The following is a 57,671-nucleotide window of genomic DNA, read 5'->3' on the forward strand; positions in this document are numbered from 1 at the left end:
TTGGGGCACAGGGTGCCGCGGTTGACGGGGTGGTCGGGATCGCCTTCGACGTGGATCACCGAGAGTTTGGCGTTCTTGCCGCCATCGCCCAGCGAGTACATCAAAATGCCGCAGCCAACAGAGCAATACGTGCAGGTTTGCCGTGTCACTGTGCTGCCGACCAGCTTGTACTGACGGACTCCGGCAAGCGCAGTGGCGGGCGAGAAGCCCATCACTGCCAGGCTGGAACCCGCCAGAGTCGAACCAGTCACTTTCATGAACTGGCGTCTGGAGAATTGCACCATGGGGTGTCCTTTCAATGAAGGATGCTTGTTTTCTATGCTTACGACACAAATTGTAGTCTTCTCCCTCTGAAAGCAGAATAGTTGGGCATTCCGGGTATTCAGCACGTTTGACAAATTGGTAAAAATACGAGTGGGACCATCTGTCAGCGAGAAATACCAATACATTTCACAAACTTGCATGAAATTGTGAATAATATGCTTTATGAATTTCTTGCGGCCTGAATCCAAGGGGGAGACCATGGACCACGAAGACGCGGCTGCGCGCCGTCCCTTTTTGCTCTGGGCGCTGTCGGCATCGGCATCGGCATTGCTGGCGGGCTGCGGCTCGTCGCCGCCTCGCAGCGCCCGGCGAGAGAGTGGCCAGCGCACGGCAGGTGGCGCGGGGTCCTCGCCCCGGGTGGACACCGGCGTGGTACCCGTCAACCTGGGCTTGAGCGGCGAGCTGCGCGAGGCGCTCTATGCACGGGTCATGCTGGTGGTCAACACGCCCTACACCTATGGCGGCAATACGCCCGAAGGCGGCTTTGACTGCAGCGGTCTGATCCAGTACGCGATCCAGGGCATCACCACGCGCCGCTTGCCCCGCACCACGGCGCAGTGGGCGGGCGTGAGCGCCGAGATCGACCGGCGCGACCTGCAGCGCGGCGATTTTGTGTTCTTCAACACCATGGGCGGGCGCTACTCGCACATGGGCATTTATGCCGGCAACAACCAGTTTGTCCATGCGCCGTCGAGCGGCGGCGTGGTCAAGACGGTGAGCCTGGACAATCCCTATTTCTCACGCCGCTTCACCGAGGCACGCACGATTTTTGACGCATGAGAATATTCATCGGCTGAATAAAACAAGAGGCAGCGCGCCCAAAACGGCGGCAAAGGCGGGGTCAGCGCCAGGCATAGGCACTCCAGGGATGCGAGGCATCCTGCAGCCATTGCTGCAACTCCTCCGGGTCCAGGCTGCGGCCCAGCGCGTCCGAGCGGCCCTTGGCTACCCATTGCGCCCGGCCCTGGACATAGGCGGTGCCCAGCTCCTGCCAGCTGCCAAAGCAATCGCGGGCGCGCGCGGCATTGAGCTGCAGCAGCTGCCACTGCTGCTCGGCGCTGAGCCAGCCCAGCATGGCTGCGGTACGCACAAAAAAGGCAGTCCGGACGCAGGCAAAGGCCATCGCGGCGCGGGCGTCATCCCCCGCCTGCAGCCGCTCCACATCCAGGCACCACCAGCGCGTGCGCATGCGCTCGGGCAACTGCTCGCGCACCTTGGCATCGTCCAGGTCGGTGCGCAGGCCAAAGGCATGCAAGGCCATGGGCCGCAAGGATGCCGCCAGGCTGCTGGTGGGCGCGGGCATGGCGCTGTCGGCAAAACCATCCTTGAGGGCATGGAAGGCCATCGGGTGGGCGAGCGCCAGTGCCCAGTTCTGCTCGGGCGTGAGCCGGTAGTGCCCCAGGGGGCCCGAGGGCGCAGGCGCCTGGCTGCCCCATTGGCGGCGAAAGGCCTGCACGCATTGCCACACCAGCCACAGCCCGATCGCTGCCACCACGATCTGGATCATCGCTGTGCCTCCGGCTGCATGCCCGGCGGCATGTTGGCGGGCGCCCTGCCCGCCTGCGCCAGGCTGTAGGCCAGCGCAGGGGGCAGCTGCTGGCCGGCCAGCAGGCTGCTGTCGTGCGCGGCTGCCAGCCATTGCACCAGTGGTGAGGCCTGGGGCACATGGGCCAGCAGCCTGGGCTGGCGCTGCCACAGCTGCAACTGCTCGGCCTCGCTGAGCAAGCTCTCCACCGCATGCCAGCCCGCCTGGGCACCGGTGGTGCGCAGCAGGCGCATGCCCAGTGCATCGTCTGGCGTGTCCTCGCTGGTGTTCAGCTGGTTCAAAAAGGCAATGACGTCAGCGCGGTAGCGGTCCACCGGCGGGCGGTTTTGCTTGCCCTTGATCTGGTCGATGCGCAGGCGCCCATCGGGCTGCAGCCAGGCATTGATGGTGATGCGCGGCTGGCCCTGGCTGGTGCGGTAGCTGAAGATGCGCATGCGGCCTTGCTCGCAACCCTCGGCATAGTGCTCGCCATAGCCGCCGCTGAGCTGGCGGCGGTTGGCAAACTGGCCCAGGCAGTGGCGCATCATCTGGCTCTCGTAGGCCATCTCTTCGCGCAGCACGCCGCTGCCGGGCAGCAGCTCGACAAATGCGCCCTGGCTGCCTTGCCAAACCGTCTGCACCGCATGGGGCTGGTGCAGGCGCCAACCGGCCAGTTGCTGGGCCTCGAAAGCCTGGTGCTCCTGCGCCCAGCGCTCCAGCGCCTGCGGGCAGTTGATGCGGGCGAGCTTGCCCTCCAGCGAGGTGCCCTGGCGCGACTGCAAGAACTCCAGCAGCTGGCGCTCCAGTGCCAGGACACTCTGATGGGCAGGGCTGATCCACCACAGCGCCGTGTCTGCCGGCGCAGCCTCAGGCCCGGGTTTGCGCGCCAGCAACGCGAGCGCCCAGGCCGGCGCACCGGCGGCATAGCGCTGCTGCAGTGCCTCGGTCGTGGGGATGGCCTGAACGGCCTCGGGCGGCGACTGAAGATTGCCCACCAGGTAGCGGTAGAAATGGTTCTGCAGCCAGGCGGCGATCTCGGGCGTGTCGCCGCGCTCGCGGCTGCGCGCGATGATGCGGGCCTTGAGCTCGGGCGCGTTGACCACATTGCGCGCCAGGTACACCGTGCTTGAGCGCATGAACGGGCTTACCAGAGCTTCCACCAGGGCCTGTCGCCCGCGCCAGGCGCAGCGGTGATCAGCTGGGCATGGAGCTTGTCGATCGTGGTCTGCAGCTTCTCGCGCTCGGCCGCGTCATCGGCAGGCGCGCAGGCCAGCGCCTGCTGGTAGATCTGCAAGGCCTGCTGGTCTGTGCCCGAAGTCTGCATCGCGTCGCCCGCGCGGCGCAGCAGGTAGGGGTTCTGGCGCTGCTCCAGCTCGGGCAGCAGCGCTTGGAGGCGCGGCAGCACCTCGGCGCCATGCGTAGCCGAGTAGTAGTCGAGCTGGTTGAGCAGGCTGCGCAGGTAGTCATAGCGCTCGCTGCGCTGCTCGTCTTCGTCCAGCTGGCTCCACCACTCGTCCAGGCGCTCCAGCCAGATGCTGTTTTCCACATTGCGGTCTTGCTGGTAGAGCGCGTAGGCCACCTTGGGGAAGTAGTCGCAGGGGCTGTGTCGGCTGTAGCCATTGTCCTGGCTGTAGTGCCACAGCTGCTCGGCGGCGCCGATAAGCTGCGCGTAGTTGTCGCTGTCGATATGGGTCGAGACGATGCCGTTGTAGTGCTCGGCAAAGGGGCTGGTCGCAATGCCTTTGGCATGCAGGGCCAGCGCGCCGTCGTAGTTCTCGTCGTTGTAGCGGTACTTGATGGCCAGGTTGTTGCACAGCATTGAGTAGTCGTGCAGGTTGCCATCCTTGTAGCTGCCCTGGCCAGTGGCAAACCAGTGCTCGAAGCGGGCCTGGCCAGTCTCGTAGTAGTGCTTGATCCAGCGCAGCAGCTCGTCGTAGGGCCAGTCGGCGGGCAGCTCGTCACCTTCACCGCCAATGGCCTTCATCAGCTCTTCGTCGTCATCCAGCTGCACGCCCATCGCATAGCACCAGCTGCCGCTGTCGCAGCGGATATAGGGCGACTGCAGCGCGCTGGCCAGGCCCGCCACGCGGGCGCGGCAGACAAACAGGCGGTAGGCGAGTTCGCCATTGGCGTACTGGGGGCGCTCGGCCAGGGTTTCCAAGAGCGGCAAGGCCTGCGCATAGTCCTGCTGTTCAAACAGATGGTTGCCCTGCAGCAGTCGCCACATCGGGTGGTTCAGCGACTGCTGCTGCACCAGCGCGCTGTAGTGGGCAAAGGCCTGCTCGGCGTCCATGTCGGCAGGCAGGAATTCGGCCAGGTCCTCGTCCTGGGCTGCGGCCATCAGGGTCAGCGCCCAGTACGGCGCACCGCCCGGCTCACCCAGGTGGGCCAATGCCTGGCGGCAGGCCGCTTCGCGCGATCCGGGGCGGCTGTGCAGGGTACTCTCAAAGCACATGTGGGCCGCCTCGGGCAGGCGCGCTGCCTGCACCAGCCAGTCGATCAGCAAGGCACTGCTGCGGTCGTCGCTGTCGCGCACCAGCGCAAAGCGGCCTTCCTGGCCTTTGCTGATCGCGGCATCGAGCGCGCCTTGCTGGTGCAGGCTGCCAGCAGCCAGGCGCGCGAGCTGGGCGCGGGTATCGCGCCAGGCGGCGGGCGAGGCGGTGCTGGGCAGGCTCGCCAGCGTCAGCTCGCTGTGCTGGGCCAGCGCATCCGGGGCCAGCGCAATGATGTCCTCGCCCAGCAGCAGCCAGTCATCGGTGTCGATGTCCTGGCCCGCTTCGGCGCGCTGGAGTTTTTGCAGTGCGTAGTGGCCCAGGTCGCGGGCTGCAGCGCTGTTGCCCCTGGCCGCTTCGATGCGGCCCAGGCGCGTGGCCAGCATCGCATCGTCCCAGGCGCGCAGATGGGCGCGGTCGGCCTGCTGGCTTTTGTAGTGGTGCTGCTTGCGGGTGATCTGCTCTTGCAGGTCCAGCGCCTGGGCCTGGTGGGCATGGCGGGCCAGATGGCGCCAGGCGCGGTCCGGATCGCCCAGGTCACCGGCCTGGTCCACGGCAGCCATAGCCTGCGCGATTACCGCGCGGTACTGTTCGGGGGGGAGGTCGGGCACATCCTCGGCGGCATCGGCTTGCAGCATCGCCATCGTGACGGCGGCGTCGCGCTGGGCGTCGGCGGTCAGCTCCTGCAGCAGGCGGGCCTGGTGCTGCTGCACGGCGGCCAGGGCCTGGGCGGGCTGGCCGGCCATGCTCCACAGCCGGTAGAGGCGGCGCAGCTGGTCCAGGTCTTCGGGCTCCAGCGCGCGCGATGCGAGCTGCTGGGCGGCAGCGGCCTGGCGGTCAGGCCACTCCTGCGTCTCGTCCTCGGTGTTGAAGAGGGCATCAACATGGTCCAGAAAGGCGTCAAGCGCCTCGCTGCGCAGTGCGGTGGACGGGTCGGACACGGATGCCATGGTGATGATGCCTTTCTGGTGATGGCGCATCCCTCATGCGCCCCCTGCATGCTAACGGGCCCCAAGGCAGATATGGCCTTTGCGGGCCACAAAAGCAGGGCAGAGGGCTATTTTCACCGTGTTTGCTGCGGCTGACCAGCGCGGCATCAGCCGACCGGCTCTATGCCTCAATGGGTGATCAGCACTTCGCCGCGCAGCGTATAGGTCATCGTCTCGGTAATGCGCACATCGACCATCTGGCCAATCAGCCGCTCCTGGCCGGGGAAGTTGACCACGCGGTTGCACTCGGTGCGGCCCATCAGCTCGCCGTTGTCGCGCTTGGACTTGCCCTCCACCAGCAGGCGCTGGACGGTGCCCAGGCGCTCTTCGCTGATGGTCTTGATGTTGTGGTTGATGACAGCTTGCAGATCCTGCAGGCGGCGCAGCTTGACCTCGTAAGGCGTGTCATCGGGCAGGTTGGCAGCGGGGGTGCCGGGGCGCGGGCTGAAGATAAAGCTGAACGAGTTGTCAAAGCGCACGTCATCGATGAGCTTCATCATCTTCTGGAAGTCTTCTTCGGTCTCGCCGGGGAAGCCGACGATGAAGTCGCTGCTCATCGCCAGATCGGGGCGAATGGCGCGCAGCTTGCGCACCGTGCTCTTGTACTCCATGGCGGTGTAGCCGCGCTTCATCGCCATCAGGATCTTGTCGCTGCCGTGCTGCACCGGCAGGTGCAGGTGCGAGACCAGCTTGGGGATCTTGGCATAGGCCTCGATCAGGCGCGGCGTGAACTCATTGGGGTGGCTGGTGGTGTAGCGGATGCGCTCGATGCCGGGGATCTCGGCCACGTATTCGAGCAGCAGCGCAAAGTCGGCAATCTCGGCCGTATCGCCCATCTTGCCCAGGTAGGCATTCACGTTCTGGCCCAGCAAGGTGATTTCCTTGACGCCTTGCGCGGCCAGGCCTGCGACCTCGACCAGCACGTCCTCAAACGGGCGGCTGACCTCTTCGCCCCGGGTGTAGGGCACCACGCAGTAGCTGCAGTACTTGGAGCAGCCCTCCATGATCGACACAAAGGCCGAGGCACCTTCGACGCGGGCAGGGGGCAGGTGGTCGAACTTCTCGATCTCGGGGAAGGAGATATCGACCTGCGGTTTGGCCTTGGCCGCGCGGGCATTGAGCAGTTCGGGCAGGCGGTGCAGAGTCTGGGGGCCAAACACCACATCCACATAGGGCGCGCGCTTGATGATCTCGGCGCCTTCCTGGCTGGCCACGCAACCGCCCACGCCAATCAGCACGCCTTTTTCCTTCAGGTGCTTGATGCGGCCCAGGTCGGAGAACACCTTCTCCTGCGCCTTCTCGCGCACAGAGCAGGTATTGAACAGGATCAGGTCGGCCTCGTCCATGTCCTGCGTGGGTTCATAGCCCTGGGCGGCGCCCAGCACATCGGCCATCTTGTCCGAGTCGTACTCGTTCATCTGGCAGCCGAAGGTTTTGATAAATACTTTTTTGGACATGGTGCAAATCTCGTGGGGGCCCGGGGCTGCCATCGCAGGCCTGGGTGAATACAGCAATACGGCAACAAGCCAGGCGCCCGGCGGGCGCACTGCTGCTGATGGGTGTCGATGCGCGGGCGCCGAGCCGGGCTTGACCGGTGCGGTCAGGCCATGCGGCGGCGCTGGGGCGCGTTATTTAAAGAGTCCGCTCCAAAAGCCGTTGTCGGCGCGGTCGCGCTTGAGGGCGGCTTCTTCGCTGTTCAAGATCCAGGCGGCATGCACACGCCCGCTGGTTTTCTCGATCACATAGTTCACCGTCAGCCGCTCGTTGAGCACGGTGCCGGGACGTATCGTGGTGTTGCGCGGGTTGTAGAGCTTGAAGGCGGGAGCGAGGCCCACGGTCTGGCCATCGATCGTGGCCTGGCTGGTGCTGGTGACCACCAGGTTGCCACGCAGGGCCTGTGGAGGAAAGGCGCGGACGGGGCCTTGGAACGGGGCAAAGGTGGCGGTCTGGGCCAGGCTGGGCAGGGCACTGATGCCGCCCAGTGCCAGCGCAAGGGCCGCAAGGCTGGCGCGGGCCGTGCGTCGCAGGCGATGGTGGTGGGATGTGTGGGGTGTGGTGCAGCGGTTCATGGTGTATATCCAGGGGCTGGAGGCCGCATTCTACAAACACTGGCGGTGCCACAGTCCAGCACTGGGGCAAGGCTGCAGCTTGAGGGCGCCAAGGCCGGGCTTAGCGCGCGGCTGCCTGGGTGCTCACGACCAGGCCCGCCAGCACCAGGACCAGGGCGGCCAGCAGCGCAGGCGATGGCAGGCGCTGGTGCAAGGCCAGCTCCAGCAGGGCCGCAGTGACAGGGCCCAGCGCCTGGAAGGCAATCACCAGCGATGCCTGCAGCCGGCCCAGCGCCCACAGCAGGCAAAAGTAGCCCAGGCCGCTCGACAGCCCGACAAAGACCATATGGCCCCACTGCGTGGCAGAAAAAACCGGCCACAGTGGCTGGCCCTGCCAGCTGCAGTAGAGCGCCAGAAACAGCACGGATGCCGCCATGGCCAGGCCGCAGGTGGGCAGCGCCGGGTAGCGCCGCATATAGGGACCGTAGAGAATGCTGGTGGCCGCACCCACCAGCGTTGAGGCGAGCAAGGCCGCCATGCCGCTGCCGCCCAGCAGGCCCAGGCTGCCTGCGCCACCCGCGCCGCTGGCAGCGCGCGCACTGCCGAGCAGCAGCACGGCGACGCCGCCGACGGCCAGTGCCAGGCCCGCCAGCCGGCGGCGGCTCAAAGGCTCGCGCCCCGACAGCGCCGCCAGGCACCAGGTAAAGAGCGGCATGGTGGCGAACACCAGTGCGCAGGTGGAGGCGGGCAGGCGCGCCAGCGCATGGTTGAGCAGCAGGATCAGCAGCGCAAACTGCGCCACGCCAAGCAAGGCAATGGCCAGCGCATCGCGGGCGCGGTAGCGCGGCCAGGTGGCAAGCAGCGCAGGGCCCGCCAGGATCGCCAGCGCGATGGCATAGCGCAAAAACGCCAGGCTGGCTGGCGAGGCAGCCGATGACAGCGCACTGGTGGAGACCATGGCCGCGCCCACCAGCATGCCGGTGGTAGCGGCCGCCCACAGCGCTGGCTGGCGCGCCTGCATCGCGCACCTAGGCGCCGTGCCGGCGGCGGCTGAACTGCTGCTCGACCACGGCCGAGCCCCATTGCTGGCCGGTCTCTTCATGCACCAGCACAAAGCCCAGCGATTCGTAGAGCTTGCGTGCCGCATCCAGCCCCTGGAAGGTCCAGAGCTCGGTGCTGGCAAAGCCGCGCTGGTCGCAAAAGGCGAGGGCCTGCGTGAGCAACTGGCGGCCCACGCCGCGACCGCGGCAGCCATCATCCAGAATGAACCAGCGCAGATGCGCCAGGTTGTTGCCCAGGTCCTGGCCGTCAATCGCGACCGAGCCGACGATGCGCTCGTTGTGCACCGCCGTCCAGATCTGGTTGCAGGGCTCGCCCAGGCGGCCGCTGAATTCGGCAAGGCCCGAGGCCACCTTGCTTTCAAAGAAGGCGCCAAAGCCCCAGTGCCGGGCATAGAACACGGCATGCATCTCGGCCACGCGGCCGATGACGCCGGGCCGGTAGCCGCTGTGGATCTGGATACTGCTCGTGGCCAAGGTGGCAGCGCTGTCCTGGCCCGCCGCGCTGCCCAGCCGGTGCGCCTGCAAGGCCTGGGCATAGGCCATCAAGCCCTGCGCCACGGACTGCTGCAGCGAGGGGTTGAGCTGCGCCAGCGCACTGCGCACCTGGGTCTGGCCGTAGGCGTGGATGCCTGCGACGGTGCGTTGGCCTTGGGCCGTTAGCAGCAACTGCTTGGCGCGGGCATCGTCTGCGCAGGGCTCTTCTTGCAGCTCGCCGTTGGCGATAAGCTTGGCGAGCATGCGGCTGACGCTGGATTTGTCCAGCCCCAGATACTCTGCCAACTGGGCGGCGGTGACCTGGCCATGCGTATCGATTTCCAGCAGCGCATGGACGGCAGAGGCGGAGTAGGGCGTACCCGCCAAGGTGCTCGCCATAAAGCCCAGCTCCCGCACCATGGCGCGGGAAGCGCTGCGGATGTCGTTGACCAAGGGGGTGTCGGTAGCGGCTGCCATGCGTCTCTCCAGTATTTGGTTGCAATATACAACTTTTTGGTTGTATGGTGCAACTTTTTTGGACAGGGAGCCAGCATCCCGCCCTCAGCAGCGCTTAGGCGGCATCCAGCCGGTAGCTCGACACGGCGAGCCCGCCCATGAAGTTGTCTTCATGGTACACACGCACGGCGCGGTCAGCCTCGGCGGCGCCGACCGCCACCATCAGCGGCAGCAGATGCTCTTCGCGCGGGTGCGCAATGCGTGCGGCGGGGGCGTCTTCCCAGTCCAGCAGGCGCTGGCTGCGGCGGGCGCTGTCCGCCTGCAGCATGGTCTCGGCCAGCCAGTCGTCAAAGGCTTTGGAGGGCACGCGCGCCTGGGGCCCAAAGGCACGCAGGTTGTGGTACGACAAGCCGCTGCCAATGATCAGCACATCCTCATCGCGCAAGGCGGCCAGCGCCCGGCCCAGCGCCAGGTGCTCGGCCGGGTCCAGGCCCCGGCGCAGCGACAGCTGCACCACCGGCACATGGGCCTCGGGGTAGATCGCGGCCATTGGCGAGAACATACCGTGGTCATAGCCGCGCTCGGCGTCCTGCTGCACCGCAATGCCGGCCTGGGCCAACAGGCCAGCGACCCGCTCGGCCAGCGCAGGCGATCCGGGCGAGCGGTAGTGGATCTGGTAGGTATGGGCCGGAAAACCGCCGTAGTCATAAATCATGCCGGGCTGGGGCGTGGACTGCACCGTAAACGTATCGGCCTCCCAGTGGGCCGACACCATCAGGATCGCGCGCGGTGTGCGGCCGATCTGGCGCGGCATATCGGCCAGCGACGCGGCCAGCTGCGCATAGTGGTCGTGCATCTCGGGCATCCATGGCCAGGGGCCGCCGCCGTGCGAGATGAAATAGACGGGCAGGCGGCTGCTGCTGGTGCTGACGGGGGTGGTGGTCGTCGTCGTGGTCATATGGAAAACTCCTTGTCTCCAATGTAGTAGCTGCCTAAAAGGAAACCAAGTAGCTAAAATGCAGCAATTGATTTCCTACTAAGAAACTATGGACCAGCTCACCAGCATGCAGGTATTCCAGGCGGTGGTGGATAACGGCAGCTTTGCGCAGGCTGGCGAGCGCCTGGGCATCTCGGCCCCGATGGTCAGCAAGCATGTGGCCCAGCTCGAGCAGCGCCTGGGTGCGCGCCTGCTCAACCGCAGCAGCCGCCATGTCAGCCTGACCGAGGCGGGCCAGCGCTGGTATGCGCAAAGCAGCCTGGCGTTGGAGATGCTGGACGCTGCCGCCCAGGAGATCGGCCAGCACCACCAGGCCCCCAGCGGTCAGCTCAAGATCAGCGCGCCGGTCTGGTGCGCTACCCCGCAGATGGCGCGCATCCTGGCGCGCTACCGCGCCCGTTATCCGCAGGTGCTGGTCGATATCCACCTGGACAACCACAAGATCGACCTGGCCACCGCCGGCTATGACATGGCCATGCGCGCCTCGTCCGACCCCGCCCCGCATCTGATTGCCCGCCCGCTGTGCCAGGTGCCGTTCTACCTGGTGGCCAGCCCCGCTTACCTGGGGCAGGCTGGCCCGCCCCAGCAGCCTGCCGACCTCGCCCAGCACCCTGCCGTGTTGCCCAGCTATGTATCGCTCAGCCCCTTGCAGCTGAGCCAGCCCGGCGCACGCAGCGCGCCGCTGCACCTGCAGCCGGCCCTGCTGTCCGATGATTCCAACCTCAGCCTGCATGCGGTGCGCGCCGGCATGGGCCTGGGCTTTTTGCCATCCTGGTTGGTGGAGGACGACCTGCGCAGCGGCCAGCTGCAGCGGGTGCTGCCCCAGTGGGAGGCGCTGACGGTGACCCTGTATGCGATCTACACCAGCCGGCGCTACCTGGCGCCCAAGGTGCGCAGCTTTATCGATTGCCTGTCGCAGGAGCTGGGTGGCGCGGCCCCTGAGCCAGCGGTCTAGCTTGCGCGGCGGAAGGTCAGGTTGATTCTTTGGCCATCGAGCAGCGGATGCGCCACAGCGCTCACCCCATCCTTGACCGGCATCACCCCGTGGTAGCGCATGCGGTCCACGCCACCCCAGACCACCACATCGCCATGCTGCAGCGGCAGCTTTTGCGTGGCATCGGCGCGGGCATCACCACCCCACAAAAAGATGGCGGGCAGGCCCAGCGATACCGACACGATCGGGTGGCGGGCATCACCTTCGTCCTGGTGCAGGGTCAGGCGGGTGCCGACGCTGTAGCGGTTGATCAGGCAGGCATTGGGGGCAAAAGGCGGCAGCTCGGCTGCCTGCGCCGCCTGGGCGGCCAGCGCTGCGAAGGCGGGTGGCATGGCGGGCCAGGGCTGGCCGCTCAAGGGGTCGGTGGCGCTGTAGCGGTAGCCGTGCTGGTCGCTGTACCAGCCAAATGCGCCGCAGTTGCTCATCGCCACCTGCATAGGGCGCCCGCCGGGGGTGCGCAAATGGCGAAACGGCGCCTGCTGCACGATGGCCTGCACCTGGCGCAGCAAGTCATCCTCCCAACGCAGCGCAAAGCCGCGCAGCACACAGGCCTGGCGGCCAATGGCAATGCGCTCCCAGTGCGTCTGGTCATCGTTGGCGGCGGGGCTGAACAGGTCTTGCATGGGGCTATTGTGCCCCTGTGAGCATAAAAAAACCGCAGGGCCTGTGGCAGGCACTGCGGTGGGATGTGGTGGTCGTAGTGGGACTTGAACCTACGACATCAGCATTATGAATGCTGCGCTCTAACCAACTGAGCTATACGACCGGCAGACTCCATTGTAGGGGCGGATGGGCGGCGTACCGGCTGCTGGCTGCGACTTTTTCGGCGCGACTTGCAGCCATCAAAACGGATGCGCCAAAGAGAAAAGCCGCAGTGATCATGCAATCACTGCGGCTTGAAACCTGGTGGTCGTAGTGGGACTTGAACCTACGACATCAGCATTATGAATGCTGCGCTCTAACCAACTGAGCTATACGACCGGCAGAACGAAATTATATACCGAAAATTTGGCTCGGCGATCAATGTCGCCAGGTTTTGTCAAAAACAGTCATTTTGCGTGGCGGGTGCTGGCAAGGACCATGGCCCCTGCACCAATGGCACCGTAGCGCCTGATCAGCTGTTGCTGAACTGGGCCGGGCGCTTGTTGACGAAGGCGTCCATGCCTTCTTTCTGGTCATTGGTCGCGAACAGCGCATGGAACAGGCGCCGCTCGAACATCACGCCGTCGTTGAGGCTGCCCTCGAACGCGCGGTTCACCGATTCCTTGGCGGCCATCACGGCCAGCTGCGAGAAGCCGCTGATGATGATGGCCGCGCCCAGCGCCTCTTCCATCAGCTTGTCCACGGGCACCACGCGGCTGACCAGGCTGGCACGCTCGGCCTCGTCGGCGTTCATCATGCGGCCGGTGAGGGCCAGGTCCATGGCCTTGGCCTTGCCCACGGCGCGGGGCAGGCGCTGCGTGCCGCCGGCGCCGGGGATGACGCCCAGCTTGATCTCGGGCTGGCCAAAGCGGGCGTTGTCGGCGGCGATGATGAAGTCGCACATCATGGCCAGCTCGCAGCCGCCACCCAGCGCGTAGCCGCTGACGGCGGCAATGACGGGCTTGCGGATGCTGCGGATCGCTTCCCAGTTGCGGGTGATGTAGTCGCCGCCATAGGCATCGGCAAAGCTGTACTTGGCCATGGCGCCAATGTCGGCGCCCGCGGCAAAGGCCTTTTCGCTGCCGGTGATGATCATGCAGCCAATGTTCTTGTCGGCGTCAAAGGCCTTGAGCGCCTCACCCAGCTCGTTCATCAGCTGGTCGTTGAGCGCGTTCAGCGCCTTGGGGCGGTTGAGCGTGATGATGCCCACTTTCTCGGCTTCGACGCGCACTTCGATCATTTCATAGGCCACGGTCTATCTCCTTGGGTTGTGGGGCAGCAGCGGCCTGCTGGCGCCCGCATGGTCGACAGGCATCCTACACCAAGCGGGCTGTTGCGGCGTAGCGAGCTGCGCAAGATGGCGCTTTTTGGGTGCAGGTGGGCGGGTCGCTGCCCGCGATCAACGCCCGTCCAGCCAGAGATTGACCAGATTCGCATCGGTGACAGCCAAGGTGACGGTGTCGCTCTGGCTGGCAGTTTTTGGGGCTTTCTTGCGGCCTTTTGCAGGGGCGGCGTCTGCGCGGGCTGGCAAGGCCAGCGGCAGGCGCAGCAGGCGCTTGTCCCGGGCTACCAGGGCCAGCACCTGCTGGGCATCCCCGGCGTAGAGCAGCAGGTCGTCGAGCTTGTGCAGGCGCCAACCGCCGCTCTGGGCACTGGCCTGCAGCGGCTCGATGCCGATCCATTCGTCGCCCGCCATCATGCCGGCGGCCTCGGCCGCGCCGCCGCGCAGCACCACCTTGATGCTGATGCCCGCAGCGCCCTCGGCCACGCGCAGGCCCAGCTGCTGGGCGATCTGGGGCTTGTCGGGCTGGCAATCGACGCCATGGGCCTGGAGCAGGGCGGCCACGGGCAGATCGAGCTTGCCATGCACCCAGGCGCTGATGTCGGCGGCCCAGCTGCGGTCCGTCAGCTCGTGCAGCACATCGAGCAGGTCCTGCTCGCGCATCGGGCCGGCCTTGCAGCGCCGGTACAGTGCCCGCATCACCCCATCGAGCCCGCTGTGGCCTGCGCGGCGCAGGCTCAGGTCCAGGCACAGGGCCACCAGCGAGCCCTTGGTGTAGTAGCTGACGGTGGCGTTGGGCGTGTTCTCGTCCTGACGGTAGTACTTGACCCAGGCGTCATAGCTCGCCTCGGCCACGCTTTGCAGATGGCGGCCCGGCGTCTGCAGCACCTGGTTCAAGGTCTTGTTGAGCAGCTTGAGGTACTGGCTGTTGTCCAGCAGGCCGGCGCGGCGCAGGACCAGGTCGTCGTAGTAGCTGGTAAAGCCCTCGAAGAACCACAGCAGCTCGGTGTAGTTCTCGCGTTCGTAGTCGTAGCTGGCCAGCTCCATCGGGCGCAGGCGCTTGACGTTCCAGGTGTGGAAATACTCGTGGCTGATGAGACCCAGCAAGGTGATGTAACCGCTGCTGGCCTGGGCCTCGCCCTTGCGGGGGAGGTCGCGCCGGCTGCAGATCAGGGCGGTGGAGTTCTTGTGCTCGAGGCCGCCGTAGTTGTCGTCCATGGCGTTGAGCATGAACACATAGCGCTCGAAAGGCGGCCTGCCCCGGGGGTGCCAGAGGCGGATTTCGGTCTCGCAGATCTTTTGCGTATCGGCAATGAGGCGTGCGCCATCAAAACTGGGCGGTGCGCCGGCCACCACAAAGCGGTGCGCCACGCCGTGCGCGCTGAACTCGGCGCTCCAGAATGGCCCCATCTCCACCGGGCAGTCCACCAGCTCGTCATAGCTGCTGGCATGGTAGCGGCCAAAGCCTTGGGGGTTGGTCTGCGCGGCCAGGAGGCCGGTGGCCACCTGCCAATGGGGCTGCTGGGCCGGCGGCTCGATGTGCAGCACCTGCAGCAGGGCCTCGCTGCCATGCACACGCAAAAATACACTGGTGCCGTTGAAAAAGCCGCGCTGGCTGTCGAGCCAGGCAGTGCGCACCGAGCTGTCATAGGCGCAGATCTGGTAGCTCAGGGTCAGCGGTTCCGCTGCGCTGCAGTCCACCACCCAGGTGTTCTTGTTCTGCTGCTGGATATCGACCAGCTGCGCGCTTTGGCTGGCGCTCAGGCCCTGCAGCGATTTGGAGAACTCACGCACCAGGTAGCTGCCCGGGATCCAGACCGGCAGCGACACGGTCTGCATCGCCTTGGGCCGGGGGATATTGAGCACGACCTGGTAGAGGTGGGCGTGCAGATCGATGGGCGTGATGGTGTACTGGATGGCATGGGGTGCCGTGGCGGCTGCGCTTTGGGTCATAGCCCGCAAGCGTAGCCCCAATTGCATGGGCGCGTGCCGACCCAGGAATTCAGCGGGCACAAAAAAGGCCCCGAAGGGCCTGATGGGATGCGGGCAGCAAGCTGCCTGGCTTACTTGACGGCCTTGAGGCGCTTTTCCAGGTCGTCCGAGCCGATTGCGCCGGGAACGCGCGAGCCATCGGCAAAGAAGATCGTCGGCGTGCCGGTGATCTTGTACTTGCGGCCAAATTCCATATTGCGCTGCAGCGCGGTCACGTCGCAGCTCGATGCTGCGGCGGGGGCATCGGTGCCCTTGAGCATGTGGCTGGCCCATTCCTTGGCCGGGTCCTTGGCGCACCAGATGTTGCGCGACTTCTCGACCGAGTCGGGGCTCAGGATCGGGTAGAGGAAGGTGTAGACCGTCACGTCCTTGACGTTTTGCAGGTCCTTCTCGAAGCGCTTGCAGTAGCCGCAGTTGGGGTCTTCAAAGACGGCAATCTTGCGCGAGCCATTGCCCTTGACGGTCTTGATCGCGTCCTTCAGGTTCAGGCTGTTGAAGTCCACTGCCGTCAGCTTGTTCATGCGGTCTTCGGTCAGGTTGCGGTGTGCCTGGGTGTCGATCAGCTCGCCCTGGATCAGGTAGTTGCCCTTGGCATCGCTGTAGAACAGGTCGGTGCCCACGCGCACTTCATAGAGGCCCTGCATCGGCGTGGCGCTGACTTCGTCAATCTTTTGCAGCTGGGGGATACGCTCTGCCAGCGCCTTGCGGATCGCGTCTTCTTGTGCACTGGCGGAGAAACTGGCCGCGATGGCAGCACTGGCCAATACGGTAGAGAGAATTCGCATGAGAAACCTTTTTTTGAATCTTGATGGTGAAAAGCCCAGGCACTGGCAGATACCAGTGCCTACAAGCCGCTTGACCGCACTCCGACGTCTGTCTTCGAAGCAAGCATGTGCCCCGGGACCCCTCAGGCCCGGGCCAGCGCTAAGCCCTCGCAACTATTAACATTTTGCTACCTGCAAGCGGCTTCAGGCCGAGCACAGCTTTGTACCAGATGGGCGCTAAAAGTTCACTCCCATGGCCTGGCGGGTGACCCAGGATTTCAGCGGGCCGCTGCTCTCAAAGCCGCGCATGCCCCAGTTTCTCAGGCTTTGCAAAGGCGTCTCGGGCCTGGTAAACAATTGTTGAATGCTGTCCATCGCCAAGCCGATGGGGGCCAGGCGTGCCTTGCGCTCGCGCTCATAGCGGCGCAGCAGGCGCAGGTCCGACAGGCGGCGCCAGCGCGCATCTTCGCTGGTCAGCAGGCGGGCCAGCGCGGCGATGTCGGCCATGCCCAGGTTCAGGCCCTGGCCGGCCAGCGGGTGCACGGCATGGGCACTGTCGCCGGCCAGCACCCAGCTTTGGGCGCGGGCGCTGTCTTGCAGGGCGCTACCCGGCATGGCGCCGCACCACTGGCGCGCCACCGACTGCTGCAGCGGCCAGGCGGCGCGCTCGGCGCAAACAGTGAGCTGGCCCAGCATGCCCTGGCTGGCCGATTCCAACGCCATCGCCAGGCCGGCATCGTCGAGCGCCTTGACGCCTTCGACCTGGCTGACCGGCAGCGACCAGACGACGGCCACCTCATGGCCGTCCGGGCCGCCCAGCGGCAAAAAGGCCAGAATGTCGCCGGCTGCAGAAAACCACTGGCGCGCGGCCTGGCCATGCGGGCGCTCGCAGCGCAGGCGGGTGGCGACGGCTGTCTGGTGGTAGGGGATCGTGGCAAACTCCACGCCAAATTCTTCGCGGGTGCGGCTGTGCTTGCCCTCGCAGACCACTGTCAGGGCGGCATCGACCGGGCTGCCTACCGTCTCGACCATCGGCTGGTAGCGCACGGCAGCGGCCAGTTGCGCTTCCAGCGCCGGCACATCGACGATCCAGTTCAGCGCCTGGGTATGCTGCTGAGCCGCATCAAAATGCACCTCGCCGCCCGGGTCGCCATAGACATCCATGCGGGTTACCGGCGTGGCGTGCTGGGCCTCGGGCCAGCTGCGCACCGACTGCAGCACCTCGCGCGAGAGCTGGTTGAGCGCATAGGCGCGCACATCGCCGTGGCCGCTGTTGCTGGGTGCAGGCGCCGTGTCCACCAGCGCCACGCGCATGCGCTCGCGCGCCAGCAACAATGCCAAGCTGCGGCCCACAATGCCCGCGCCACGGATACAAACGTCGAATTCTGAAGCCATAAGCGATCTATTGTAGTGGGGCACCGTGGCAGTGCAGCGCGCCTGTACGACTTGGCGCAGGGGTCTGGTCGCCGTTTGGCGCTCAGCAGGCGGTCCCTGGATGCAGGGCGGCCTTTTTATCGTTACAGTGTGCTTTGCCCCGTATCAACCCAGGCGCAGAGCAGCATGGCAAATAGCGATTTTTTTGATGTCACCGGCCATATTGGCCAATTGTGGGTTTTTCCCATCAAATCCTGTGCCGGTATCGCCGTGCAAAGCGCACGCCTGTTGGCCACAGGCCTGGAGCATGACCGGGCCTTCATGCTCGTCGATGGTCGGGGCGAATTCATCTCGCAGCGCGAAATCGCCCGCATGGTGCTGGTGCAGCCGGCCATTGCCGATGGCGTGATGACGGTCACCGCGCCGGGCATGGACCCGCTCCAGGTGGACATGGCCTTTAGCGGCCCCGAGCGGGCGGTGCGCGTCTGGGACGACCAGGTGACGGGCCTGCAGGCGCCCGATGCGGTCAATGCCTGGTTCAGCGCGTTCCTGCAGACCGAATGCACTTTGGTGCGCATGGCGCCGCAGGCGCTGCGGCTGGCGAGCAAGAAGTGGACAGGCGGGGCCGATGCGCCCACGCAGTTTGCCGATGGCTTTCCGGTGCTGGTGGTCAGCCAGGCCTCCGTCAATGAGCTCAATGAGCGCCTGCGCCAGGCGGGCGACGCGCCGGTGGTGGCTGAGCGCTTTCGCGCCAATATCATTGTCGAAGGCTTTCAGTCGCATGACGAAGACCGCATCGAGAGCCTGTCGGTGCAGCAGGGCGGCCCGGGCAGCCAGCAATGGGCCGATCTGCCGCTGGTCAAGCCCTGCGCACGCTGCCCGATCCCCGATATCGACCCGGCCACCGCTGCGAGCGGCACCAGCGTGACCGACACCTTGCAGACCTACCGCCACGATGAGCGCCTGGACGGCGCCGTCACCTTTGGTATGAATGCCTATGTGCCGGCAGGCACGGGCGGGGTGTTGCGGGTGGGTGATGCGGTCGGCGGTGCCTTACAGTTTGATTGAGGCTTTCCGTTGAAATACGCCTGGATTCGCGATTGCCATGCAGTCGGCTTAAAATGCCGGGTTTGTCCGAAAGAATAGAGAAAGCACTGCCATGAGCCTCAAATGCGGCATCGTCGGTTTGCCCAATGTTGGCAAGTCCACCCTTTTTAATGCGTTGACCAAGGCAGGGATTGCCGCCGAAAACTATCCTTTCTGCACGATCGAACCCAATACCGGCGTGGTGGAAGTGCCCGATCCGCGCCTGGACCAGCTGTCCAAGATCGTCGAGCCCGAGCGCGTTGTTCCGGCCATCGTGGAGTTTGTCGACATCGCCGGCCTGGTGGCAGGCGCCTCCAAGGGCGAAGGCCTGGGCAACCAGTTCCTGGCCCACATCCGCGAGACCGACGCCATCGTCAACGTCGTGCGCTGCTTCGAAGACCCGAACGTGATCCACGTGGCCAACAAGGTCGACCCGATTGCCGATATCGAAGTCATCCAGACCGAGCTGTGCCTGGCCGACCTGGCCACCGTCGAAAAAGCGCTGAACCGCTACAGCAAGGCGGCCAAGTCGGGCAACGACAAGGAAGCGGCCAAGCTGGTCTCGCTGCTGACCCCCATCCAGGCCGTGCTCGACGAGGGCAAGCCCGCCCGCATCGTGCCCGTGTCCAAGGAAGACGCGCCGCTGCTCAAGCAGTTCTGCCTGATCACCGCCAAGCCCGCGATGTTTGTCGGCAACGTCAGCGAAGACGGCTTCGAGAACAACCCGCTGCTCGACAGCCTCAAGGCCTATGCCCAAGCGCAAGGCGCGCCCGTGGTCGCCATCTGCGCCAAGATCGAGGCAGAAATGTCCGAGATGGGCGACGAAGACCGCGACATGTTCCTGCAGGAAATGGGCCTGGAAGAGCCTGGCCTTAACCGCCTGATCCGCGCCGGCTTCTCGCTGCTGGGTCTGCAAACCTACTTCACCGCCGGTGTGAAGGAAGTGCGCGCCTGGACGGTGCCCGTGGGCGCCACCGCACCCCAGGCCGCTGGCGTCATCCACGGCGACTTCGAGCGCGGCTTTATCCGCGCCCAGACCATCGCCTTTGATGACTACATCCAGTACAAGGGTGAGCAGGGTGCCAAGGAAGCGGGCAAGATGCGCGCCGAAGGCAAGGAATACATCGTCAAGGATGGCGATGTGTTGAACTTCCTGTTTAACGTCTAGTGGGCGAACGATCTTTCCTGCAACATCAGGAAAAACTCTGGAATCAGGAAAACATCAATAAAGCCGCGTACTTACGCGGCTTTTTTGTTTCTTGGCGTTGCCAGAAATTGCGCGAGCAGCCACCTTCTGATTGAGTGCAAAAGTGAGTACGCGTCTTTGCGTGGCGCGCGATAAGTGAGTACAGTGAGTGCATCGTCTTCATCAAGTACCCGCCATGCTGACCGACACCCACTGTCGCAATGCCAAACCTAAGCCCAAGCTCTACCGGCTCACTGACCACCGCGGCCTGTGCCTGGAGGTCAAGCCCAGCGGCGTGAAGGCTTGGCGCTACCGGTTCACGTTGGAGGGCAAGGCCAGCATGTTCGCCCTGGGCGAGTACCCCGCCGTCAGCCTGGCCGAGGCGCGAGACCGGTGCGAAGCAGCGCGCCAACTCGTCAAGCAAGGCATCAACCCCGCCCAGCAGCGGCAGATCGACCGCATCAAGCAAGCCAGCGACGCCGAGATCACCTTCGAGAAGGTGGCGCGCGAATGGCTGCAAACCAAAGACTGGGAAGACGTCACCAAGAACCGGCGCCTGGACATGCTGGAACGCGTGGTGTTTGGCGAGATCGGCCAGATGCCCATCCGTGCCATCACACCCGCCCACGTGCTGGGCATCCTGCAGCACACGGTCAAGCGCGGCGCCCCTACTGTGGCTGCTGAAGCCCGCCGAACCATGTCAGCCGTGTTCGAGTACGCCGTGGCCACGCTGCGTGCCGACAGCGACCCCGTCTGGCCCGTTCGCAAGGCCTTGCCCGCCAACAAGACGCAGCACAAGACGGCCCTCACCACTGCGCAGATCGGCAAGCTGCTCAACGACTTCGACAACCACCGCTGCACCTTCCAAATCAACTATTGCATGCAGCTGATGTGGTGGACCTTGGCGAGACCCAGCGAAGTCGCCGAAGCCGAATGGACCGAGATCGACTTGGACCGCGCCCAGTGGCGCATTCCTGCCGAGCGCATGAAGGCTCGCAAAGAGCACGTGGTGCCTCTGCCGAAGCAGGCCGTGGAAATGCTCAGGGGCCTCAAAGCCATCACCGGACAGCGCAAGCACCTCTTCCCCGGCCGCGACAACCGAAACACCCCGATGTCCGTTGCATCACTCAGGCAGGCTCTGAAGGTTCTGGGCTGGGCCGGCACCTACAGCCCCCATGCCACCCGCACCACGGGCAGCACCCGACTCAACGAGATGGGCTACCGGCCCGATGCCATCGAAGCCCAGCTCGCGCACTCTGACCAAAACAACGTGCGCCGCGCCTACAACCACGCCACCTACTTCGAGGAGCGCCAAGTGATGATGCAGGACTGGGCCGACCACCTCGCGCAATGGAGGGCTGCCGCTCATGAGCGCCCCTAGGTCTACTGCCTTGGCATGCGACACCACCGCGCTTGGGCACTTGGCAAGGGTGATCGAAGGTCATTTTCCAAGGCAGAGCCAACACGACGGTGATGCAGACTTAGCACGGCGCCAAGCCTTCACAGCGGCGGCATCGGACCTGGCACAGCGCTACATGCGACTGAGGCTTCAGGCCCAAGACGCCGAGAACAGGCGCAAGCGCTTTGAAGCGATTGCCCAAGCCGCGCAGCAACTTCGCTTTGCGATGGAAGGCCTCAACCTGAGCGAATTGCACGTTCTAGAGAGCGCGCAACGGGCCACACACCAAGCTTACGTTGACGACCTGGGCGATCCCCAGGGCTACAACCTCGACAAGCAGCACGAGCTCTTCGACGAGCCCTGGGGGCCACGGCCCGCCAGTCGCATGCTGCAGTGGCAAGACCTGCGATGGCTGGAGCAAGCCGCCAAGTCACTGGGTGCGCCTCGCAGGCGAGGACGACCGGAGAACACGGCTGAGCGCTGGGCCGCTCGACAGTTCGTCGTGCTCTGTCATCGGCACGGCTGGACGCCGGTGCGAGTAGCTCACAGTGGATCGGAGACCCAGCATGCGGACCCGCACCCTTCTGGCCCGGTCATGTGCCTGGCAGCGGTTTTTGCCGCAGGCGGCGAGAACGAGGTGCGAGCCAAGAGTGCGGCCCTGTCGGCACTGAAGTCGCTGCGGGGCCGGTTCACCCATCTGGAGTGGCCCGACTGTCTACCGGATGATCCCCTCCACGACGTCATGGAGCCCACCGAATACACGGCCAGCCTGAAAGAGCTGATTTCTGACCGCCGAAACGGGATCGGCGTGCTCCCCGACTTCCACCCTGGGGACCACTGAGCCGCGGCCAAAAATTCGTCCTTCAGCGCGGCATTTGATGTCCGTGCATCGCGCCGCACGGCCGCGCAGCATCACCGGTGTTTTCACGATGTTTCGAGGAGCACCACATGCTGCGCGTTATCCGCATTCAAGACGTCTGCGACAAGATCGCCCTGAGCCGAACCTCTTTGTGGCGGCTGTGCAAGACCACTGACTTCCCCCGTCCCATCCAGTTAGGCGGCCGCGTGGCCGGCTTCCTGGAGCACGAGATTGACGCTTGGCTGGAGCAGCAAGCGGCCCAGCGCCACAAGGCGCAGGAGGTTAAGTGAGATGGGCCGACAAAGAACCATCAACGACCACGGCTTCTGGCACAGCCCGCTGTTGCAGCAGTGCACGACCGAAGACAAAACCGCACTACTGCATTTGTTGACCAGCCCGGTCTCCAACATCATCGGCGCCTACGCACTCGTGCCTCGCATTGCTGCTGCTGAGATCGGCTGGTCTCAGGACCAGTGGCTGCAGGTTGTCGAGCGCCTGCGCGCGGAAGACCTTGTGTGGTTCGAGCCAGCGCGCATGTTCGTCTGGGTTCGCATCTGGTGGTTTCATAACCTGGCCAGCCAGACCATGGGCCCCAAGCTCCGCGCCCGAACCATTGAGAACATCCGGCAGCTACCCGAACCCTGGTTGGCCCCATTCCTGGCCGACTACAAGGCCCGGCTCACCGAAGAACTTCGGCAGCTCCTGGACACCCTGCTGGAAGACGATGCACAGGCAGAAGCGTTACCCGTACCGCATGAATACGGTATCGATGCCCCATCCAACGTTTCCCTGCATAACAGTAACGCCAACGATAAAACCAACTCTAAGCTAACGCCAACTCTAGATGCACCGGCTGAGGTGCCTGTGGATAAGTCGGGCATCCCGGCTAGCAGTTTGGGTCAGGTGGAGGCCGCCATTGCCAAGGCCCAGCGCAACGGCGTGAGCAAGGCAGGCACGCAAGCGATTCTCTCTGCCGTGGCAAAGCAGTACCAGTCGAACCGGCCGCCAAGAGATGCCGGAGCCTATGCCTATGCCGTTGCCCAGAGTTTGGTGACACCGCCCCAGCAGCCTGCTCTACCAGCTCCGCCGTCCAAATCAGAGCTGAAAGCCTGGGCAGGCCGTTGCTTTTGCTGGCCGGCCGAGAACCCGAGTAGCTTCATGCGCGTCGAAGAAACCGGGTTCTGCGAGCAAGTCACCTTGAAAGATGGCGAACCCAGGCATGGGTATGCGCCACTGGGGAGAGGCAATCTGCTCAGTGCACTCCGGGAGGGAAAGCTGCGGGAAGTCTCCGCCGTCATCTTCGAAGATCTCGCCAAAGGCGTTCGACCATGAACGTCGATGCCGACCGCTTGAACATCATCGCCCGCGAGTGCTTGGGCATGCTGCCTAGGGCATTGCCCCGGGCACTCTCAACTGGCCGATCCAGCCGCACAGAGGCCGAGTACCTGCGCATGGCCCATGTACTCCTGGATCGTGCCCCCTTCACCCCAGGCGGCTTGGCAGGCGCTGTGCAAGCCACTCATAGCCCCAGAACCTTCCACAAACGCCTTGCCGCACTCCGGTTCTACTGTCGACGGCTGGTGAGCGAGCACCTGGATGTGCGCTCGGCCCCGCAGGATCTGGACTGGCATCGCTTGGCTGATGTGCTGCCTCGCCTACACGAGCAACTGTGTGCCTTGGTTACCCTAAACGAGCAGGGTATGACCCAACCGCGCCGCAAGCGCCGGAGCAAACGCAAGGCGCTGAAAGGGCTGCCGCCGACCTGGCGAGAAGACTTGTATGAGCGCGGCGCCACTGGCAAATATGCCGACGCACTGCTGGCGTCAGCGCTGACCGGTGCAAGGCCCGGTGAAGTTGTCAAAGGCATCACTGCTTGGGTGCAGCACGACGAAGCGCTCGGCATCGAGACCCTCTGTCTTTACGTGCAGGGCATCAAGGTCAAGGCCCAACAGGGGCAACGCTACCGCTTCATGGCCTACGCCGCTGAGGACACCCATCCGCTGGTGGCTGCGCTGGTGAAGCGGCTCAGCGCACTACCCGACAGAAAGCTGGACATCCATGTTGCCAAGGCGGTCAACTTCACAGCGGAGGTTCAGCGCCTTGCACGCGCACTTTGGTCCGAGCATGGTCACACCATCACCGCCACCTGCTTCCGCCATCAATGGGCAGCAGACGTGAGGGCATCAGGCGACGGCGATGCCGCCAGCCGTGGTCTTGGCCATCGAAGCACCAAAACGCGGCGTCACTACGGCACGGCGCATCAGGCCCGCAGTGGGCATACTTTGCGTCCAGCACTCATCAAAGCAGATTTGCCGCTCAAGGCCTTGCAAGTACGCCCCCGGCCGGACGTGCTCGCCCCCCAATGGAATGAGGCAACGCGAACGACGAATGGGGCAATGACTGTCGCCATTGCCTCATTTCACGTTGGACGTCCGGCCGTGATCTGAGAGCGCCTGCCGCTGGGATGGGCATGGTGCAACATTGCATTGCGCAATTACATGCAAAGGCAGTACATTTGCGTGACGCAATTGTCGAGGCACTGCCATGTCACGCCTGAAGGACGAAACCCTTTCCATCCGCACCTCCGCCGAGATCAAGCAGCTTTTGCGCTTGGCGGCTGATCGCGAGCGCCGTTCAGTGGCGTCGATGATCGAAATCTTGGTGTTGGAGTACGCGCGAGTTCACGAATTGAGGGCCAGTTCCTCTGAGCACAAGCCGGAAGGGAATGGCGTATGAACAAGAAAGAGCTGTCAGAGCGCGACATCTGCACCAAGTTCATTACCCCCGCACTTGAGCAGGCGGGCTGGGATATAGCTACTCAGGTACGTGAAGAGTTTCCACTCACCAAGGGTCGCATCATCGTCCGAGGCAAGCTGCACACTCGCGCTCAAAACAAACGCGCCGACTACGTCTTGTTCCACAAGCCCAACATGCCTATCGCAGTCATCGAGGCAAAGGACAACAAACACTCGTTGGGCGATGGCATGCAACAGGGGCAGGGATATGCAGAAATGCTGCAAGTGCCCTTCGTTTTCAGCAGCAATGGTGACGGTTTCCTATTTCACAACAAAATTGCCAAAGACGGCGTCATCGAGCGCGAGTTGGCTCTGCACGAATTGCCGGGGCCGGATGTGCTTTGGCAATGGTGGGCAGAACACCTTGGCCTAAACCCAACACAAAGCGAACTGGTTTCGCAGGACTATTACAGCGACGGCAGCAACAAAACCCCGCGCTATTACCAGTTACTGGCCATCAACAAGACCATTGAAGCCATCGCTCGCGGCCAGAACCGCCTACTGCTGGTCATGGCCACCGGTACAGGAAAAACCTACACCGCCTTCCAGATCATTTGGCGCTTGTGGAAATCCAAAGCCAAAAAACGCATCTTGTTCCTGGCCGACCGCAATATCCTGGTCGATCAGACCATGACCAACGACTTCAAGCCCTTCGGTTCGGCAATGACCAAAATCCAGAAGCGGCAGGCCAACAAGTCATATGAGATTTATCTGTCGCTGTATCAGGCTGTCACTGGTACAGAAGAAGAACGCAATATCTACAAGCAGTTCAGTCGTGACTTCTTCGACCTCATCGTCATCGACGAGTGTCATCGCGGCAGCGCGGCAGCCGACTCGGCCTGGCGGGAGATTCTGGAATACTTCTCGTCGGCCACACAGATCGGACTGACAGCTACCCCGAAGGAAACCAAAGAAGTATCCAACATCGATTACTTCGGCGAACCGATTTACACCTACTCCCTGCGGCAGGGTATCGACGACGGCTTTCTGGCACCCTACAAGGTCGTACGCATTGACCTGGATAGAGACCTCACCGGCTGGCGCCCTGATAAAGGCATGGTCGATAAATACGGCAATCAGATCGAGGATCGGATTTACAACCAGCGGGATTTTGACAAAAACCTCGTTCTGGAAAAGCGCACGGAACTGGTTGCCAAAAAGATCAGCGACTTCCTGAAGCAAACAAATCGTTTCGATAAAACTATCGTTTTCTGCGACAACATCGATCACGCCGAGCGCATGCGCCAAGCCTTGGTCAACGAGAACGCCGATCTCGTGGCACAGAACAGCAAGTATGTGATGCGCATTACCGGCGACAACGAAGAGGGCAAAGCCGAGCTCGACAATTTCATCTTCCCTGAGTCCAAGTACCCTGTTATTGCCACCACCTCAAAGCTGATGACAACTGGAGTGGATGCGCAGACCTGCAAACTCATCGTTCTGGATCAGCGTATCCAGTCCATGACCGAGTTCAAGCAGATCATCGGGCGCGGCACGCGCATCAATGAGGATTACGACAAGTACTACTTCACCATCATTGATTTCAAGAAGGCCACGGAGCTGTTTGCCGATCCTGATTTCGATGGCGACCCGGTACAAATCTATGAGCCCAAGGGCATTGACTCGCCCGTACCGCCGGATGAGGGCGAGGGTTTACCGGCCCAAGATGGTTTCACCTATCAGCCGACAGAAGAATCGCCGTGGTCGGGAGTAGCTGAACCTCGGCCCGGCGAGGAAGGCAGTAGCATCCGCCGCTACGTTGTCGCCAATGTGGAAGTCAAAGTGGCGTCCGAGCGGGTGCAGTATTTCGATGCCGCTGGCCGCTTGATCACCGAATCGCTGAAAGACTACACCCGCAAGGCGCTCGCCAAGGAGTTCAGCTCACTCGATGACTTTTTGCGGCGCTGGAACGATGCCGAGAAAAAGCAGGCCATCATCGACGAACTGGCCAACGAAGGCGTGTTCTTTGAAGCGTTGGCCGAAGAAATTGGCCGGCAGTCGGGCAAGGAGTTCGACCCTTTCGATCTGGTCTGCCATGTCGCCTGGGACCAGCCGCCGCTCACCCGCAAGGAACGCGCCGAGCAGGTGAAGAAGCGCGACTACTTCACCCGCTACGGCGAACAGGCGCAGCGCGTGCTGCAGGCCTTGCTGGATAAATACGCCGATGAAGGCGTGGGCCCCATTGAGGAAACCCAGATCCTCACCATTGCGCCCTTCACCAGCTTCGGCACCCCCATCGAAATCATCCGCGCCTTTGGCGGGCTGGATCAATACCAGCACGCGGTGCACGAACTCGAACAAGCGCTCTACGGTTCATTGCAGCTGCGCGCATAACAAACATCCCGGAATCCACTTATGTCCATCGGCACCCTGATCAAAACCATCCAAGACATCATGCGCAAGGACGTCGGCGTGGATGGCGACGCCCAGCGCATCAGCCAGATCGTCTGGCTGCTGTTCCTGAAAATCTTTGATGACAAGGAGCAGGAATGGCAGCTCACCATTCCCGGCTACAAGTCGCCGCTGCAAACGCGATTCCGCTGGAGCAATTGGGCCAAAGATGCCGAGGGCATCACCGGCGAAGAGCTGATTGACTTCGTTAACAACGAACTCTTCCCCTCGCTGAAAAAGCTGGCCACCTCTGCCGGTGTCACGCCCCACGGCAAGGTGGTGGGCTCGGTGTTCGAGGATGCCTACAACTACATGAAGTCCGGCACCCTGCTGCGGCAGGTCATCAACACCATTGAAGATGATGTCGATTTCAACTCCTCCACCGACCGGCACCTGTTCAACGACATCTACGAAAAGATCTTGGCCGATCTGCAATCGGCGGGCAATGCGGGCGAGTACTACACGCCACGCGCCGTCACCCAATTCATGGTGGACATTCTTGACCCGCAGTTGGGCGAAAGCGTGTTGGACCCAGCATGCGGCACGGGCGGCTTCTTAACCTGCACCATCGAACACCTGAAGGCACAAGTCAAAACAGCGGCAGACCGCATCACGCTGCAAGACAGCATCCACGGCGTCGAGAAAAAGCCACTGCCGCACATGCTGGCTATGACTAACCTGATGCTGCATGGCATCGATGTGCCCAGCAACATACGCCACGACAACACCCTGAGCCGCCCGCTCAAGGACTACGGCCCGAAAGACCGGGTGGACATCATCCTCACCAATCCGCCCTTTGGTGGCATGGAAGAAGACGGCATCGAGAATAACTTTCCGCGCAAGTACCAGACACGCGAAACCGCAGACCTGTTCATGGCACTGATCATGCACCTGCTCAAGCATGACACGGGCCGTGCCGCGGTCGTGCTGCCCGATGGCTTCCTGTTCGGTGAAGGGGCCAAGACCACGCTCAAACGCGAACTACTCGAAGAGTTCAACCTGCACACCATTGTGCGCCTGCCCAAGGGAGTGTTTGCGCCCTACACAAGCATCGCGACCAATGTGCTGTTCTTCGAAAAGGGCGAACCCACCAAGGACGTTTGGTTTTTTGAACATCCTTACCCGGACGGCTATAAGAGCTACTCACGCACCAAGCCGCTGGAGATCAAGGAATTTGACCTCGAAAAGGCCTGGTGGGGCGGCCCCTCACGCAAAGGGCGGAAGACAACAGAGAACGCCTGGAAGGTATCGGCTGCAGACATTGCGGCGCGCAACTACAACCTGGACTGTAAGAATCCACATCGAGTAAGTGTTAAGCACGACAAGCCTGAAGACTTGATGGCGGAATACCAGGAAATTACCCGCCAACTTACCGAGGCACAGAACGCCCTCAAGGCAGAGCTGATGCTCGCACTCAGGGGGCAGTGATGGAATTGCTGGAGCAACACTTTGATACGGCCTTTGCCGCGCCCGATGGCATCGCAAAATTACGCGAGCTGATTTTGAAGCTTGCGATGCAGGGAAAACTGGTGCCGCAAGATCCAAATGACTCACCGGCCAGCGAACTGCTCAAGTTAATCGAAGCCGAAAAGAAGCGGCTGGTGAAAGAACGCAAGATCAAAGCGCCAAAAACCTTGACTGAGATCACCGCCAGCGATGAATCCTACTCTTTGCCCCATGGGTGGCAGTGGGTTCGACTCGGAGCGATTGGCAATATTTTTAATGGCAACAGCATCAATGCATCGGAAAAAGAATCAAAATATGCCGGTGTCGAGGGCTTACCCTATATAGCAACCAAGGATGTCGGCTACGGTTTTGACCCGCTGGACTACGACAACGGTATCTGCATTCCAGTGGATGAAGAAAAATTCAGGATCGCACACCAGGGGGCAGTGCTGATTTGTGCTGAAGGTGGCAGCGCCGGAAAAAAGTGTGGCCTAACTGATCGCGACATCTGTTTCGGCAACAAACTGTTTGCAAATGAATTGTATGGGCATATTCCGTCGCGATTCATCCTCTACGTTTATCTGTCCCCAGCCTTCCGCGCTTCATTTACCGCCGCGATGACCGGAATCATTGGTGGCGTCTCCATTGCCAAGTTTGTCGAGATACCAATTCCGCTCCCACCGCTTGACGAGCAACATCGCATCGTCGCCCAAATCGACCGGTTGATGGCGCGTTGCGACGCGCTGGAAAATCTGCGAAACGAACGCGAAAAAAAGCGTTTGGCCACACACGCCGCCGCGCTCTCGCAACTGATCGACACCACCGGCAACGGTAGCGCAGACGAAGCTTGGGCATTTATCTCAAAACACTTTGGTGATCTATACGCAGTCAAAGAGAATGTTGTCGAGCTGCGCAAAGCCATTTTGCAACTGGCAGTCATCGGAAAACTTGTACCTCAAGACTCACAAGCAGAGCCTGCAAGTGTGTTGCTCAGTAAAATTTCACAAGACAGGATTCGACGCATCAATGAGGGAGCATCAAAAAGACAGAAGGCGGCCCCCGCATCGAATAGTGAAGTTATATTGCCAAAATCTTGGGAGAAAATAACGGTTCAAGACTTTGCTGATGTGCGACTTGGCTCAACCCCCAGTAGAAGCAATCCGGAATTTTGGCAAGGCGATATTCCTTGGGTAAGTTCTGGCGAGGTGGCAAATAATATTATCCGCGACACATCTGAAAAAATTACGCAATCCGGCTACGATTCTTCGAGCGTCTCCCTTATCCCTGCAAGGAGTTTGTTAATAGCGATCATTGGCCAAGGAAAAACTAGAGGTCAATCTGCGTTGCTTGGAATAGAAGCATGCACCAATCAGAATGTCGCCGCGCTAGTTTTCAATGAAAACTTCGTAAGCCCTGAGTTTGCGTGGATATGGGCAAAAAGCAAATATGAAGCACACCGTGGTGACGGCAGAGGGGGCGCACAACCGGCATTGAATGGTGAAATTGTTCGTGGATTTTCATTCAATTTGCCGCCATTTGAAGAGCAGCAGCGAATTGTAAAGAAAGTCGATCTGCTGATGCACCTCTGCGATGCCATCGAGCAGCATATTAATAGCGCCGCCACAAAAAAAACAGAACTGCTCAACGCTGTGATGGCACAAATGTGAACGAACCGTTATGCGCCTAAAATCAATATTCATCAGTGATTACAAAAATCTAAGAAACTTCACGCTGCAGTTCGATGGCGATAGTTTCATTGATGTTTTTGTCGGCAAGAACGGTAGCGGCAAATCAAATCTGTTCGAGGCTCTGATTGAAATCTTCCGTCATCTAGATCAATTTGATCGCCCCACCAATAACATTTCTTTTGATTACCGCCTGAGCTACGAAATTGAAGGGCAGGACACCGAAATTGAATGGAAATCGGGCAAGCTGAGGATCAACAAGGACGAAGATCGCAAAACGCTCGGGCAAACACCATTCCCCGACAACGTCTTGATCTATTACTCTGGCCACAACACTACTGTTACCAACTTGATTGCCGACTACGAAGAGAAATTTCGTGAGCGCATCAAAGGAGCCAATCTTGAGGACTCCCGTCGCTTCCTCGGTATCGGCCAAGAGTACAAGGCACTGCTATTGGCGGTATTGCTGGTGCAGCCCTCAGATAGCAGAGCTCACACATTCATTCGACAAAAGCTGAAAATCGATAGACTTGGCATCACAAAACCTGGAACTGCAGACGTTTCCGAGCCTGTGTTGAGGATTGATTTACAGCGGCCGGACTACGCGCGAGGTGGCGAGAAGAAAAAGTACGACATCGACAATGTTGATGTCGCCTCCCGTTATTGGCGTCCGCTCGGCATTACAAAGGATTTTCTCGGCATCTTGAGCGATTGTGTGTGGGACAACACAGAGAAGCTGACGGTGACAGAGGGGTATTTTCCTACTGAGGATCGTTACATCCTATACCTATCCATCAGTAAGCTGCAGGAGAAATTTGCCGGAAAATGGCAGGAATTGTTCCGGCAGTTTGATAACTTGAAGACCCTGGGAATGCTGGGCGGTGTTTCTGTACCGCTTCGCCTCGCTTCGGGCATAGAGGCCAATATTAGCCACTTCAGTGACGGCCAATTTCAGTCGGTCTATATTTATTCTATTGTCGAACTATTTAAGCACCGCAATTGTCTGATCTTGCTGGATGAACCGGATGCTTTTCTTCACCCCGAATGGCAGTTTGAGTTCTTGCGGCAGGTTTTCGACATCACTGATGCAGCAGCGAAAAAAAATAGCCACGTGTTGATGAGCAGCCATAGCGCATCAACGATCACCTGCGCTAACGAGAGCGTTATCAACTTGTTCGAGTTTGACGGTGAGAAAGTGGCGCTGACCAAAGTAAACAAGGCAGATGTTATCAAGTCGCTGTCTGCTGGCTTGATAACTCTTTCCGAAAGTGAGGCTCGGCTTAGCATCAATCATTTTCTCTGCGGCACATCCGGTGATGTTTTGTTTACCGAAGGTGTGACAGATGAAAAGATATTGGAGACAGCATGGTTGAAACTCTACCCGGATGAGCCGCGTCCATTTGCAATACAGAATGCGTTTGATCGCATTTTTCTTAGAAACCTCTTTTCAAGAGATGAGCTTCGAGTCAACTTTCCAAATCGCAAGATGTTTGCTTTGTTTGATTTCGATGAGGCCTACGATGATTGGAATGGCCTGGATGCTAGAACATGCCATGCAGAGGTAACTGATCCTCAGAAGGGATTGGTCAAGCGACTTCGGCATCAAAATCATTACGCAGCACTTCTCCCGGTGCCAAATGTTGATGCCATCAAACGGCAGGTACTCGACGACAACGGAAAGCCTTGGGGTCGAGGGCAGGATTCCCATTTGTCCATTGAGCTACTTTTTTTTAAGGACGAATGGGTCGGCACTTGGTTTCAACGGAAGGCAGCATCTGCTGGTGCTCAGATCATTGAATTTTCAGGCGATAAGGTCAAATTTGCCAACGACATCGTTCCAACATTGGATCGGGCACACTTTGAAACATTCAAACCGATTTTTGAGTTCATTAAATCCAAGTGCAACCCGATTGCTGCTGCATGAATTGCTGTAGTAGACGACGACCACCACTTATGGGATTTTCCAAGTGAGTTACCCCAAGCCCTGGAATAGCTACGCCGATCAACTGGATAAGTTAATAGACCGGGGCATGATCGTCACAGACCGGGATCGCGCGCTGGATTATCTGGAGCGCATTGGCTACTACCGCCTCAGCGGCTATTGGTTCGCTTTCCGCGAACGCAGTGAGCCGTTATGCCTGTTGGATGAGCACGGTCGCAAGCCGAAGAAAGTGCGCGAAGAGCGCATCGCCCTTGATGCCTTCCGGGCTGGGACCACCTTCCAGAATGCGGTGGACCTGTACGTCTTTGACAAGCAGCTTCGGCTGCTGGTCATGGACGCATTGGAACGCATCGAAGTCGCGCTGCGCGTGGACGTGTCCCACACCCTTGGGCAACTTGATCGCTTTGCCTACCTCAAGCCCGAGCTCTTCCACGACGAGTTCAGCGTCAAGTTGGACAAGGATTCCGGCGTCACCCGGCACCACGAGTGGCTGGGCAAGCATGCCCAGTTGATCGGCCGATCCAGGGAAGAATTCGTTCGGCACAACCGCGCGAAATACGGCCTACCACTGGCGATCTGGGTGGCCTGCGAGGTTTGGGACTTCGGCACGCTTTCGACGCTGTTCAACGGCCTTCGCGAGGCCGAGCAAGACGCGATTGCCAGCCAGTACGGCGTGAGCAACGGCCGGGTATTCGCGACATGGCTGCGAAGCCTGAACTATCTGCGCAATGTCTGCGCGCACCACAGCCGCCTCTGGAATCGGAACATCGTCGACCAGCCGAAGCTGCCGTCGTCTGCAGAGCAGGCCTGGGTCACAACGTTTGAGACCGATGCGCACGCGGGCACGCTGCTTCTTGCTCTTGAAGATCACCCGACATCTGCTGGGCGTGGTCAATCCTCGGTCGAGCTGGCCTGATCGGATGAAAGCGCATCTGCTAGCCTTCCCCGATTTCTCTCACCTCGGCCTGAACCTGGCGGGCATGGGCGCCCCTGGTGGGTGGGAGGCAGACTGGTGAGAACAGGCAATAAAAAACCCCTCAGCAGCTTCCCTGCCGAAGCAGAGTCACCGAGAGGGGCCGTGTTGATGCGAATTCTAGGCTACCGGGCCGGTACCGTCAACGTCCGTACTTGTCCGCAGACGTGCGCCAAGGACTAGGAAAGCGCGCAATTAGGGAGGAAAAGATGGCAATTTGGTTGATTCGCGCTGGATCTCACGGTGAATACGAACAGAAGTTCATCCAAGAAGGTCGGGTCTATGTGACCTGGGATGAGCTGAACCTTGACCTATCCAAGCTGCAGCAGCGAGGCGAGTTGACCGCTGAAATGACCCAGCGCTACCCGGAGGCCAAGCCCAAGGCTGTGGTGAACTGGGTCAGTCAGGTCTGGCCCTTCGCCCACGAGATGCAGAAGGGCGACCTCGTGGTGTTGCCCCTGAAGACGCAGCCTGCGGTCTACATCGGTGAGATCACGGGGGACTACCACGCCGAGACGGCTGGTCCGAACCCCTTCTTCCACTGGCGAGCTGTGAAGTGGATCGGCGAAGCCATCCCCCGCACGCACTTTGGCAAGGACCTGTTGTTTTCCTTCGGGGCGTTTCTCACCATCTGCCGTATCCAGCGCAACAACGCCGAGCAGCGCATCGCTTCCATGCGCGCCCAGGGTTGGAAGGCAGAAACGCTGGCAGCGTCTGCCAAGGCAGCGACGGCAACGACCGCCGATGTTGAGGCCGCAGACGCCGACCTAGACGAGTTAGCACGCGACCAGATCGCCGCTCTGGTTTCTGCCCGCTTCAAGGGGCATGGCCTGACCCGACTGGTTGAGGGCATCCTGAAAGCACAGGGCTACACCACCTACCGCAGCCCGGAGGGAGCAGACGGCGGTGCAGACATCCTTGCAGGCTCTGGCCCCTTGGGGTTTTCCGCGCCGCGTCTGTGCGTGGAGGTGAAGTCTGAGGACTCGCCGATTGGCCGCGAGCCGGTGGACAAACTGCTGGGTGCCATGACCAAGTTCAATGCTGATCAGGGCCTGTTCGTAGCCTGGGGTGGCTTCAAGGGCAACGTGCAGAAGGAACTAGCCTCCCAGTTCTTCAGGCTGCGGCTCTGGACGCAAAAGGAGCTGCTCGAACAACTGTTCGAGCAGTACGGGCGTCTGGATGAAGACCTCAAGGCCGAGCTGCCATTGAAGCGGGTGTGGATGGTGGCATCGCAAGATGAGGTGCTTTGAAAACCAAGGCGGACGAGGTGTTCACACCTTGTTCGGCTGGATGTCACCACACTGTTCGCACAGTCCAAGGCACGCAGTCGCCAACGTCTTTGCACATTGCCCCCACCTGCTTCGCACAAGGCAGGCACCGGTCTTCGCGCAAGGGTTGGCACCGTCTGTCGCACATTCATGTTGGACGCACGTTCGCAAGCAGGCTGTCCCCACCGTATTCGGCACATTCTTTGAGTTCGCTTCTTCGAGCTCAAAGAATGTGGCCGCTGGACGCCAAGCCGACAGGTTTGGTGGGCAGCGGCAGTTGGGGACACGGCAGATGAAGGCTGCGTCCAGATCAAGCATCAGGCTGAATCCTCGCTGCGGCCACGGGCCGGTCTGCCGCCATACACGGTAGGGGGTGGCGACATGGCTTGGACTCGCAGACTGTTCTGCCGGCAGGCAGAGTGGCGATACGGCCGGCTACTGGCATAGGCCGATCGAGGTCGGCTCGAATGATGTTCCGATGCTGCATGCGGCGCGCTCGGGGAAAGAGTGGCTGGTTGCAGGTCAGGAGTGCACAATAACTTCACAAGGATGTGCGGGAGGCGTATGACGAAGAAAAATGCTTTCAAGGGAAGTGCCGCTATCGGCAATTCAGGCATCAAGAAGCACTTTGGGAACGATGAGCCGTGGGATCCCCTCTTTGAGCTGGCCTGGAATGGATTCGATTCCGGTGCGAGCTTCGTTGCCGTCACTGTGGTTGAGAACGAGATCCACGGGGTGGAGCGGGTCGTCGTTCAGGACAACGGAGAAGGTATCGAATTTGCCACGCTGGGCGACACGTTCGGCAACTTCAACGACTCTTCGAAGAAGGCGAACCTATCGTTAAAGGGGCAGCATGGTCGCGGGCGTCTCGCGTTCCATAAGCTATGCCGCAACGCATCCTGGTTCACCAGGTTCAAGAATGTCGATGCAGTAATCGAGGTCGCAGAGCCGACCATCAAAGACTTCGAGGCCTGGCTCATCGACGAAACTGACCAGAAGCATGAAATCCTGAAGCATGGTCACGGAACTCTGGTAGAGCTCACTCAATTCACAGGTGTTCTGCCGACGCATGATGAGCTTCTGGAGAAATTCGCCGTTGAGTTTGGCTGGTACCTCGCGGTGCACAAAGAGAAGCGGCTGTATCTGAATGGCCGCGCCGTGGATGTGCCGAAACACGAGGATTTCGTTCAGACCATTTCCGCAGACGACGAAGTCTTCGAGACTCAAATCATCCGCTGGGAGCAGCGCCCAACATCAGAAAAGTCATATCTCTACCTGCTGAATTCCAGCGGCGAGTTGGTCTACAAGGTGCTGAGCTCGCTTAATCTAAAGCCCAACTTCTTTACTAGCGTCTGTGTGAAATCATCATGGGCTGACACTTTCTCGCAGGAACAGGACCTATTTAATCCTGACGCGCATACGCCAGCGTCCCCCGTATGGAAAAAATTCAAGGCTCAGCTAGACCGACTTGGCCAGTCTGTCTACGACGAGTTCCTTCGCCTGCAAGCGGAAGAAGTTGTGCAGGGCTACGAGGATCAAGGCTACTTTCCGACCTACGCGGGGCTGGATGAGGCCGAGAAGGCATGGCGGCACCAGCACACCCGCGACCTAGTTCGGAACATCTACATTGCCGAGCCACGCGTCTTTCAAACCGCCAGCAAGAAGCAGGCGAAGCTCATCATTCGGCTGCTGGACAGGCTTGCTGTTTCAAATGAGAACGATGCTCTGTGTGACGTGCTTGAAGGTGCTCTTGACCTCGATGCGAAGTCGGTGCAGGACCTCGCAAACCAGCTCAAGAACGCGACTTTCGAGAACATCGTTGCGAGTATCGAAATACTGCAGCGACGGGCTACAGCTGTGGAGCAGCTACGCCACGTAATGAACGTGCACTACCGAGAGGTCCTCGAGACGCCCGACCTGCAGAGGGTCATCGAGAGCAACACTTGGCTGTTCGGGCCGCGCTACGAGATTCTCGGCGCAGAGGAGGACACCTTTACCGGGATTGCCAGGAAGATGCGCGACGAGGTCATGGCGCGGAACCCTGTCGACATGGACGATGTCGACGACGAAGAGGATCTGCCCGGTGCCAAGCGGCAAACGGACCTATTCCTGGCACGCAAGTTTCCGTCCCTCGACTCATTGGGAAATAGAATCTTCAAGTGCATCGTCGTGGAGATAAAGCGGCCGGCGATTTCGCTCAACAAAAAGCATCTTCGGCAGCTTGAGGACTACGCGGAAATCATCAAACGCCAGCCCCAGTTCAAGTCGGAAAAGATGCACTTCGAGCTCATACTCCTCGGGCGCCAGATTTCCTCTGCTGACACCATCATTACCAGTCGACTGAACGCCCATGTCTTGCGCAACGACCCCGGCCTCGTGACGGAGGACCCGCGTATGAAGCTGTACGTCATGAACTGGTATACGCTGCTTGACGGGTTCGAGCTGACGCACGGGTTCATGCTCGAAAAGCTGAAGCTCAAGCGGGACGATTACAGCGCGGCGACCAGACAGGAACTGGTGGCAGAACTACAGACCGAGCACTAAGACTTTTCGCTTTGGCAGCAATGTTCCCTCAACGACCTCAAGTGCACAAACTGAATCCGGGGCGATTCCAGAGCTGTCGTTGAGTGTCGGTGCGGGAATGACACAGGTCAGCCTAATCCAGTCCTTACCTGTACTGGCGGTTAGCGCGCTCGAAGTTCGCCCTCGTCACGTTCCTCCCGCACTTCAACCAAACTTGGCTTTGCCTGAACGAGGGAAGTCGTCTTCATCGAGACGCATCGTCTCGATCTTTAACGCCAATTGCGTGGGGCTCAACCCCCTGCGCATCGCACTGCGCAAGCTCACCTCCAAGATGCGCCAGCCCAACGAGTCGCCGTTCGTGAGCACGAAGTCCTGCCCTGGCGGCGCACCGAGGCGTTGCATAAAGCCATGGGCCAGTTCGCCAGTGGGGATCTCCTGCCCACCCTGCTCGGCGAGGCTCAAGAGCGCAGAAGCGGTCGCTTGCGGGTCTTGCGTGGGGATGCCCTCCAGCGCAACGGGTAGCACGATCATTCGGTCGGGGCTGACTATCGCGGCCAAATCGTCCTGCGCAGTCGGCCTCGGCGTGAGAGACAGCCGAACCCATGCCTCGCCCCACTGCAGGAATCTTGTATGGGACATGCCGGGATGCTCATCGAGAAACAAGCATCGGGGCGCCACTGGCGCCTGGAGCAGGTTGAAAACGGTGCGCAGGTGTGCCCATTCACCTTGGTCGCTCCAGGTGTGAACCATGTCTGACCGAAGCTGCCCACCTTGGACACCCAGGTGGTAAAGCAACGCAGTCACGCGCGCCGCAGAGATGACCTGCGGTTTGCCTTTCAGCCATGCAGACAGGTTGGCCGCGCGAATGCCCGTGGCGTCAAACACCGCTGCCAACGTGAGGCCTCGCAGACGCAAGAGCGCGCCGGCCAGTATGGGGAGTTGCTCGCTGCTCAAGGCAGACATGTCGGCCTCCAAAGGAATCACAGTAAATCACTATAACCAAGAGCAGCACGGCAAGTGAACACTGGATCATCGCGCCTTACATTGTTATAGTAAGTTATAGTGAATCAAAAGAGGCCGCCATGACTCGTCCTAACAGCCGTCGACCCATGAGCCGCGCCGCCTACCAAGCGAGCCTGGCGGCCTTGAAAGCCGAGCACCCATGGCTGGCCAAGCAGGTGGTGGAGCCCGCCCCTGGCCACTTGGCGGTGCTGGCCCACTTCGTGGGCCAGTGCGAGCTGCTGATGAAGCCGGCCGACTACCGCCACCTGCCGCTGTTTTGCGCCACCAACCAGCGCGACAAGCTCAGCCTGCGGGTGGAACTGGTGGGCGCCAGCATCAACAGAGACAGGGCTTTATTGGATCTGATTGCGGCCGCCCGACATGCCGCCCAACAACATTGCCCGGTTTGCTCGGCGCCCGTGATTGGCGGCGATGCGAACGCAGGCCAGGGAGTCCGCTGCAAGCAGCACGAGGCCACCATCGGCCTATTCGCCGAAGACCTCAAGCGCAATCACAAACTCGCGGTAGCGGCAGGGCTACTGCCGGCCGCCCCCAAGCCCGAGAAGTCGGTGCGTGGCGAGCCGCTCGATCCGTCCATCGACGATGCCGTACACGCGCTGGTGCAGTCGCTGCCCGACATGAAGCCACCGGCAGCGGCGCCGGATCAGCCCGCGCCGCAGGCCCCTCGGGCAACACGCCAAATCGCGCTTCTTGACGCCGCAGGCCTGCGCAGCTTTGTCGAGCGCCACCGCGCCAAGCCCGACGAAAAGGCCAAGCGGGCCCAGTACATCGCCGAGCGCATCCGGGCCGCTGGCCACGAACGCCGCCAGTTGGGTGAGCTGCCCGATGACTGGTCGCAGCTGATCGAAGACTTCCAGCGCGACTTCCCCAACTTCGCTGGGCTGGCCGAGGTACTGCACGACCACTTTGCCCTGCATGCGATGGGCGATGGACGTGTCGCATGGTCTCCCATCCTGCTGGTCGGCCCGGCCGGGATTGGCAAGACAGAGGCCGCCCGCTGGCTGGCTGCGCGGCTGAGCCTTCCCTTCCGTGTGATCGACATGGCCAGCACCCAGTCCAGCTCGCCGTTGGCCGGGTCGGAATCGTTCTGGTCAAATTCGGAGCCCGGTGTGGTGTTTGAGCTGCTGGCCTACCAGCCGTTGGCCAATCCGGTGATCGTGCTGGACGAGCTCGACAAGACCGACCAGCAACGTCAGTACGACCCGCTCGCGGCGCTCTATACCCTGCTGGAACCTCGCAGCGCGCGCGACTTCATCGATCTCTCGATCCGCGATTTCGCCATCGACGCCAGCCATGTGAACTGGATCGCCACGGCCAACAGCATCGAGAGCATCCCAGCACCGCTGCTGTCACGCATGACGGTGCTGCACGTGCAGGCCCCTATGCCAGCGCAGGTGGCTCACATCGCTCGACAGATTTATGGCCGCATGCGGGCCGAGAGCCCGTGGGGATCAGGTTTTGCGCCGACGCTGGACGACCAGGTGGTGGACAAGCTGAAGAACTTGCCACCCAGGACCTTGGGGCTGGCGTTGAAGCGCGCGCTGGGGCGTGCTGCGCGGGAGGAGCGGGATCACATCCGCGTCGGCGACCTGCCAGACCAAATCGCCTCAACTAGGAAGCCCATGGGGTTCTTGGCATAGCGGCCCCAAGAGTTGAACGCCCCGTACGTCTGTGAGCGTTTCAGCGTACCCTCTACCGCCGAGTGCAAAGTCGCGAGCGTAAATCCACAAAGTGCTGGCATCATTCAAGTCATGCGCGAACGCGTAGCTGATGAGGTCAACGCGCAGCTCGTGCCTGCAGACTGTCCCGGCGTATTCAGCCGCCGCACGATTGAGTACAAATCGGAGTACATTTTTTGCGGCGAGTAGGCGAAGCAAAGGAAAATCAATCGCTTGCCAATGATCTTCTGATTTAACGTCTGACCGTTTCGGCAACAACACTGCCCGCAGGCATTCGCTGCGTGCTGGCCGTCAGAACCCCCAAGCCCGCTGCAGGTCAGCGGGCTTTTTCGTGCTGCACTGCGCTCATGCGCATGTGGCAGCGCGATGGCAGAGCAACGCTGCAAGCCGTTATAAGATAGCCGCTGCTTGCGACGTAGCGCCCTCTTGGCTGGCACTGCAAGCGCCGCCCCGTCCATCGATTTTTGAAAGCCCCCCTTCGGTGACCCCACCTGCCGCGATCACAAAAACCACTGCTGCGGATGCGCCCCTTGCGCAAAACGCCGCCGAGCGCGAGCAGCATTCGGTGCAGGCCGATCTGGTGGCGGTGCTGGTGGCGGTGACGGGCGGGCAGCCGCGCATATTGACCACGCAAGCGGGCGAGACGCTGCCGGCCGGGCCTTTTACCGCCAACCACCGCTCGCTGCAGGCCAGCCTGCGCGCCTGGGTGGAGACGCAGACCCACCACCCGCTGGGCTTTGTAGAGCAGCTCTACACCTTTGCCGACCGCGACCGCTCGCAGGAGCTGGGCATGCGGGCGATCTCCATCAGCTACCTAGCATTGACGCGCGAGTTGGACGATGCCGGCCAGGCCCAGCCGGGCTGGCAGGACTGGTACCGCTATTTCCCCTGGGAGGACTGGCGCAGCGGCGCGCCGGCGATGCTGGGCCAGCGCATTGCGCCTGCCTTGCAGGCCTGGAGTGAGCAGGCGGCGGACAAGGCGGCAGCCAGCGCGCGCTGGGAGCGGGCCTGTGTGAGCTTTGGCCTCGAAGGCAGCGATTGGAACGAAGAGCTGGTGCTGCAGCGCTACGAGCTGCTGTTTGAAGCGGGCCTCGTGGCTGAGGCCTGGCGCGATGGCATGGCGGCCCCCCAAGGCCAGACTTTGCTGGGCACGGCGATGCGCAATGACCACCGCCGCATTCTGGCTACTGGCATGGCGCGGCTGCGGGCCAAGATCAAGTACCGCCCGGTGGTGTTCGAGCTGATGGCCGACAGTTTCTCGCTGCTGCAGCTGCAGCAGGCGGTGGAAGCGCTGGCCGGGCGCAGCCTGCACAAGCAGAATTTTCGCCGCCTGGTCGAGCAGCAGGCACTGGTCGAAGACACCGGCGAGATCAGCAGCCAGGGCGCAGGCCGCCCCGCCAAGCTGTTTCGCTTCCGCCGCAATGTGCTGGTGGAGCGGGCAGTGGCAGGCAACAAGCTGCCGCTGGCACGGGGCTGACTACCCCAACCCCTCTTTGAAGGTCTGAGCGCAGGTGACAGGCCCCAGGGCTTCAGCGCTTGACAGTATTTATGCTCATGTTTAGCATAAATACCCGTGCGACTGGTACAAGGCTGGCGCGCCCCTTTTTTTACTCTATAAATACTCAAAATGAGCATTAATCAAACTGCTGCGCTGCCCGTTCCTCCTCTGCCCGATGTGATGCTGGAGCCGCTGGTGCGCATGGCGCTGCTCGAAGACCTGGGCCGCGCCGGTGACCTGACGACCGACACGATAGTGCCAGCTGACGCCAGGGACAGCCTGCGCCTGGTGGCGCGGCAAGCGGGCGTGCTGGCGGGGCTGGATCTGGCGCGGCTGGCGTTCCATCTGCTCGACAGCGGCGTCGTGTTTGAGCCGCTGTGCGGCGACGGCACGGTGCTGGCGCCGGGCATGGAGATCGCCCGCATCCATGGCAAGAGCCGGGCGATCCTGACGGCCGAGCGCACGGCGCTGAACTACCTCTGCCATCTGAGCGGCGTGGCCAGCGCCACCTATGCGATTGCCCAGGCCATCCAGCCCTATGGCACGCGGGTGACCTGTACGCGCAAGACCATGCCGGGCCTGCGCGCGCTGCAAAAGTATGCCGTGCGCGTGGGTGGCGGCAGCAACCACCGCTTTGGCCTGGATGACGCCGTGCTGATCAAAGACAACCACATTGCGCTGGCTGGCGATGTGGCCACCGCCGTGGGCCGCGCCCGGGCGGGCGTCGGCCATATGGTCAAGATCGAGCTCGAGGTGGACACGCTCGCGCAGCTCGATGCCGCATTGCAGCTCGGGGTGGACGTGGTGCTGCTGGACAACATGGACCTGGAGACCCTGCGCACGGCGGTGGCCATGTGCCGGGGCAAGGCGGTGACCGAGGCCTCGGGCCGCATCACGCCCGAGACGGCGCCCCAGGTGGCCGCCACCGGGGTGGACCAGATCGCAGTGGGCTGGCTCACGCACAGCGCCAAGGTGCTCGATATTGGCCTGGATGCCTGAGCCTGCCCTCTATTCCCCGAACACCTGGCATAACCTGGAAGGAGGCCTGTGATGCCCCGAGTTTTCCAACGCTTTTCCTGGTGGTGGGTCGCAAGCGCCACTGTGGCCTGCATTGCAGCTGGCCTGTGGCTGGGCGGCAGCAGCATGGCGGCGGCCCGCTTTGACAAGCCCATCACCATCGTCGTGACCTTTCCGCCCGGCGGGGGCACCGACCTGCTCGCGCGCAAACTGGGCGCCGCCTTGCAGCAGCGCACCGGCCAGACCGTGGTGGTGGAAAACCGCCCCGGGGCCAGCGGCAACATTGGCGCGCGCCATGTGGCGCAGGCCCCGGGCGATGGCAGCAGCTGGCTGATGGTGAACAGCTCGTTCGCGATCAACCCCGCCGTCTACCGCCAGCTCGATTTTGACCCGCGCCAGGATTTCAAGGCCGTGTTCAATGTGGGCACGATCGCGTCGGTGCTGGTGGTGCCGCAGGGCAGCGCGCTGCACAACCTGGCCGATGTACGCGCTTCGGCGCAGCAGCTGCAGCTGCCGTTTGCCTCTTGCGGCAATGGCACGCCACAGCACCTGGCCGGCGAAATGCTGGCCCAGGCCGCGCAGCTGCATTTGCAGCATGTGCCCTACAAGGGCTGCGGGCCGGCCATCGCCGCCGTGGCCGCCGGCCAGGTCGCCATGGGCATGGTCACCGCCAGCAGCGCTGCGCCACTGATCGAGGCGGGCCGCGTGCGCGCCATTGCCATCACGGCGCCCCAGCGCCTGGCGCAGTGGCCCCAGGTTGCCACTGTGGCCGAGCAGGGCAGTGCCGGCTTCAGCGTGGAGCAGTGGCATGGTCTGTTGGCGCCTGCCGCCACCAGCGATGCCGTCGTGCAACACATGCATGCGGAGCTGGCGCAGATTCTGGCCGAGCCTGCGATGCAGCAATCGCTGCGCGAGCAAGGCTATACCCCGGTGCTGCAAAGTGCGGCGGCATTTGGCCGGGTGATTGCCAGCGACATCGACCGCTATGCGGCCGTGGCGCAGCAGCTGGGCCTGCGGGTGGATTAGTGCGGCAGAAGTGGGCATCAGCCTCAGCGCGACTTCACGAGGGCCAGAAATGCAAAATGGTGGCCGTCATCACCAGATAGCGCAAAAACTTGCCCACCGCCATATAGAACACGCAGGGCCAGAACGGCAGGCGCAGCCAGCCGGCCACGGCGCAGAGCGGATCACCGACGATGGGCAGCCAGCTGAGCAGGCAGGCCTTGGCGCCAAACTTGCGCAGCCAGATGCGGGCCATGCGCTGGTGGCGGCTTTGCTTGTTGGGTGGCGCAGGGGGCTGGCTGGGGTCGGCGAGGTCAAGCCCAACCTTACGCAGGCTGCGGGCCTTGTACCAGGCGGTGCGGGCCAGCGCGCCGGTCCACCAGCTGATGGCGCCGCCCAGGGTATTGCCGGCGGTAGCCACCAAGATGGCCTGCCAGAACAGATCGGGGTTCAGGTGTAGCAGGCCGGCCACAGCGGGCTCGGAGCCCAGCGGCAGCAAGGTGGCCGATATCAGGGCCACGATAAAGACCGTGCTGAGCCCGAACTGCGGCAGGGCCAGCCATGTCAGCAACTGTTGAATCCAAGCTTCCATGGCTGCCAGTGTAGCGGCTGGGGGGCGCCCGTCAGCGGCGCTGCGGGCCGCTGCCGTGTCAGCCAAGAGGCCGAAAAATCCCATCTGGACAAGCGCTTGCGGCAGCGGCGCTGGAGCGCCCACTGCGGCCGCCAAGTGCGTTGTTGGGACCTGGCCAGCGGGCGTCCCGTCGCCGATTTTTTGGGCATTCCCAAATGTCAAGCGGGTAGATTGGATGTTTGCTACTTTTTTAAGCAGTACAATCTGCCCCTTCCCCTCACCACAACAACCAGCACTTCGGTGGCGAAGTGCTCGCTTTTTGCATTCCATGTCCGTTCGCATCGGTCCCTACACTCTGGCCAACAACGTGTTTGTGGCGCCCATGGCGGGCGTGACGGACCGGCCTTTTCGCCAGCTGTGCAAAGCGCTGGGGGCGGGGTATGCGGTCAGCGAGATGGTGACCAGCCGCAAGGACTTGTGGGACAGCCTCAAGACCAGCCGCCGCGCCAACCATGCCGGCGAACCCGGCCCGATCTCCGTGCAGATCGCAGGAACCGACGCGCCGATGATGGCGGAGGCGGCGGTCTACAACATTGAGCGCGGCGCGCAGATCATCGACATCAACATGGGTTGCCCGGCCAAGAAGGTCTGCAACAAATGGGCCGGCTCGGCGCTGATGCAAAACGAGCCGCTGGCCGTCGAGATTGCTGCAGCCGTGGTGGCGGCTGCCGCCCCCTATGGCGTGCCGGTGACCTTGAAGATGCGCACCGGCTGGAGCGATGACCACAAGAATGCCGTGCAGCTGGCGCGCCAGTTCGAGCAGGCGGGCATCCAGATGCTTACCGTGCATGGCCGCACGCGCGAGCAGGGCTACCGGGGCCTGGCCGAGTACGACACGATCCGTGCCGTCAAGCAGGCGGTGTCGGTGCCGGTGGTTGCCAATGGCGATATCACCAGCCCGGCCAAGGCACGCGATGTGCTGGCCTTCACTGGTGCGGACGCGGTGATGGTGGGACGGGCGGCCCAGGGCCGCCCCTGGATTTTTCGCGAGATCGTGCATTTTCTGCAGACCGGCGAGCTGCTCGCGCCACCCTTGGTGGCCGAGCTGCGCCGCCATCTGCTCGAGCACCTGCAGGACCACTATGCGCTGTACGGCGAGAGCACGGGCGTGCGCTCGGCGCGCAAGCACATCGCCTGGTATGTGCGCGATCTGCCGGGGGGCGATGCGTTTCGGCGCGAGATGAATGTGATTGACAACAGTGCGGCGCAATGGCAGGCCGTAGCCGATTACCTGTTAGCCCTGGGGCAACAGATGGACCGGCTGCCTGGCATGGCTCCAGCACCAGAGGCCAGCGGGAGTGCGATGGCCCAAGCAACAACAATGAGTGATGACTTTGTATGAGTAAGACGACGATTGAGCAGTCCGTGCGGGACAGCCTGCAGACCTATTTTCAGGATCTGGAAGGCGAGGTGCCGGACCGCGTGTACGAGATGGTGGTGCGCATGGTGGAGCGCCCGATGCTGGAGGTGGTGATGAACCACGCCGACAACAACCAGTCGCGGGCCGCCGAGTGGCTGGGCCTGAACCGCAACACGCTGCGCAAGAAGCTGGTCGAGCACAAGATGCTCTGACTCGCGCCCTGATTTCAGTGCTGCTTGCGCCCGCTGCGCATGCGGCACAAGCCTGTTTCTATCTTTGAAGTGATTGACATGAAAGCCCTGATTTCCGTTTCCGACAAAACCGGTATTGTCGAGTTTGCCCAGGCCCTGCATGCGCTGGGTGTGCACCTGCTGTCCACCGGCGGCACCGCCAAGCTGCTGGCCGACAAGGGCCTGCCCGTGACCGAAGTGGCCGAGGTCACCCGCTTCCCCGAAATGCTCGACGGCCGCGTCAAGACCCTGCACCCCATGGTGCACGGCGGCCTGCTGGCCCGCCGCGACCTGCCCGAGCACATGGCTGCGCTCAAGGAACACGGCATCGAGACCATCGACCTGCTGGTGGTGAACCTCTACCCCTTTGAAGCGACCGTTGCCAAGGCCGGCTGCACCTTGGCCGATGCGATCGAGAACATCGACATTGGTGGCCCGGCGATGGTGCGCTCCGCTGCCAAGAACTGGAAGGATGTGGGCGTGATCACCGCCGCCGACCAGTACGACGCGGTGCTCGCCGAGCTGAAGGCCGGCGGCAAGCTGAGCAACCAACTTCGCTTTGCACTGTCGGTTGCCGCTTTCAACCGCATCAGCCAGTACGATGGCGCGATCAGCAACTACCTGTCGTCGGTTACCTTCGAAGACGAAAAGCTGTCGGAAGAATACGTGCCCGAGCGCGCCGCCTTCCCCGGCCAGAGCAACAGCCAGTTCATCAAGATCCAGGACCTACGCTATGGCGAAAACAGCCACCAGCAAGCGGCCTGGTACCGCGATCTGTACCCCGCACCCGGCTCGCTGGCCACGGGCGTGCAACTGCAAGGCAAGGAGCTGAGCTACAACAACATCGCCGATGCCGATGCCGCCTGGGAATGTGTCAAGAGCTTCGAAGTGCCCGCTTGTGTGATCGTCAAGCACGCCAACCCCTGCGGCGTGGCCGTGGGTGCCGATGCGTTCGAAGCGTACTCCAAGGCCTTCCAGACCGACCCGACCAGCGCTTTTGGCGGCATCATCGCCTTCAACCGCGCCGTCGACAAGGCTGCAGCCGAAGCCGTGTCCAAGCAGTTCGTCGAAGTGCTGATGGCCCCGGACTTCAGCGCCGAGGCGCTGGAGATCTTCAAGTCCAAGGTCAATGTGCGCCTGATGAAGATCGCACTGCCCGCTGGCGGCAACACCGACTGGGAGCAGGGCCGCAACGCCATTGAATCCAAGCGCGTGGGCTCGGGCATCCTGCTGCAATCGGCCGACAACCACGAGCTGCAACTGGCGGATCTGAAGGTCGTGACCGTCAAGCAGCCGACCCCGCAAGAACTGCAGGACCTGCTGTTTGCCTGGAAGGTGGCCAAGTTCGTCAAGTCCAATGCCATCGTGTTCTGCAAGAACGGCATGACCATGGGCGTGGGCGCGGGCCAGATGTCGCGCCTAGATTCGGCCCGTATCGCGTCGATCAAGGCGGAGGCGGCCAAGCTGTCGCTGCAGAACACCGTTGTGGCGTCCGATGCCTTCTTCCCCTTCCGTGATGGCCTGGATGTGGTGGTCGATGCCGGCGCCACCTGCGTGGCCCAGCCTGGTGGCTCGATGCGCGACCAGGAAGTGATCGATGCCGCCAACGAGCGCGGCGTGGCCATGGTGTTCACCGGCGTGCGCCACTTCCGCCATTGATGGCACGGGCGGCGCCTGTGAGGGCGCTGCCGCTTTTCACCCAGGGCCGCGAACCTGCGCGTTCGCCGGCCCGTTTCCAGCGCTGGCCCCCGGGCCGATTCCAGCATGAGCGATTCGCAGCAACCAGACCCGCACCTCCATCCCGATTCAGAGACCGAAGCCCCGCGCCGCTCGCGCTGGCTGGGCGTGCTGATCGTGGCATTTGCGCTGGTGGTGGGCCTGGGCATGTTCAATATCGGGCGGCTGATCATCCGGCCCAAGCCCGAGGTGACGGCCGCTGACCGCCTGATCGAGGCCAGCCCGCAGCTGCAAAAGGGGCGTGAGCTGGTCACCCGCAGCAGCGACTGCATGCGCTGCCACACGATGGAGCTTGACGTGGTGGGCCCCGGCTTTCGCAATATCGCCAAGCGCTATGCGGGCCGTGACGACGCCGTTCCCTACCTGGCCGGCAAGATCCGCGAAGGCAGCGTGGGCGAATGGGGCCGCATCGTGATGCCGCGCCACCCGCAGATCACGCAGGAGCAGGCCGAGCTGATGGCCGGCTGGCTGATGGCGCTCAGCCCCGCCAAGACGCCCGCTGCCAGCCCGCCTTGATGGCCTGCTGCACCCACGCTCTGGAGCCCGCTGTGACTGCGGGCTTTTTTGTGCCCGGCGGCAATGCCCGTAGGCAGGGCCTGGAAAGGCCCAGCTTTGTAAAGCAAATCTGCGATACTGCTCCGACATAGACCTGAAGGAGGACGCATGAACTTTCCCGAATACGCCGGACACGGCGGAGGCCTGGCCGAGGCAAACAGCCGTGGCCAATTTATCAAGGCGGCCTACAGCCATCTGGCCGTAGCCATCTTGGCTTTTGCCGTGCTGTCGTTTGGCCTCTACGCCAGCGGCGCATCGTTTGCGATGCTCAAGATGCTGGGTGTCAGCAAATGGGGCTGGCTTGCGGTGATGGGCGCGTTCATGGTGGTGGGCTGGCTCGCCACCAACGCGGCGGACAATTCGGAAAGCACCGGCGTGCAGTACCTGGCGCTGGGTGGCTTTGTGTTCGCCGAGTCGCTCATTTTCGCGCCGATGCTGGCGATGGCCAGCATCATTGCGCCGGGCTCCATCCAGGCGGCATCGATCGCCACCCTGGCACTGGTCGCGGGCCTGACCTTCACCGCTTTTACCAGCAAGAAGGACTTCTCCTTCCTGGGCGGCTTCTTGAAGATCGGCGGCCTGGTGGCGATCGGCATCATCCTGGCCGGTGTCGTGTTCGGCTTCAAGCTGGGCATCTGGTTCTCCGGCGCGATGGTGCTGTTTGCCGGCGCTTGCGTGCTGTATGACACCTCGCAGATCATGCGCCACTACCCCGCAGACCGCCCCGCTGGCGCGGCCCTGCACCTGTTCGCATCGGTGGCGCTGCTGTTCTGGTATGTGCTGCGTCTGATCATGCAACTGGGTGGCAGCGACGACTGATCGCCTGCGACAGACCACAAAAAAACCTCGGCATGCCGAGGTTTTTTTTATGCCCGCCAGAAGCGCTGGCAGAGGAGGGGGACGTGGCTTACAAGGTCTTGAAGACTTCGCGGGCCGCGTCGATGGTGGCTTCGATGTCGGCATCGGTGTGCGCGCTGCTGACAAAGCCGGCCTCGTACAGTGCCGGCGCAAAGTAGTGGCCGCGCGCGAGCATGCCGTGGAAGAACTTGTTGAACAGCGGCTTGTCGCTCTTCATCACTGCCTCGTAGTGGCTGGGCAGCTCGGGCAGCAGGAAGAAGCCGAACAGGCCGCCCTGGTGGTCCACGCTGAAGGGGATGCCGGCGGCATCGGCCTCGGCCTTGAGGCCGGCCATCAGCTGGCCGGTCTTGGCATGCAGCGCTTCATGGAAGCCCGGCTGGCTGATCAGCGCCAGGGTCTGCAGACCGCAGGCGGTGGCAATGGGGTTGCCCGACAAGGTGCCGGCCTGGTAGACCGGGCCCAGCGGCGAGAGCTTTTCCATGATCTCGCGGCGCGCGCCAAAGGCGGCCATCGGCATGCCGCCGCCAATCACCTTGCCCAGGACCGTAATGTCGGGTTGGAAGCCGGGGATCTGCTGCGCATACAGGCTCTGCGCGCTGCCCAGGGCCACGCGGAAACCGGTCATCACCTCGTCGTAGATCAGCAGCGCGCCATGTTCCTTGGTCAGCTCGCTGATGCGGCGGGTAAACGCGGTGCTGGCGCGCACAAAGTTCATGTTGCCGGCAATGGGCTCCATGATCACGCAGGCGATCTGGTCGTCGTACTTGGCAAAGGCCTCTTCCAACTGGCCGATGTCGTTGTACTCCAGCACGATGGTGTCCTGCACCACATGGCTGGGCACACCGGCCGAGGACGAGGCGCCAAAGGTCGCCAGGCCCGAGCCGGCCTTCACCAGCAGCGCATCGGCGTGGCCGTGGTAGCAGCCGTTGAACTTGATGATCTTGTTGCGGCCGGTAAAGCCGCGCGCCAGGCGGATCGCGCTCATGCCCGCTTCGGTGCCGGAGCTGACCAGGCGCACCATGTCCATCGAGGGCATCAGCTTCAAGATGGCTTCGGACAGCGCGATCTCGCGCTCGGTTGGCGCGCCGAAGGAGAAGCCTTCGAGCAGCGCGGCCTGCACGGCGCTCAGCACCTGCGGGTGGCCATGGCCCAAAATCATCGGGCCCCAGGAGCCGATGTAGTCCACATACTGCTTGTCATTGGCATCGAACAGGTGCGCGCCCTGGGCGCGGGCAATGAAGGCCGGCGTGCCGCCCACCGCATTGAAGGCCCGCACGGGCGAGTTCACGCCACCGGGGATCACCTGGCGGGCACGTTCAAACAACTGGGCGTTTTTATCGATCGTCATAAGGGGCTCACATCTACACTGGCCTTGGATTGTCGGCCAAGCGGGCGCTTGGGGCTGTCAATCCGGTATTCACTGCACTGGAATGCGCAGGCTTTTGAACAGGTTTTAGAGCGGGCGGGTATCGATACCGCCACCCTCATCGGCCGCTTCGCTCTCGTCTTCTTCTTCGTCATCGGCATGCACCCAGAAGAGGCGGTCGGGCACAGTCTTGCCCATGCCGGGGCGCAGGCCGCCTTCGAGGCACTTGTCCAGGTAGGTCATCGCTTCGGCGGTGGCGTCGCTCAGCGGCACCTCGGTGGCCAGCAAGGCGGTGAGGGCGGCGCTCAAGGTGTCGCCCGCACCGATGTATTCGGTCTCGAACAGTTCGAACTCGCCGCTGCCGTAGATGGTGTCGGCCGAGGCGAGGACGTTTTCCACATGCTGGTCGTGGGCGGGGATGCCGGTGACTAGCACAAAGGGCACGCCGTGGTCGGCGGCGGCTTTGGCAATGTCCCGGGGGCTGGGGCGGTGCTCGGAAGTGCGATCGGGCAAAAGCCAGCGCCACAGCAGGCCATAGGCACCCACCAGTACGGTCACCTGGGGCAGCAGCAGCTCCTGGTAGGCGTCCAGGTAGTCGTCGATCAGTTCGCTGTCCCACCAGGCCATGCCGGCCACATAGGCCACCACCGGGACATCCGGGTAGTCGTTCGTTACTTCTGCACACACCCTGATGTTTTCGATCGAGCCCAGGAAGCCCAATTTGATCGCGCGGATGGGAATATCCTGCAATACGGTCTGCGCCTGTTGTTGTACCGCATCATCAGAGAGCGGATAAAAGTCGATGGTGTCGAGGGTGTCACGGATCAAGGCACCGGTGACCACGGTGCAGGGGTGGCCGCCCATGGAGGCCACGGCCAGCGCATCGGCATTGGTGCCGCCTGCGCCACTGGGGTCATTGGCGTTGATGCACAGGATACTGGCGGTATCGATCGTGGCGGCCAACGTGCTCTCACTCGGGCTGGATTCTGGCTGGTTTGTCAAGGAGGATGTCATAGGTCAACGAGATAAGGCACATTGGTACGGGAATCACCGTTAAATCTGTGTTGAAAAGCTACAATCGTTGCATTCTATGTAAAGCCTCTGTAAGCTTTTCAAAATTAGGAGCAGGAACGACGGATGCAGTGTACGCGCTGTGGTGCAAAATGCATCTCCAGCACATGCGGATTCGTCGAAAGAAAAATTGCCATAGGGCGTATGTGTTCAATGCAAACGGGTGGGAGGGGCTTTGTCAGCCTTGGCTGCCGCGTGCATTCACATTTCATGACATGCAATGAGGAGGGTGGCCGGTGACAGTTTCCGCAGACAACTTCAAGGTATTGGTGGTCGACGATAGCAATACCATTCGCAGAAGTGCTGAGATTTTTCTCAAGCAGGGCGGCTATGAGGTGCTGCTTGCCGAAGACGGCTTCGACGCCCTCTCCAAAATCAACGATTTCAAGCCGGACATGGTGTTTTGCGACATCCTGATGCCAAAACTGGACGGCTACCAAACCTGCGCCATCGTCAAGCGCAATGATGCTTTTGCATCGACACCCGTGGTCATGCTGTCGTCCAAGGACGGCGTCTTTGACAAGGCCCGGGGACGAATGGTGGGGTGTGAAGACTACCTCACCAAGCCATTTACCAAAGATCAATTACTGGAAACCGTCGGACGTTTCGTTGCCGAGCGTTAAGGAGGGGTCGTGCCTATTCAAAAAGTTCTTATCGTTGATGACTCAAAAACTGAATTGATGTTTTTGAGCGATCTGCTTGTACGCCAGGGTATGGTGGTGCGCACTGCGCAAAACTCGGACGAGGCGATGCTGCGCCTGTCGGAAGACCGCCCTGACCTGATTCTGATGGACGTGGTGATGCCCGGACAGAACGGCTTTCAGCTGACCCGTCTGATCACCCGCAGCCCCGAGTATGCGGATATCCCGATCATCATGTGCACCAGCAAGAACCAGGAAACCGACCGGGTCTGGGGCATGCGCCAGGGCGCGCGTGGCTATGTGACCAAACCGGTGGATCCGGCCGAACTCAAGGCCAAGATCGAGGCACTGGGATAAGGCATGGCACAGCGCGAAGACTTGCGAGAGCTGCAAACCCGGCTGGCCGATCGTCTGAGCCAGGCACGCAACCAGACCGCAGTAGGTGCCTCGTGGTTGGCCGTCAAGATCAGTGGCAAGAACTTTCTGCTGCCTTTGAGCCAGTCTGGCGAAGTGCTGGGCTGGAGCGGGGTGGAGCCTGTACCCTACACCAAACCCTGGATGCTCGGCGTGACCAGCATTCGGGGTATTTTGTTGACGGTGGTGGATTTGGCCCGCATGCTGGGCCTGCCCGTCGCGCGCAGTGAGCAGGTGTTTGCCGGGGCCTCGGTGGTCGCGCTCAATCCCATGATGGGCGTCAATGCCGCACTGTTTGTCGAGCAGCTCGAAGGCTTGCGCGGCAGCAATGATTTTTCGCAATCCAAAGACAAACCGGCCGATGCGCCGGAATTTTTTGGTGCGTTGTACCTATCCGCCAATGGCGAGCAGTGGCAGGAACTCAACCTGCAGCTGCTGGCCAATGCGCCCGATTTTCTCGATATCACGGTTTAGTGCGGGGCTTCCGCGGCTTCATCCTTTTCGGTATTTGTATGTTCAACAAATTATTCAAACGCAAAGAAGACGTGGCAGACCCAGGTGTCAGCATCTTCCCAGATGGTGACCAGGTAATGCTCTCCGAAGGCTCGACCGGTGACGGCGTGCCGCCCGCCAAGACGGCGGCAAGCGCCTCGGGCGCTGCGGTGCAGGATGACTACATGGCCCAGCTGGTCGAAGGCGATACCGCCAGCGAAGACCTGGTGACCTTGCCCATTCTGGGCGCCGCGCCGGCTGCCAAGCACCAGAAGACCTTGCTGACCATCGTGGTCGTCGGTCTGGTGGTGTTCTTTGGCCTGGCGGTGTGGGCGATTTTGCAGTCGCGCACCACTGGTGGCCAGCTGGCCGCGACCGGCCAGGCTCTGACCCAGTCGCAGCGTCTGGCCAAATCGGTGGGCCAGGCCGTCAACGGTAACGAGCAGGCGTTTGCCGAAGTGGCAGAAGCCTCGTCGATTCTGAAAAAGAACATCGACGGCCTGAACATGGGCTCGGACGACCCGGCCATCAAGGCGCTGGGCAGCTCCTACGCCGATGTGCTGGCGCCGCTGGTGGAAGCCTCTGACCGTACCGCAAGCAAGAGCGATGCCGTGGTCAAGCAAAAGGCCTCGCTGGTCGCGATGAACAAGGACTTGCAGGCGATTCACAAGAACACCCAGACCCTGCTGGAGCTGAGCGAGGCGGTGGTGAGCCTGAAGCTGCAGCAAGCAGCACCGACCGCTGAAATTGCCGCCGCCAGCCAGCTGGCCATGCTGACCCAGCGTATCGGCAAGTCGGCCAACGACTTCCAAAGCGCCTCCGGTGCCAATGCCGAAGCGGTGTTCCTGCTGGGCAAGGACTTGAACACCTTCAAGGAAATCGTCGCCGGCCTGCTCAACGGCAGTGCCGAGCTGCGCCTGAGCCCCGCCCGTGACGGCGCCGTGCGCGACAAGCTGCTGGAGCTGTCGACCCAGTACGACATCACCTTGAAGGACGGCTCCTCGGTGCTGAGCAACCTCAAGGGCATCTCGGAGGCCCGTGAGGCCGAAGTCTCGATCCAGTCGGCCAGCGATCCGCTGCGCAAGGGCCTGGAAGTGTTGCAGGCAGATCTGAACAGCTGGTCCGACCGCGTCTGGCTGTACCTGGTGGGCATTGTGCTGGCCGCCTTGCTGGTGGGCCTGGGTGTCTGGGGCCTGGTGCGTCTGCAGCTGGCAGACAGCTTGAACCGCCGCCGCTCTGCCGAATCGCTGCAGCAAGAAGCAACCCGCCAGGAGCAGGAGGCCAAGCGCCTCAACGACGCCAACCAGGCGGCTATTTTGCGCCTGATGAACGAGTTGCAGTCCGTCGCTGAAGGGGATCTGACCCAGGAAGCGACCGTGACCGAGGACATCACCGGCGCGATTGCCGACTCGGTGAACTACACGGTGGAAGAGCTGCGCATGCTGGTGGGCAGCGTGCAGAACACGGCGACCCGCGTGGCGCAAACCACGTCGACGGTGGATGCCACCTCGACCGAACTGCTGGCCGCCTCGACCGAGCAGCTGCGCGAGATTCGCGAAACCGGCAAGTCCATTTTGGACATGGCAACCCGTATTAACCTCGTGTCCTCGCAGGCGCAGGAATCGGCCTCGGTGGCGCGCAAATCGCTGATGGCTGCCGAGTCCGGTCTGCAGGCCGTGGAAAACGCGATCGGTGGTATGAACTCTATCCGTGACCAGATCCAGGACACCTCCAAGCGTATCAAGCGCCTGGGCGAGTCCTCGCAAGAGATTGGTGAAATTACCGACCTGATCTCGGACATTACCGAACAGACCAACGTGCTGGCGTTGAACGCGGCCATTCAGGCTGCGTCCGCAGGTGAAGCCGGTCGCGGCTTCTCGGTGGTGGCCGAAGAAGTGCAGCGCCTGGCTGAACGCTCTGCGGATGCAACGCGCCAGATCTCGGTGCTGGTGAAGGCGATTCAGACCGACACCCAGGACGCGGTGGCCGCTATGGAACGCTCGACCCAGGGTGTGGTGGAAGGGGCCCGTCTGTCAGACAGCGCCGGTACGGCACTGGCGGAGATTGACCGTGTGTCGCGTGAGCTGGCAGATCTGATTCAACAGATTTCGCGTTCCGCGTCCGATGAAGCCGTTCAGGCCAATGATGTGGCGGAGAATATCCAGCATATTTTTGCGGTGACGGAGCAGACCAGTGATGGCACCCGTACCACGGCGCAGCAGGTGCGTGAGCTGTCGCAAATGGCCGAGGAGCTGCGCCAGTCGGTGTCTCGGTTCAAGATTGCCTGACCCCATGCCTGCTGTTTAATTTTGACCCGCAATCGGGGACTGTTGCATGTCTATAGCTATTGAAAATAAAGCGGAAAACGCACAGCCAACAGAAGAGAGGGATCTCGGGCCATTGGCGTGGATCAATGACGAGGTACGCCGGTCATTGGAATCCACGGTCAAGGCATTGCTTCGCTACAGCCGGGATGTGGAAGCGGCCAAGGTATCGGATCTGGAGGCTATCGACACCACCGGTATCCGCGTGGCCAAGCAGTACCTGCACCAGGTCAAGGGTGCCTTGCAAATGGTGGGTGTCGACCAGGCCGCCGAGCTGGTGGGTTTGATGGAGGTGGCCGCGCAGCGCTTTGCGGCCAAGCCCCATCTGTGCACCGAGAAATCGGTGGCGCTGATGGAGAAGACCTCGTTTGCGCTGTTGGAGTACCTGAGCCATGTGCTCAAGGGCCGCAACGTCTCCTTTGTGGCCTTGTTTCCGCAGTACAAAGAGATGCAGGCCTTTGCCGGCGTGGAGCGCGTCCACCCGGCCGACCTGTGGCATGGCGACCAAGCGCAGCAGGAGCCGCTGACCCCGGCCGTGGCCGCGCTGCCGCTGGACCGCAGCGCGCGTGAGCGCCTGGACTCGGACATGCTGCAGATCATCAAGTCTGCCGACAGCCGCGCTGCGCAGGATTTGACAGCCGTCTGCCTGGGCCTGGCCCAGGGCCAGACGCAAAAACCCCTGAAGCTGTTCTGGAAGGTGGCCGCAGGCTTCTTTGACGCGCTCGCGTACAAGTTGCTCGACCCCGACCTCTATGTGAAGCGCTCGGCGTCGCGGGTCATCATGCAGTTCGCAGCGCACGCCAAGGGTAGCAGCGATGTGGACCAGGGCCTGCAGCATGAGCTGAATTTCTTCTGTGCCGTGGCCCAGGGCCCCGATGAGGCCAAGGCGGCGGTGCTCCAAGCGGTGCGCGTCAGCCTGCAGACGGAAGCACTGCAAGGCGTCAACTACGGCCAGGAGCGGTTTGGCCAGTATGACCCGGCCGTGCTGGCGCAGGCGCGCAAGCGCCTGGAGTCCGCTGCCGAGCTGTGGTCGTCGCTTGCCGATGGCGACCGCTACAAGATCAAGCCGGTGGCCGACCAGTTCCACCTGATCCGCGAATCGCTGCACAAGCTGCATATCGGTGCCGACGAGCTGGGTGCAGCGCTGGGCCGCGTCACCGAGCGGCTGGTGAGTACCAGCACGCCACCGTCGACGCCGATGGCCATGGAAGTGGCCACGGCCGTGCTGTACCTGCAGGCCAATCTGGAGTCGCTCGATGTCAAGCCCGCGCTGATGCGCGAGCGCGCCGACCGCCTGGCGCAGCGCCTGGACCATGTGCTGGCCGACCAGCCACCCGAGCCGCTGGAGACCTGGGTCGAGGAGCTGTACCGCCGCGTCAGCGACCACCAGACCATGGGCAGCGTGGTCGATGAACTGCACTCCACCTTGGCCGAGGCCGAAAAGCACCTGGACCAGTATTTCCGCAACCCCGACGATGTCTCGATGCTGGGCACCGTCACCGGTTCGCTGTCGCAGATGCGCGGCGTGCTGTCGGTGCTGGGCCTGGACCAGGCCGTTGCTGCCACGCAGCACCTGCGCACCGTGGTGGACCAGCTCGCGGCCGGCCAGGTGGCCGACGAGGACAAGCCGGTCGTGTTCGAAAAGCTGGGCAACAGCCTGGGCGCGCTGGGCTTCCTGCTCGACATGCTGGGCTACCAGCGCACCTTGGCGCGCAAGCTCTTTGTGTTTGATGCGACCAGCGGCGAGCTGCGCATTGTGATGGGCACGCAAAAGGCCGGCGATGTCGCACCTGCCCCTGTGCCTGTGGCAGCAGCGCCGGTCGCAGCGCCTGCGGTGCCTGAAGAGCCGGAAGACGATTCCGTCTACTTTGCGCCCACCATTCCGGCGCCGCTGTTCGATGCCAGCCCCGCTCCGGCGCCCAAGGCGCCTGCGGTGCTCGCGCCCGATCTGCAGTTTTTTGCGCCCACGCCGGTGCATGCACCAGCGCCGGCGCCCGCGCCGGTGGTGGTCGCTGCAGCACAGCCAGAGGCATCGGATGAATCGCTGGACGAAGAGCTGCTGGAAATCTTTTTGGAAGAAGCCCAGTCGGTCGTGCAGACCGGCGGCCAGGCGCTGCAGTCCTTGCGCCGTAACGCGGCCGATGCCGAGGCGCTGACGACCCTGCGCCGCGCCTTCCACACGCTCAAGGGCAGCTCGCGCATGGTCGGGCTGGTCCAGTATGGCGATGCCGCCTGGTCGATGGAGCAGGTGCTCAACAGCTGGCTGGCCGAGCACAAGCCGGCCAATGCGCCGCTGCTGGCGCTGAGCGCCGAGGCACTGACCGGCTTTGGCCGCTGGGCCGAGGACATTGGCGCGCAGCGCCAGTCCACCTGGAACCCCGAGATCTTCCGCATCTCGGCCGATGCCATGCGCATCGATGGCCTGCACCTGCCACTGGTGGTGCCCGCCGAGCCAGGCCAGGCCCCCGAGGCCGAGGAATGGCCCCACGATACGCAGCAAATGGCGCTGGAGGCCGATGCCCCTGACGCGGTAGAGACTGCCCAGGCCCTGGCCGAGCTGGAGCTGCCGGTGGAGGACGATGCCCCCGCGCTTGTGGCCCAGGCCGAGGCAACGCCCGCGCTGGTATGGCCGCTCGACGGCATCGACCTGGAGCTCAATCCACCCGCTGCACTGGCGCCCGCGCCGGAACTCACCACGCCTTCGGGTCTGGTGCCGCTGGCCATGGCGCCCGAAAGCGCCGAGGAAGTGGACTTCTCCGAGTTCGCGCAGGCCATGGCCAGTGCCGAGGCCAAGACTGCCCCTGTG

49 protein-coding genes and 2 tRNA genes (2 of these 51 running past the window's edge) are annotated in these 57,671 nt (G+C 62.2%); 31 read left to right on the forward strand and 20 right to left on the reverse strand.

Annotated features, from left to right (window positions below; genetic code table 11):
- Positions 1–284, reverse strand: the start of a protein-coding gene (gene fdnG, locus DCO45_RS03825) for a formate dehydrogenase-N subunit alpha (protein ID WP_165841115.1). 2,779 nt of this gene lie to the left of the window's left edge; only the first 284 of its 3,063 coding nucleotides appear in the window; the start codon lies at positions 282–284; its stop codon lies beyond the left edge, outside the window.
- A gap of 238 nt (positions 285–522) precedes the next feature.
- Between fdnG and DCO45_RS03835 the strand changes: the two genes are divergently transcribed.
- Complete coding sequence (locus DCO45_RS03835; RefSeq protein ID WP_116924896.1) at positions 523–1,104, forward strand: C40 family peptidase; 582 nt, start codon at positions 523–525, stop codon at positions 1,102–1,104.
- A gap of 61 nt (positions 1,105–1,165) precedes the next feature.
- Here DCO45_RS03835 and DCO45_RS03840 read toward each other — a convergent pair whose 3' ends face one another.
- The 8 genes from DCO45_RS03840 to DCO45_RS03875 all read right to left on the reverse strand — a co-directional run bounded on the left by DCO45_RS03840 (position 1,166) and on the right by DCO45_RS03875 (position 10,327).
- Positions 1,166–1,831, reverse strand: a complete 666-nt coding sequence (locus DCO45_RS03840) for a DUF1266 domain-containing protein (RefSeq protein ID WP_116924608.1) — start codon at positions 1,829–1,831, stop codon at positions 1,166–1,168.
- A complete protein-coding gene (locus tag DCO45_RS03845) occupies positions 1,828–2,985 on the reverse strand; it encodes a hypothetical protein (protein ID WP_207788043.1) in 1,158 nt (385 codons plus the stop codon). The genes DCO45_RS03840 and DCO45_RS03845 overlap by 4 nt, the downstream gene beginning before the upstream one ends.
- Positions 2,986–2,993: 8 nt before the next feature.
- Positions 2,994–5,291, reverse strand: a complete 2,298-nt coding sequence (locus DCO45_RS03850) for a hypothetical protein (RefSeq protein WP_133248060.1) — start codon at positions 5,289–5,291, stop codon at positions 2,994–2,996.
- Positions 5,292–5,458: 167 nt separating this feature from the next.
- Entirely contained in the window at positions 5,459–6,787 is a 1,329-nt protein-coding gene (miaB, locus tag DCO45_RS03855; protein WP_116924897.1) for a tRNA (N6-isopentenyl adenosine(37)-C2)-methylthiotransferase MiaB, read from the reverse strand.
- 171 nt (positions 6,788–6,958) lie between these two features.
- The gene (locus DCO45_RS03860) at positions 6,959–7,399 is read right to left on the reverse strand and encodes a hypothetical protein (protein WP_116924610.1); all 441 of its coding nucleotides are present in this window, start codon (positions 7,397–7,399) and stop codon (positions 6,959–6,961) included.
- Positions 7,400–7,499: 100 nt separating this feature from the next.
- On the reverse strand, positions 7,500–8,399 hold the full coding sequence (locus DCO45_RS03865) for a DMT family transporter (protein ID WP_116924611.1): 900 nt from the start codon (positions 8,397–8,399) through the stop codon (positions 7,500–7,502).
- A gap of 7 nt (positions 8,400–8,406) precedes the next feature.
- Positions 8,407–9,390 (reverse strand): helix-turn-helix domain-containing GNAT family N-acetyltransferase, encoded by a 984-nt coding sequence (locus DCO45_RS03870; RefSeq protein WP_116924612.1) that lies wholly within the window; start codon positions 9,388–9,390, stop codon positions 8,407–8,409.
- A gap of 94 nt (positions 9,391–9,484) precedes the next feature.
- Positions 9,485–10,327 (reverse strand): class III extradiol ring-cleavage dioxygenase, encoded by an 843-nt coding sequence (locus DCO45_RS03875; protein WP_116924613.1) that lies wholly within the window; start codon positions 10,325–10,327, stop codon positions 9,485–9,487.
- 88 nt (positions 10,328–10,415) lie between these two features.
- On the opposite strand from DCO45_RS03875, the gene DCO45_RS03880 reads away from it, so the two are divergent.
- Positions 10,416–11,321, forward strand: coding sequence for a LysR family transcriptional regulator (locus tag DCO45_RS03880; RefSeq protein ID WP_116924614.1), 906 nt, complete (start codon positions 10,416–10,418; stop codon positions 11,319–11,321).
- Here DCO45_RS03880 and alkB read toward each other — a convergent pair.
- The 7 genes from alkB to DCO45_RS03915 form a co-directional block, all read right to left on the reverse strand.
- A complete protein-coding gene (gene alkB / locus DCO45_RS03885) occupies positions 11,318–11,983 on the reverse strand; it encodes a DNA oxidative demethylase AlkB (RefSeq protein ID WP_116924615.1) in 666 nt (221 codons plus the stop codon). The genes DCO45_RS03880 and alkB overlap by 4 nt on opposite strands.
- Positions 11,984–12,049: 66 nt before the next feature.
- Positions 12,050–12,126: transfer RNA gene (locus DCO45_RS03890), tRNA-Met, on the reverse strand.
- Between the two features lie 138 nt (positions 12,127–12,264).
- Positions 12,265–12,341 (reverse strand) — tRNA-Met (locus DCO45_RS03895).
- A gap of 133 nt (positions 12,342–12,474) precedes the next feature.
- Positions 12,475–13,254 carry an enoyl-CoA hydratase gene (locus tag DCO45_RS03900; RefSeq protein ID WP_021025456.1) on the reverse strand — a complete coding sequence of 260 codons (780 nt, stop codon included), beginning with the start codon at positions 13,252–13,254 and terminating at the stop codon, positions 12,475–12,477.
- 147 nt (positions 13,255–13,401) lie between these two features.
- Entirely contained in the window at positions 13,402–15,237 is a 1,836-nt protein-coding gene (locus DCO45_RS03905; protein WP_116924616.1) for a M61 family metallopeptidase, read from the reverse strand.
- 110 nt (positions 15,238–15,347) lie between these two features.
- Positions 15,348–16,061, reverse strand: coding sequence for a DsbC family protein (locus tag DCO45_RS03910; RefSeq protein ID WP_021027301.1), 714 nt, complete (start codon positions 16,059–16,061; stop codon positions 15,348–15,350).
- 216 nt (positions 16,062–16,277) lie between these two features.
- Entirely contained in the window at positions 16,278–17,435 is a 1,158-nt protein-coding gene (locus tag DCO45_RS03915; protein ID WP_116924617.1) for an FAD-dependent monooxygenase, read from the reverse strand.
- 165 nt (positions 17,436–17,600) lie between these two features.
- On the opposite strand from DCO45_RS03915, the gene DCO45_RS03920 reads away from it, so the two are divergent.
- From DCO45_RS03920 to DCO45_RS03990, 15 genes are all read left to right on the forward strand, one after another.
- Positions 17,601–18,482, forward strand: coding sequence for an MOSC N-terminal beta barrel domain-containing protein (locus DCO45_RS03920; protein ID WP_116924618.1), 882 nt, complete (start codon positions 17,601–17,603; stop codon positions 18,480–18,482).
- 91 nt (positions 18,483–18,573) lie between these two features.
- A complete protein-coding gene (gene ychF / locus DCO45_RS03925; protein WP_116924619.1) occupies positions 18,574–19,668 on the forward strand; it encodes a redox-regulated ATPase YchF in 1,095 nt (364 codons plus the stop codon).
- Between the two features lie 214 nt (positions 19,669–19,882).
- On the forward strand, positions 19,883–21,067 hold the full coding sequence (locus tag DCO45_RS03930; RefSeq protein ID WP_116924620.1) for an integrase arm-type DNA-binding domain-containing protein: 1,185 nt from the start codon (positions 19,883–19,885) through the stop codon (positions 21,065–21,067).
- 10 nt (positions 21,068–21,077) lie between these two features.
- Entirely contained in the window at positions 21,078–21,926 is an 849-nt protein-coding gene (locus DCO45_RS03935) for a hypothetical protein (RefSeq protein WP_133248061.1), read from the forward strand.
- Positions 21,927–22,033: 107 nt separating this feature from the next.
- Positions 22,034–22,234, forward strand: coding sequence for an AlpA family phage regulatory protein (locus DCO45_RS03940; protein ID WP_231067731.1), 201 nt, complete (start codon positions 22,034–22,036; stop codon positions 22,232–22,234).
- A 1-nt stretch (position 22,235) separates the two neighbouring features.
- Entirely contained in the window at positions 22,236–23,276 is a 1,041-nt protein-coding gene (locus DCO45_RS03945) for a hypothetical protein (RefSeq protein WP_116924622.1), read from the forward strand.
- Positions 23,273–24,391 (forward strand): hypothetical protein, encoded by a 1,119-nt coding sequence (locus DCO45_RS03950; RefSeq protein WP_116924623.1) that lies wholly within the window; start codon positions 23,273–23,275, stop codon positions 24,389–24,391. The genes DCO45_RS03945 and DCO45_RS03950 overlap by 4 nt, the downstream gene beginning before the upstream one ends.
- Before the next feature lie 97 nt (positions 24,392–24,488).
- The gene (locus tag DCO45_RS03955; RefSeq protein WP_116924624.1) at positions 24,489–24,680 is read left to right on the forward strand and encodes a hypothetical protein; all 192 of its coding nucleotides are present in this window, start codon (positions 24,489–24,491) and stop codon (positions 24,678–24,680) included.
- On the forward strand, positions 24,677–27,073 hold the full coding sequence (locus DCO45_RS03960; RefSeq protein ID WP_116924625.1) for a DEAD/DEAH box helicase family protein: 2,397 nt from the start codon (positions 24,677–24,679) through the stop codon (positions 27,071–27,073). The genes DCO45_RS03955 and DCO45_RS03960 overlap by 4 nt, the downstream gene beginning before the upstream one ends.
- A gap of 21 nt (positions 27,074–27,094) precedes the next feature.
- The gene (locus DCO45_RS03965; RefSeq protein WP_116924626.1) at positions 27,095–28,558 is read left to right on the forward strand and encodes a class I SAM-dependent DNA methyltransferase; all 1,464 of its coding nucleotides are present in this window, start codon (positions 27,095–27,097) and stop codon (positions 28,556–28,558) included.
- Positions 28,558–30,243, forward strand: coding sequence for a restriction endonuclease subunit S (locus tag DCO45_RS03970; RefSeq protein WP_116924627.1), 1,686 nt, complete (start codon positions 28,558–28,560; stop codon positions 30,241–30,243). Before DCO45_RS03965 ends, DCO45_RS03970 begins: the two co-directional genes overlap by 1 nt.
- 10 nt (positions 30,244–30,253) lie before the next feature.
- Entirely contained in the window at positions 30,254–32,185 is a 1,932-nt protein-coding gene (locus tag DCO45_RS03975; protein ID WP_116924628.1) for an AAA family ATPase, read from the forward strand.
- 106 nt (positions 32,186–32,291) lie between these two features.
- Complete coding sequence (locus tag DCO45_RS03980) at positions 32,292–33,119, forward strand: Abi family protein (RefSeq protein WP_243419234.1); 828 nt, start codon at positions 32,292–32,294, stop codon at positions 33,117–33,119.
- Between the two features lie 266 nt (positions 33,120–33,385).
- Complete coding sequence (locus DCO45_RS03985) at positions 33,386–34,426, forward strand: restriction endonuclease (protein ID WP_116924899.1); 1,041 nt, start codon at positions 33,386–33,388, stop codon at positions 34,424–34,426.
- 582 nt (positions 34,427–35,008) lie between these two features.
- Positions 35,009–36,988, forward strand: coding sequence for an ATP-binding protein (locus DCO45_RS03990; protein ID WP_207788044.1), 1,980 nt, complete (start codon positions 35,009–35,011; stop codon positions 36,986–36,988).
- A 183-nt stretch (positions 36,989–37,171) separates the two neighbouring features.
- Here the strand turns inward: DCO45_RS03990 and DCO45_RS03995 are convergent, their stop codons facing one another.
- Entirely contained in the window at positions 37,172–37,930 is a 759-nt protein-coding gene (locus DCO45_RS03995) for a helix-turn-helix transcriptional regulator (RefSeq protein WP_116924900.1), read from the reverse strand.
- Between the two features lie 146 nt (positions 37,931–38,076).
- Between DCO45_RS03995 and DCO45_RS04000 the strand changes: the two genes are divergently transcribed.
- The 4 genes from DCO45_RS04000 (at position 38,077) to DCO45_RS04015 (ending at position 43,210) form a co-directional block, all read left to right on the forward strand.
- Complete coding sequence (locus DCO45_RS04000; RefSeq protein ID WP_243419235.1) at positions 38,077–39,630, forward strand: AAA family ATPase; 1,554 nt, start codon at positions 38,077–38,079, stop codon at positions 39,628–39,630.
- A 604-nt stretch (positions 39,631–40,234) separates the two neighbouring features.
- Positions 40,235–41,146, forward strand: a complete 912-nt coding sequence (locus DCO45_RS04005; protein WP_243419254.1) for a hypothetical protein — start codon at positions 40,235–40,237, stop codon at positions 41,144–41,146.
- 150 nt (positions 41,147–41,296) lie between these two features.
- Positions 41,297–42,166: a carboxylating nicotinate-nucleotide diphosphorylase gene (gene nadC / locus DCO45_RS04010; protein WP_116924631.1), complete on the forward strand. Its 870-nt coding sequence runs from the start codon at positions 41,297–41,299 to the stop codon at positions 42,164–42,166.
- 144 nt (positions 42,167–42,310) lie between these two features.
- A complete protein-coding gene (locus tag DCO45_RS04015; RefSeq protein ID WP_243419255.1) occupies positions 42,311–43,210 on the forward strand; it encodes a tripartite tricarboxylate transporter substrate binding protein in 900 nt (299 codons plus the stop codon).
- Between the two features lie 34 nt (positions 43,211–43,244).
- Here the strand turns inward: DCO45_RS04015 and DCO45_RS04020 are convergent, their stop codons facing one another.
- Entirely contained in the window at positions 43,245–43,778 is a 534-nt protein-coding gene (locus DCO45_RS04020) for a YqaA family protein (RefSeq protein ID WP_182345060.1), read from the reverse strand.
- Positions 43,779–44,085: 307 nt separating this feature from the next.
- Between DCO45_RS04020 and dusB the strand changes: the two genes are divergently transcribed.
- The 5 genes from dusB (at position 44,086) to DCO45_RS04045 (ending at position 48,518) form a co-directional block, all read left to right on the forward strand.
- The gene (gene dusB, locus DCO45_RS04025; RefSeq protein WP_116924633.1) at positions 44,086–45,159 is read left to right on the forward strand and encodes a tRNA dihydrouridine synthase DusB; all 1,074 of its coding nucleotides are present in this window, start codon (positions 44,086–44,088) and stop codon (positions 45,157–45,159) included.
- Positions 45,156–45,389, forward strand: a complete 234-nt coding sequence (locus tag DCO45_RS04030) for a Fis family transcriptional regulator (RefSeq protein WP_021027292.1) — start codon at positions 45,156–45,158, stop codon at positions 45,387–45,389. Before dusB ends, DCO45_RS04030 begins: the two co-directional genes overlap by 4 nt.
- Positions 45,390–45,467: 78 nt before the next feature.
- Complete coding sequence (gene purH / locus DCO45_RS04035) at positions 45,468–47,066, forward strand: bifunctional phosphoribosylaminoimidazolecarboxamide formyltransferase/IMP cyclohydrolase (RefSeq protein ID WP_116924903.1); 1,599 nt, start codon at positions 45,468–45,470, stop codon at positions 47,064–47,066.
- A 105-nt stretch (positions 47,067–47,171) separates the two neighbouring features.
- Entirely contained in the window at positions 47,172–47,660 is a 489-nt protein-coding gene (locus tag DCO45_RS04040; RefSeq protein ID WP_116924634.1) for a c-type cytochrome, read from the forward strand.
- Between the two features lie 147 nt (positions 47,661–47,807).
- Positions 47,808–48,518 carry a Bax inhibitor-1 family protein gene (locus DCO45_RS04045; RefSeq protein WP_116924635.1) on the forward strand — a complete coding sequence of 237 codons (711 nt, stop codon included), beginning with the start codon at positions 47,808–47,810 and terminating at the stop codon, positions 48,516–48,518.
- 88 nt (positions 48,519–48,606) lie between these two features.
- Here the strand turns inward: DCO45_RS04045 and hemL are convergent, their stop codons facing one another.
- Both hemL and DCO45_RS04055 read right to left on the reverse strand, forming a co-directional pair.
- Positions 48,607–49,905: a glutamate-1-semialdehyde 2,1-aminomutase gene (hemL, locus tag DCO45_RS04050; protein WP_116924636.1), complete on the reverse strand. Its 1,299-nt coding sequence runs from the start codon at positions 49,903–49,905 to the stop codon at positions 48,607–48,609.
- Between the two features lie 105 nt (positions 49,906–50,010).
- Positions 50,011–50,886 carry a bifunctional hydroxymethylpyrimidine kinase/phosphomethylpyrimidine kinase gene (locus DCO45_RS04055; protein ID WP_243419236.1) on the reverse strand — a complete coding sequence of 292 codons (876 nt, stop codon included), beginning with the start codon at positions 50,884–50,886 and terminating at the stop codon, positions 50,011–50,013.
- 344 nt (positions 50,887–51,230) lie between these two features.
- Between DCO45_RS04055 and DCO45_RS04060 the strand changes: the two genes are divergently transcribed.
- The 5 genes from DCO45_RS04060 to DCO45_RS04080 form a co-directional block, all read left to right on the forward strand.
- Positions 51,231–51,617 (forward strand): response regulator, encoded by a 387-nt coding sequence (locus tag DCO45_RS04060; protein ID WP_021027286.1) that lies wholly within the window; start codon positions 51,231–51,233, stop codon positions 51,615–51,617.
- Positions 51,618–51,626: 9 nt separating this feature from the next.
- Positions 51,627–51,992, forward strand: a complete 366-nt coding sequence (locus DCO45_RS04065) for a response regulator (RefSeq protein ID WP_021027285.1) — start codon at positions 51,627–51,629, stop codon at positions 51,990–51,992.
- Between the two features lie 3 nt (positions 51,993–51,995).
- Positions 51,996–52,523, forward strand: coding sequence for a chemotaxis protein CheW (locus tag DCO45_RS04070; protein WP_021027284.1), 528 nt, complete (start codon positions 51,996–51,998; stop codon positions 52,521–52,523).
- Between the two features lie 38 nt (positions 52,524–52,561).
- Entirely contained in the window at positions 52,562–54,829 is a 2,268-nt protein-coding gene (locus DCO45_RS04075) for a methyl-accepting chemotaxis protein (RefSeq protein ID WP_232539538.1), read from the forward strand.
- Between the two features lie 112 nt (positions 54,830–54,941).
- Positions 54,942–57,671, forward strand: the 5' end (the start) of a protein-coding gene (locus DCO45_RS04080; RefSeq protein WP_243419237.1) for an Hpt domain-containing protein. 3,612 nt of this gene lie beyond the right edge of the window; the window shows 2,730 of its 6,342 coding nt (coding positions 1–2,730); it begins with the start codon at positions 54,942–54,944; its stop codon lies beyond the right edge, outside the window.

The sequence above is a fragment of the Comamonas sp. JNW genome, assembly GCF_003105075.1.
Taxonomy (GTDB): domain Bacteria; phylum Pseudomonadota; class Gammaproteobacteria; order Burkholderiales; family Burkholderiaceae_C; genus Comamonas; species Comamonas squillarum.

What these genes read in the sequence shown, in the direction of transcription:
- DCO45_RS03970 (WP_116924627.1), top strand. Translation starts at nt 28,558, where the DNA reads ATGGAATTGCTGGAGCAACACTTTGATACGGCCTTTGCCGCGCCCGAT.
- DCO45_RS03995 (WP_116924900.1), bottom strand. Translation starts at nt 37,930, where the DNA reads ATGTCTGCCTTGAGCAGCGAGCAACTCCCCATACTGGCCGGCGCGCTC.
- DCO45_RS04020 (WP_182345060.1), bottom strand. Translation starts at nt 43,778, where the DNA reads ATGGAAGCTTGGATTCAACAGTTGCTGACATGGCTGGCCCTGCCGCAG.
- DCO45_RS03850 (WP_133248060.1), bottom strand. Translation starts at nt 5,291, where the DNA reads ATGGCATCCGTGTCCGACCCGTCCACCGCACTGCGCAGCGAGGCGCTT.
- DCO45_RS04015 (WP_243419255.1), top strand. Translation starts at nt 42,311, where the DNA reads ATGGCGGCGGCCCGCTTTGACAAGCCCATCACCATCGTCGTGACCTTT.
- DCO45_RS03940 (WP_231067731.1), top strand. Translation starts at nt 22,034, where the DNA reads ATGCTGCGCGTTATCCGCATTCAAGACGTCTGCGACAAGATCGCCCTG.
- DCO45_RS03985 (WP_116924899.1), top strand. Translation starts at nt 33,386, where the DNA reads ATGGCAATTTGGTTGATTCGCGCTGGATCTCACGGTGAATACGAACAG.
- DCO45_RS04045 (WP_116924635.1), top strand. Translation starts at nt 47,808, where the DNA reads ATGAACTTTCCCGAATACGCCGGACACGGCGGAGGCCTGGCCGAGGCA.
- DCO45_RS03965 (WP_116924626.1), top strand. Translation starts at nt 27,095, where the DNA reads ATGTCCATCGGCACCCTGATCAAAACCATCCAAGACATCATGCGCAAG.
- alkB (WP_116924615.1), bottom strand. Translation starts at nt 11,983, where the DNA reads ATGCAAGACCTGTTCAGCCCCGCCGCCAACGATGACCAGACGCACTGG.
- DCO45_RS03930 (WP_116924620.1), top strand. Translation starts at nt 19,883, where the DNA reads ATGCTGACCGACACCCACTGTCGCAATGCCAAACCTAAGCCCAAGCTC.
- DCO45_RS03905 (WP_116924616.1), bottom strand. Translation starts at nt 15,237, where the DNA reads ATGACCCAAAGCGCAGCCGCCACGGCACCCCATGCCATCCAGTACACC.
- DCO45_RS03990 (WP_207788044.1), top strand. Translation starts at nt 35,009, where the DNA reads ATGACGAAGAAAAATGCTTTCAAGGGAAGTGCCGCTATCGGCAATTCA.
- DCO45_RS04040 (WP_116924634.1), top strand. Translation starts at nt 47,172, where the DNA reads ATGAGCGATTCGCAGCAACCAGACCCGCACCTCCATCCCGATTCAGAG.
- DCO45_RS03845 (WP_207788043.1), bottom strand. Translation starts at nt 2,985, where the DNA reads ATGCGCTCAAGCACGGTGTACCTGGCGCGCAATGTGGTCAACGCGCCC.
- DCO45_RS03840 (WP_116924608.1), bottom strand. Translation starts at nt 1,831, where the DNA reads ATGATCCAGATCGTGGTGGCAGCGATCGGGCTGTGGCTGGTGTGGCAA.
- dusB (WP_116924633.1), top strand. Translation starts at nt 44,086, where the DNA reads ATGTCCGTTCGCATCGGTCCCTACACTCTGGCCAACAACGTGTTTGTG.
- DCO45_RS03865 (WP_116924611.1), bottom strand. Translation starts at nt 8,399, where the DNA reads ATGCAGGCGCGCCAGCCAGCGCTGTGGGCGGCCGCTACCACCGGCATG.
- ychF (WP_116924619.1), top strand. Translation starts at nt 18,574, where the DNA reads ATGAGCCTCAAATGCGGCATCGTCGGTTTGCCCAATGTTGGCAAGTCC.
- DCO45_RS04030 (WP_021027292.1), top strand. Translation starts at nt 45,156, where the DNA reads ATGAGTAAGACGACGATTGAGCAGTCCGTGCGGGACAGCCTGCAGACC.
- DCO45_RS03875 (WP_116924613.1), bottom strand. Translation starts at nt 10,327, where the DNA reads ATGACCACGACGACGACCACCACCCCCGTCAGCACCAGCAGCAGCCGC.
- DCO45_RS03960 (WP_116924625.1), top strand. Translation starts at nt 24,677, where the DNA reads ATGAACAAGAAAGAGCTGTCAGAGCGCGACATCTGCACCAAGTTCATT.
- DCO45_RS03945 (WP_116924622.1), top strand. Translation starts at nt 22,236, where the DNA reads ATGGGCCGACAAAGAACCATCAACGACCACGGCTTCTGGCACAGCCCG.
- DCO45_RS03980 (WP_243419234.1), top strand. Translation starts at nt 32,292, where the DNA reads ATGATCGTCACAGACCGGGATCGCGCGCTGGATTATCTGGAGCGCATT.
- DCO45_RS03860 (WP_116924610.1), bottom strand. Translation starts at nt 7,399, where the DNA reads ATGAACCGCTGCACCACACCCCACACATCCCACCACCATCGCCTGCGA.
- DCO45_RS03975 (WP_116924628.1), top strand. Translation starts at nt 30,254, where the DNA reads ATGCGCCTAAAATCAATATTCATCAGTGATTACAAAAATCTAAGAAAC.
- DCO45_RS03950 (WP_116924623.1), top strand. Translation starts at nt 23,273, where the DNA reads ATGAACGTCGATGCCGACCGCTTGAACATCATCGCCCGCGAGTGCTTG.
- DCO45_RS04000 (WP_243419235.1), top strand. Translation starts at nt 38,077, where the DNA reads ATGAGCCGCGCCGCCTACCAAGCGAGCCTGGCGGCCTTGAAAGCCGAG.
- DCO45_RS03835 (WP_116924896.1), top strand. Translation starts at nt 523, where the DNA reads ATGGACCACGAAGACGCGGCTGCGCGCCGTCCCTTTTTGCTCTGGGCG.
- hemL (WP_116924636.1), bottom strand. Translation starts at nt 49,905, where the DNA reads ATGACGATCGATAAAAACGCCCAGTTGTTTGAACGTGCCCGCCAGGTG.
- nadC (WP_116924631.1), top strand. Translation starts at nt 41,297, where the DNA reads ATGAGCATTAATCAAACTGCTGCGCTGCCCGTTCCTCCTCTGCCCGAT.
- DCO45_RS03920 (WP_116924618.1), top strand. Translation starts at nt 17,601, where the DNA reads ATGGCAAATAGCGATTTTTTTGATGTCACCGGCCATATTGGCCAATTG.
- miaB (WP_116924897.1), bottom strand. Translation starts at nt 6,787, where the DNA reads ATGTCCAAAAAAGTATTTATCAAAACCTTCGGCTGCCAGATGAACGAG.
- DCO45_RS03915 (WP_116924617.1), bottom strand. Translation starts at nt 17,435, where the DNA reads ATGGCTTCAGAATTCGACGTTTGTATCCGTGGCGCGGGCATTGTGGGC.
- DCO45_RS04070 (WP_021027284.1), top strand. Translation starts at nt 51,996, where the DNA reads ATGGCACAGCGCGAAGACTTGCGAGAGCTGCAAACCCGGCTGGCCGAT.
- DCO45_RS04075 (WP_232539538.1), top strand. Translation starts at nt 52,562, where the DNA reads ATGTTCAACAAATTATTCAAACGCAAAGAAGACGTGGCAGACCCAGGT.
- purH (WP_116924903.1), top strand. Translation starts at nt 45,468, where the DNA reads ATGAAAGCCCTGATTTCCGTTTCCGACAAAACCGGTATTGTCGAGTTT.
- DCO45_RS03880 (WP_116924614.1), top strand. Translation starts at nt 10,416, where the DNA reads ATGGACCAGCTCACCAGCATGCAGGTATTCCAGGCGGTGGTGGATAAC.
- DCO45_RS03910 (WP_021027301.1), bottom strand. Translation starts at nt 16,061, where the DNA reads ATGCGAATTCTCTCTACCGTATTGGCCAGTGCTGCCATCGCGGCCAGT.
- DCO45_RS03955 (WP_116924624.1), top strand. Translation starts at nt 24,489, where the DNA reads ATGTCACGCCTGAAGGACGAAACCCTTTCCATCCGCACCTCCGCCGAG.
- DCO45_RS03870 (WP_116924612.1), bottom strand. Translation starts at nt 9,390, where the DNA reads ATGGCAGCCGCTACCGACACCCCCTTGGTCAACGACATCCGCAGCGCT.